The organism is Streptomyces sp. S4.7 (assembly GCF_010384365.1).
In the GTDB taxonomy this organism is placed as follows: domain Bacteria; phylum Actinomycetota; class Actinomycetes; order Streptomycetales; family Streptomycetaceae; genus Streptomyces.
Window position 1 is genome coordinate 980,418 of record NZ_CP048397.1, and the last position, 55,594, is coordinate 1,036,011.

Genomic DNA, 55,594 nt, shown 5'->3' on the forward strand with positions numbered 1-55,594 from the left:
CCCCGCAGACCCCCACCGGCCGGGGCTACGCGCGGCTCGGCACCGGACCGGTGCTCAGGCTCCAGGTCCCGGCGACGCCCGATCCGTACGACGACGCCACCAGCGACGCGCACCGGCGGGCGGTGCTGGATCTGCTGCCGGACCGGCACACACCGCTCGGCGCCACGACGGAACCCACCGACACGGCCACCCGGACGGCCGAGCCGGACGCGGAGCCCGGCCGGCCCGGCCGTGCGCGGGTCGAGCCGCGACCGCGGCAGAGCCAGACGCCGGTGCCCACCGCCGTACCGGCCGAGGGCTGACCGGAAACCGTGGGCGCCCGGACGGCGCCGCGGTCAGGCGACGAACGTCCGCGGCGTGTCCGTGCCGGCGCGCGCGCCGCTCTCCACGAGGCGGGCGGCCGCCGCCAGCCGGACGGCCGCCTCGTCCGCGACGGGACCGCCGACGGTGAACGGCAGCCGCACATAACCCTCGAAGGCGCCGTCGACCCCGAAGCGCGGCCCGCCCGGCACCCGTACGCCGACCCGTTCGCCCACCTCCGCGATCCGCGAGCCCGACAGTCCGCCGGTGCGCACCCACAGCGTCAGCCCGCCGCGCGGCACGTCGAACTCCCAGCTCGGCAGCTCCCGGCGCACGGCCGCCACCAGCGCGTCGCGGTTCTCCCCCGCCTGGGCGCGCCGGATGCCGACCGCCTGCTCCCAGCCGCCGGTACCCATCAGCCAGTTGATCGCGAGCTGTTCGAGCACGGGGGTGCCGAGGTCGGCGTAGGCGCGGGCGGAGACCAGTGAGCGGATGACCTCGGGCGCGGCCCGTACCCAGCCGATGCGCATGCCCGCCCAGAACGCCTTGCTGGCGGAGCCGACCGTGAGGACCGTGCTGCCCGCCGGGTCGAACGCGCAGACGGGCGGCGGGAGTTCGGCGCCCGGCCGGTCCCCGTCCAGATACAGCTCGGACATCGTCTCGTCGACGACGAGCACCGTCCCCGCCGAACGCGCCGCCTCGACCAGTTGTCTGCGCTGGTCCTCACCGGCCAGGGCGCCCGTCGGATTGTGGAAGTCGGCGACGACGTACGCGAGCCGGGGCGCGGCGTCCCTCAGTACCTGGCGCCAGCGCGGCAGGTCCCAGCCGGCCAGCCCCTCCGCCATGGCGACGGGAACGAGCCGGGCGCCCGCCTCGCGCATCAGCTGGAGGATGTTCGCGTAGCTGGGCGACTCGACGGCGACGCGCTCGCCGCGCCCGGCGAAGAGATGACAGATCGCGTCGATCGCGCCCATCGCGCCGGTGGTGACCATGATCTGCTCGGGCATGGTCGGGATGCCGCGCGCCGTGTACCGGTCGGCGATTGTCTGGCGCAGCGCGGGCAGCCCCGCCGGGTAGTCACCGTGGGTGTGCGCGTACGGCGGCAGCTCTTCCAGGGCGCCGCGCACGGCGGTGGTGAGCCAGGGCTCGGGCGCGGGAAGGGCCGCGCAGCCGAGGTCGATCATCGAGCCGAGGGCGTCCGGCGGCAGCGGTTCGAGGCCGCGGGCGGGCAGCGGGTTCCCGGCCGGTACGGCGGTCCAGCTGCCGGCGCCCCTGCGTGATTCGAGGAACCCCTCGGCGCGCAGGGCCTCGTACGCGGCGGCGACCGTCGTACGGCTGACGGAGAGCGCGAGGGCCAGTTCGCGTTCGGCGGGGAGCCGGGCGGCGACCGGTACGCGGCCTTCGAGGACGAGCAGTCTGACGCCGTCGGCGAGGGCGCGGTAGGCGGGCGGTTTGCGGGTGCCGGGGCCGGCGGGTCGCGGCTGCTGGGCGTGGAGCTGGCGCGCGAGCTGAGCCGCCCCGACCGCTGAAGTCCACTGCGTCATTTAAATCAGTCCACCTTCCCCGAATTGGCCATGGTTGGCCTTCGCCTCCCCGCCACAGAGTGACACGAACCAGTCCACTCGATCCACTCCAGGAGGACAGCGCCTTGTCCATCACGCCCGCTCTCCGTGGGAAGCGGCTCCCCCGCCGGCTCGTCCAGCTCTACGTCGGTCTGACGCTGTACGGCGTGAGCTCGGCCCTGCTGGTCAGGGGCGGTCTGGGACTGGAACCGTGGGGTGTGCTGCACCAGGGCCTGTCCGAACTCACCGGTCTGACCATGGGTGTCGTGTCGATCATCGTCGGCGCGGTCGTGCTGCTGCTGTGGATCCCGATCCGGCAGCGTCCCGGGCTCGGCACGGTCTCCAACGTCTTCGTGGTCGGCATCGCGATGGACGCCACCCTGGCCGTCGTCCCGGACGGCCGCGTTCTCGCCGTGCAGATCCCGCTGATGATCGGCGGAATCGTCCTCAACGGTGTGGCCACCGGTCTCTACATCGCCGCCCGGTTCGGACCCGGCCCCCGCGACGGTCTGATGACGGGGCTGCACCGGCTCACCGGCCGGTCGGTACGGCTGGTGCGTACCGCGATAGAGGTGGCCGTCGTCGCCACCGGTTTCGTTCTCGGCGGTTCCGTCGGGATCGGCACGATCGCCTACGCGCTGGCGATCGGGCCGCTCGCCCAGCTGTTCCTGCGGGTCTTCGTCGTCCCGGCGACGGACGACGGCGGCGCGGTCGTCGCCGGGGGTTCTCCGGAGCAGGCCATACTTCGGCCGTGACTCCCGTACGCCATCCCTATCTGGACCATCCGTCGCCGATCCCGTTCGCCCACCGCGGCGGCGCGGCCGACGGGATCGAGAACACGGCGGCCGCCTTCCGGCGCGCCGCCGGACTCGGTTTCCGCTACTTCGAGACCGATGTGCACACCACGGCCGACGGCCGGCTCGTCGCGTTCCACGACGAGACCCTGGACCGGGTCACCGATCTGCGCGGCCGGATCCGCGACCTGACGTGGAGCGAGATCAGCCGGGCCAGGGTCGGCGGCGGCGAACCGCTCGCGCTCTTCGAGGACCTCCTGGAGGAGTTCCCCGGCGCCCGCTGGAACATCGACATGAAGGCGGAGCCGGCCCTCCTCCCGCTGATCGAGCTGATCCGGCGGACGGACAGCTGGGACCGGGTGTGCCTGGGCTCGTTCTCGGAGGGGCGGGTCGCGCGGGCTCAGCGGCTGGCGGGTCCCCGGCTCGCCACGTCGTACGGGGTGCGCGGGGTCCTCGGCCTGCGACTGCGCTCGTACGGGGCGCCCGCGCCCGTCCGCAAGGGCGCCGTCTGCGCGCAGGTCCCGCAGGACCGGAGCGGTGTGCGGCTGGTCGACGAGCGCTTCGTGAGGACGGCACACGCCCGTGGTCTCCAGGTGCACGTGTGGACCGTCAACGAGGCGGATCGGATGCGGGCCCTCCTGGACCTTGGTGTGGATGGCATCATGACCGATCATCTTCAGACGCTGCGCGCGGTGTTGACCGAGCGCGGACTGTGGCACTGACCGGTACGGATGTCCCCTCCGGGGACGAATGAGGGGGCGCGGGGTGACCGCCGACACCGCGGGCCTGACCGACGACGAGACGGGCCGCATACGTGAGCAGCGCGGCTGGTACTTCTACGACTTCGCGTGTTCCGTCTACTCGACGAGCGTCGTCACCGTCTTCCTCGGCCCTTATCTGACGTCCGTGGCGAAGGCCGCGGCCGACGCCGACGGTTTCGTCCATCCGCTGGGCATCCCGGTGCGGGCCGGTTCGGTCTTCGCGTACTCGGTGTCCGTCTCGATCGTGCTGGCCGTGCTGCTGATGCCGCTGGCCGGCGCGGCGGCGGACCGGACGGGGCGCAAGAAGCCGCTCCTCGCCGTCTCGGCGTACGTCGGGGCGGGGGCGACGGCGGGCATGTTCTTCCTGGACGGCGACCGCTACGCGCTGGGCGTGGTGCTGCTGGTCGTGGCGAACGCCTCGCTGTCGGTGTCCATGGCTCTCTACAACGCCTATCTGCCCCAGATAGCCACGCCCGAGGAGCGCGACGCCGTCTCCTCACGGGGCTGGGCGTTCGGCTACACCTCGGGCGCCTTCGTCCTCGTACTGAACCTGATCCTCTACACCGGCCACGAGTCGTTCGGCGTCTCGGAGTCGACGGCCGTACGGATCTGTCTGGCCTCCGCCGGTGTCTGGTGGGGCGCGTTCACGCTGGTGCCGCTGAGCCGGCTGCGCGACCGGCGGGTGGTGAGGGACACCGGCAGGGCGGGCGAGGGATCGGTCGGTACGGGCTGGCGCCAGCTGATGGCCACACTGCGCGACATGCGCCGCCACCCCCTGACGCTCTCCTTCCTGCTCGCCTATCTGATCTACAACGACGGTGTGCAGACGGTGATCTCCCAGGCGTCGATCTACGGCTCCGAGGAGCTCGGCCTCGACCAGACGACGCTGATCACGGCTGTGCTGCTGGTGCAGATCCTGGCGGTGGCGGGCGCGCTCGGCATGGGACGGCTGGCGCGGACCCACGGGGCCAAACGGACAATTCTCGCCTCGCTGGCCGTCTGGACGGCGATCCTGGCGGCCGGATATGTGCTGCCCGCCGGGAAGCCGGTCTGGTTCTTCGCCCTCGCCGCCGCGATCGGCATGGTGCTCGGCGGGAGTCAGGCGCTGTCGCGTTCGCTGTTCTCGCATCTGGTGCCGCGCGGCAAGGAGGCCGAGTACTTCGCGGCGTACGAGATGAGCGACCGGGGACTGAGCTGGCTGGGACCCCTGGTGTTCGGCCTGGCCTATCAGGTCACCGGCAGCTACCGGGACGCGATCCTCTCCCTGGTGATCTTCTTTGTGATCGGTTTCGCGCTGCTGGCGAGGGTGCCGGTCCGCCGGGCCGTGGCCGAGGCGGGAAACCCCGTGCCGGAGCGGATTTAGACGTTGAAGTGAAAGCGCGGTAGTGTACGCCGTTGGCCTGCCAGCCGGACCGTTACCGCGTGTCACAGAAGCGAAAACACCGGATGACATCCAGCGCTACATGTGACAAACCGGGCACTGGTGGGTAGACAAGGGGCGGCACGACGGGCGACGCATGACCCGCAACGGGAATCTTTACCGCCGACCGGACGTTGACCGGATGACGACGACAGCGACACCTGTCCTGTGGGCGACAAGCCCGGGAGGCACGATTCATGAGTGAGCGAGCTCTCCGCGGCACGCGACTTGTGGTTACCAGCTACGAGACGGACCGCGGCATCGATCTGGCCCCGCGCCAGGCGGTGGAGTACGCATGCCAGAACGGCCATCGATTTGAGATGCCGTTTTCGGTAGAGGCGGAAATTCCGCCGGAGTGGGAGTGCAAGGCGTGTGGCGCCCAGGCACTCCTGGTGGACGGGGATGGTCCCGAGGAGAAGAAGGGCAAGCCTGCGCGTACGCACTGGGACATGCTCATGGAGCGACGCACACGCGAGGAGTTGGAGGAGGTGCTGGCCGAACGGCTGGCCGTCCTGCGCTCCGGCGCCATGAACATCGCGGTGCACCCGCGGGACAGCCGAAAGTCGGCCTGACCCTCTCGGTACCGCCACAACAGCACATGCGAGAAGCCGTGGGCCGCGACACACACAGTGTCGCGGCCCACGGCTTTCCGGTGTCCGCCCCCCGGCGGGTCCGCTCAGGGGGCCGGACCCTCAGTGCGTCAGGGGCGGCCGGGTCCCGTCGCGGTCCGAGCCGCCCGGCGGGCGCGGCTCGTCGTGCCTGATGACCTCGCCCTGCACGACCTTGCCGTCCGGGCGGGACATCCTGGCCTGCTGGGCCTGCTGGTACGCGTCCCCGAGGCCTCCGGGCCCGGCGTCGCGCATACGGCGCTCCAGCGACCGCTCGGCCTTGCGGCTCAGCGCCGACCGCACCGGCGGCACCAGCAGGACCAGACCGACCGCGTCGGAGATCAGCCCCGGCAGCATGATCAGCAGGCCGCCCAGCATCAGGAAGCCGTTGCCGGAGCTGGTGCCGGCGCTCTCGTCCGAGGCCTCGGCGTCGGGGTTCTGCTGCTGCCGCTGTGCCTGCTGGAGCGTCTCGGTGAGATTCCGGAACGCCCGGCGGCCGGCCCGCTTCACCACCACCGAGCCCAGGATGCCCGCGCCGATCAGCAGCAACAGCACGGTCAGCCCGTTCGTCGCCCCGGCCACGACGGTCAGCAACCAGATTTCGAGCACCAGCCAGAGAGCGATGCCCAGAGGGACAATTCTGCGCGCTCGCGAGCGCTTCGGGGCCGCGGGAGGCGGTGCGCCGGTCGTCATGACTCCAGTGTGCCTGGCAGCGGCTCGCGTTGTCGTACGAGGGACGGCCGGATTCAGAGAGGCTTCCGGCCGAGCATGCGGTTCGCCCGGGTACCGACGCCCCACGCGGTGACCCGCCAGAGCGCCTCCACGAGGATGTCCCGGCTCATCTTGGAGTCGCCGAGCTCGCGGTCGACGAAGGTGATCGGCACCTCCACGACATGGCAGCCCGCCTCGACGGCACGGCGCGCGAGGTCGACCTGGAAGCAGTAGCCCTGCGAGGCGACCTCCTCAAGGCCGAGCCGGTCGAGCGTCTCCGTACGGAAGGCGCGGAAGCCGCCGGTGATGTCGCGCAGCGGCAGACCGAGCAGCGCCCGTGAGTACGTGCTGCCGCCACGGGAGATCATCTCCCGCGTCCGCGGCCAGTTCACCACCCGGCCGCCGGGTACCCAGCGCGAGCCGAGCACGAGGTCGGCACCCTTGAGGGCGGTCAGCAGACGGGGCAGTTCCTCGGGCTGGTGGGAGCCGTCGGCGTCCATCTCGACCAGCACGCCGTAGCCGTGCTCCATGCCCCAGTGGAAGCCCGCCAGATAGGCGGCGCCCAGCCCTTCCTTGCCCTTGCGGTGCAGGACATGGACCTGGCCGTCCTCGGCGGCGAGTTCGTCGGCGAGCTTTCCGGTGCCGTCGGGGCTGTTGTCGTCGGCCACGAGAATGTCGGCCTCCGGGACCGCCGCGCGCACGCGCCTGACGGTCCGTTTGATGTTCTCCGCCTCGTTGAAGGTCGGGATGATCACCAAGGCTGCGCCGAGCGGGCCGTACTGCCTCTGACCACCGTCGTTCACAACTGCCCCTTAATCGCCGTACGCAGAAGTACCACCTTAGCGAGCACGCGAGGGGTGTCCGTCCACACGGTCGCGGGGCGTCGAGAGGGATGGGGCGCGGGCGGCCGGAATCCGGCGGTCCGGGCGGCCGGGCAGGGGATCCGGGGCCTGCGGATCGGGTCCCGGCGTCCTTCGGGCCGACCTGGGACCCGCCGGCTGCGAGTCGACCGAAAGCCGTTGTCTACTGAACGCCGGGGCCCTACCCGGGTCTCACCCGCCGACCGGCAGAAACCTTCCCCCGCCGCCGAGGCGCGGGCGCTGAACCTGGCTCCCAGCGGTGGTGCGCCGGTGCGGCACACCACCCCATGACCCAGCGGCGTTCGACGACTGCGTGGGAGTTGCCGGTCGGACGTCCTTTGGTGGACCCGGCCGAACCTACCGGCCGGTGAGTGCTTGCTGTCAACACTCCTCCGACCTGCGGCAATTACCTGTTTCAGCAGGTCAGCGTGGAAGATCCGCTGGTCGCGACAGTGGCCGGCGGGCATCGGTCGGCCGTACGGAAACGCGAGTACATCACTCGTTCGGTCGCACGAACACCGTACGTCCGCCCACCACGGTCCGCAGACAGCGGGGCAGAGCCGCGCCGGGGGTGAGATCGGGCAGGCCCGGCGTACCCGAACGCGGGTCGGTGGACCAGCGGGAGACCCGGTCGTCGGGGGCCTGCACGATCAGTTCCTCGGTGCGCCAGAGCGCGTAGTCGGCGGGCGCGCCGGGCACGAGCACCCCCGTGTCGTCCCTGCCGACGGCGCGCCCGCCGCCGCGCGTGTGGGCGGTGAAGCCCGCGCGTACGGAGATCCGGTGGGCGGGTGTGCGGTGGAAGGCGGCGGCCCTGATCGTGCCCCAGGGGTCGAGCGGGGTCACGGGGCTGTCCGAGCCGAAGGCGAGCGGGACACCGGCGCGCAGGAGTGCGGCGTACGGGTTGAGCGTGCCGGCGCGCGCCTCACCGAGCCGGTCGGCGTACATACCCGTCGTACCGCCCCACGCCGCGTCGAAGGCGGGCTGGACGGAGGCGGTGAGGCCGAGTTCGGCGAAGGCGGCGACGGTCTCGGGGGTCAGCATCTCGGCGTGCTCGACCCGGTGGCGGGCAGCCCGGATCCGGGCGAGGCCGAGCGTCTCGGCGGCGGCGCGCGTCCCGGCGACGACCGCGCCGATGGCGGCGTCCCCGATGGCGTGGAAGCCCGCCTGGAGACCGGCCTCGGTGCAGGCGGTGACATGGGCGGCGATGTCGGCCGCGTCGAGATGTGCGGCGCCGGTGTGGGGCGCGTCGGCGTACAACTCGCTCAGCCAGGCGGTGTGCGAGCCGAGGGAACCGTCCACGAAGAGATCGCCCGCCGCGCCGACGGCGCCGAGTTCACGGATCCGCGCGGCGCCCTTGGCGTCGCTGATCCGCTCGGCCCAGTAGCCGTGGACGCGCGGGCCGGGTTCGTCGTCGGCGAGCCGCAGGAGCCCGGTGAAGTCGTCCTCGGCGGAGATGTCGGGGCCGGCGCACTCGTGGAGGGTGCCGATACCGAGCGACGCCGCGTGGGCGCGCGCGACGCGCTGCGCCTCGGTGCGCTGCGCCGGGGTCACTGCGGCGTGCGCGGCGGCGCGCACGGCATGGTGGGCGTCGCCGGTCAACGGCGCGTCCCGGTGGAATCCTGCCAGTTCGGTGATGCCCGGCACCAGATCGAGCAGTGCGGTGGTGACCACGGCGGAGTGGACGTCCACCCGCGTCAGGTAGAGCGGCCCGCCGCCCGCCGCCTCGTCGAGCTCTCCACGGGTGGGGGCGCGGCGCTCGGGCCAGCGCGCGGCGTCCCAGCCGTGCCCGAGGAGCACCCGGTCGCCGGGGTGGGCGGTGCGGTGGGCGCGTACGAGCGCGAGCGCGGCGCCGAGGGTTCCCGCGCCGGACAGGTCGAGTCCGGTGAGGGCGAGGCCGGTGGCGGTGGTGTGGACGTGCGCGTCGGTGAACGCCGGGGTGACGAGGGCGCCTTCGAGGTCGACGGTCTCGTCGACACCGGAGGCGAAGGAGTCGGCGGCGCCCTCGGAGCCGACCCAGGCGACATGGCCGCTTTCGACGACCATCGCGGTGGCGAATGGGTCGGCGGGGCTGTGGACGTCTCCACCGCGCAGCAGCACGGTGCGGGGTTCGCTCAGGGTCCGGGGGGCGGCGCGATCGTTCATGACGCCCAGTCTCCCGGCTCGCGGAACGGCGAGTGCACGCAGGGGTACGAGAGCGGGCACCGGCGGCGCCGCCCGGCGGGTGAGCCGAAGGGAGTGCCCGCTGCCGCAAGACAGAGCGCGCGGAGGCCCCGAGGAACGAGGGGGCGAGCACGGTCGACCGTCGACACCGGCTCAAAGCGTCCCGGAGGCGAACTGAGCCCCAGAAAAAAATACGGCCCTAGAAGTGCGGCGCCCTCGCCTCGTACGGCGTGGACAGGACGACCGTCGTGCGGGTGGAGACACCCGCCAGCGTGCGGATCCGGGTCAGCAGGTGCTCCAGTTCCAGCGGCGTGGCCACCCGCACCTTGAGGATGTAGTTCTCCTCGCCGGCCACGCTGTGGCACGCCTCGATCTCGGGGATCGGGGCGAGCCGCTCCGCGATGTCGTCCGGCGCGCTGGGGTCGAAGGGTTTGACCGAGATGAACGCCGTCAGCGGCAGGCCGACGGCTTCCGGGTCGACGACGGCCGCGTACCCCCGCACCACTCCGCGCTGCTCCAGCCTGCGGACCCGCTGATGCACCGCCGAGGTGGACAGACCCGTGGCCTTGCCCAGGTCGGTGTAGCTCATCCGCCCGTCCTTGACGAGCAACTCCACGATCTGACGATCCAGCTCCTCCATGCGGATCAACCTATTGCCCGAGGAGGCTTCCGGCACAGCCGAGGGCGTACCGGATCGTCACCTGCGCCGGGCATGTGACGAAGACCACAGGTATGTCACGGGGTCCGTCGAGACCTCACGGTTACCTGCCTCGCGCGACGGGAATTGCTTGCTGTGGTCGAGGCCGCACGTGGCCTTTCGGCCCACCCGAGGGGGAGTGTCTCCATGCAGAGCCTGAAGCGCACCGGACGTATCGAACCGGAGCCCGTTGATCCCGTCGAGGCCGATGAGCTCGACTCCTACGACACCTTCGAGATGTACCGGGTCGTGTGCCCGGACTGCTCCCAGCCGATCGCCCTGCTGGCGGACGAGGACAGCCTGCCGGAGCACGCGCTCTGCCCCAGCCCGTGGACCCCGTTCGTGCTCACCGTGTGCGCGGGTACGGGCCGTCCGGCCCAGGACGCCCGCCCGGCCGACGAATCGCTCGACGCCCAGGAGCAGGACACCGCACTGCTGCTGACGCTCCCTCAGGGGCTGGACTGGCGGACACAGCCGTTCTCCCACGCGGGCGGCCCCAGTTCACGTCCGTTCAAGCTGCCGCACCTGCGGCGCCACGCCGCCTGACGCGCCGTCACTTATCGTTCGGGCCGATGGCCCGTCAATTCGCCCGACCCGTCCGCCGGTTGATGACGGCCGACGGACGGATCCGGTCCGGCGTGCGGGAGTTCAGCGGGTCTCGGGCCCCGCGAGGTGCCGGGCGATCACCATGCGCTGGATCTGGTTGGTGCCTTCGACGATCTGGAGCACCTTCGCCTCGCGCATGTAGCGCTCGACGGGGAAGTCGGCCGTGTAGCCGTAACCGCCGAGCACCTGGACGGCGTCCGTGGTCACCTGCATCGCGGTGTCCGTGCAGAACAGCTTCGCCATCGCCGCCTGCCGGGAGAACGGCAGGCCGGCGTCGCGCAGTCGCGCCGCCGCGAGGTACAGGGCCCGTCCCGCCTCGATACGGGTGGCCATGTCGGCGAGCATGAAGCGCAGCCCCTGGAAGTCGGCGATGGGGCGGCCGAACTGCCGGCGTCCCGTCGCGTACTCGACGGCCTCGTCGAGGGCGGCCTGGGCGACACCCACGGCGCAGGCCGCGATCCCGAGACGGCCGGAGTCGAGCGCGGCGAGGGCGATCGCGAAGCCCTGCCCCTCGTCGCCGATCCGCCGGTCGTCGCCGATCCGGACGCCGTCGAAGTGGAGTTGGGCGGTGGGCGAGCCGTTCATGCCCATCTTCTTCTCGGGCGCGGCGGCGACCAGTCCCTCGGCGTCGCCGGGCACCAGGAAGGCCGAGATGCCTCCGGCGCCCTCGCCCCCGGTGCGCGCGAGCACGCTGTAGAAGTCCGCGACGCCGCCGTGGGTGATCCATGCCTTGGTGCCGGTGATCACCCAGTCGTCGCCGTCCCTGACGGCCTTCGTGCGCAGTGAGGCGGCGTCGGAGCCCGAGGCGGGCTCGGAGAGGCAGTACGCGCCGAGCAGACCGCCGCCCAGCATGGCGGGGAGGTGCTCGGCCTGCTGGTCGGCCGTGCCGTACGAGGCGAGCGCGTGGCAGGCCAGGGAGTGGACGCTGACGCCGAGGCCGACGGTGAGACGGGCCGCGGCGAGTTCCTCGAGGACCTGGAGATAGACCTCGTACGGCTGGTCGCCGCCGCCGTGTTCGGAGTCGTACGGGAGGCCGAGCAGGCCCGATTCGGAGAGGAGGGAGAAGTTCCGCCGCGGGAAGTGTCCCACCGCCTCCTCCTCGGCCGCCACGGGGACGATCTCCCGCTCGATGATGTCGCGTACGAGTGCGAGCAGGTCCTTGGACTCCTCGGTGGGCAGCTGACGGTCCACCGGACGCGGGGCGCGGTCGGGCATGGCGGCGCTCTCCTCCCTTTCGGGGCGCTACGGCGGTCGCTCACGCAGGGTGTGGCGGCGCCGCCGGTCGAGGCCCGGGGGTGTCCCCAGGCCGGATACCTGCCCAGCCGATGCTGCCTTCCCGGATCACGGGGCAGGCTGACCAGCGGCTGTGGCGCGTTGAGTATGCCCGATCGGCGGGGTGTAGTCACGGGCGGTCAGGCCCCCCACCGGTTCCGCTCCGGTTCTGCCCGGCCGTCGGCGGGCGGCCGTCGGGCGTGCGCTCCGGCCGCTGTCGGAAAGCCGCCCCGGGTCCGTCGAGTGTGCCGGGAAGTTGGTCCGCACCATTGACCCACTGGTCTAGTCCTTCTAACGTCCCGGTGAACAGTCTTCGCGTCCATGCCAAGTCGACGGCATGGGCGTCGATCTCCCTCCCCACGAGGAGACACCATGCTCAGACCGCACCGTCCCCGCGCCCGTTTCCGGGCGCTCGTCGCCGCGGCGTGTACCGCCGTTCTCGGCGTGTCCCTGCTCGCCGGCGCCGGTACCGCGGCCGCCGACCAGGAGAAGGCCCCGGCGGCCCCCACAGCCGCCGGCGAGAAGGTCATCGGATACTTCGCCAACTGGGGTGTCTACGACCGGAATTACCACGTCAAGAACATCGAGACCTCCGGGTCGGCCGACAAGCTGACTCATATCAACTACGCGTTCGGCAACGTCCAGGGCGGCAAGTGCACCATCGGTGACGCCTTCGCCGACTACGAGAAGGCCTACACCGCCGACCAGAGCGTCGACGGTGTCGCCGACGCCTGGGACCAGCCGCTGCGGGGCAACTTCAACCAGCTCCGCAAGCTCAAGGAGCTGCACCCCGGCCTCAAGGTGATCTGGTCGTTCGGCGGCTGGTCCTGGTCGGGCGGCTTCGGTGAGGCGGCGAAGGACCCGGCCGCGTTCGCCAAGTCCTGCCACGACCTGGTCGAGGACCCGCGCTGGGCCGATGTCTTCGACGGCATCGACGTCGACTGGGAGTACCCGAACGCCTGCGGTCTGACCTGCGACACCAGCGGGCCGGACGCCTTCACCGACATGGTGTCGGCGCTCCGTACGGAGTTCGGCGGCGACAACCTGGTCACGGCGGCCATCACCGCCGACGCCTCCGACGGCGGCAGGATCGACGCCACCGACTACGGCGCCGCGGCCCAGTACCTCGACTGGTACCTGCCGATGACGTACGACTTCTTCGGCGCGTTCGCGGCGCAGGGCCCCACGGCTCCGCACTCGCCGCTCACGTCGTACGACGGCATCCCGCAGGAGGGCTTCAACTCCGACGCGGCGATCACCAAGCTGAAGGCCAAGGGCGTTCCCGCGGAGAAGCTGCTGCTGGGCATCGGCTTCTACGGCCGCGGCTGGACCGGGGTCACCCAGTCCGAGCCGGGCGGCAGCGCGACGGGCGCGGCGGCCGGCACGTACGAGGCGGGCATCGAGGACTACAAGGTCCTGAAGAACACCTGCCCGGCCAACGGCACCGTGGCCGGTACGGCGTACGCGCACTGCGGCAACAACTGGTGGAGCTACGACACCCCCGCCACCATCGGCACCAAGATGGACTACAAGAACGAGCAGGGCCTGGGAGGCACCTTCTTCTGGGAGCTCAGCGGTGACACGACCGACGGTGAGCTGATCAAGGCGATCAACTGACCGGTCGGGACACGTGTTTGCACCAACGGGGCGCCGGGCGGGCTCAGCGAGCCTGCCCGGCGCTCCGGCTGCGACGCCTCCTGACGGCCCCTCAGCGGCCGGTGTACGGACGGAAGTCCGGGTCCGGCGGCGGCGCCGGACACTCCGGCGCGAACTCCTCGATCGTGTTGAGCGTGTGCCGCAGCATCCGCACCAGCAGATCGCGCGGAATCTCCCGGGTCAGCTCGTCGCGGTGCTCCAGCCATTCGAGCGTCAGCCACTCGACGCTGCTGAGCCAGCCGAGCAGGGCGAGTCTGGCGATCGGCGGGATGTCCTGACGGCCGTACGCGCCCTCGGCGACGGTGGAGACCAGTCCCGTGCGCACCGCGTCGCGGATCGCCTGCACCTGGGTGTCGAAGCCGACGCCGCCCGTGATGATCGTCCGGTAGGCGGCCTCGTTGAACTCGGCGAATCGCAGATACGCCTCGACCGTGCGCTGTACGCGCTGGGTGTTCGGCAGATCACCGCCGCCCGCCGCGAGCGAGACCAGCTCCATCACCGAGTCCTCGATGATGGCGAGGTAGTAGCCGCGCTTGTTCTTGAAGTAGTAGTAGATCAGCCCCTTGGCGACACCCGCGTGCTGGGCGATATCGTCCATCGACAGGGCGTCGTACGACGTGTCGGCGAACAACTTCCGGCCGGTGGCGATGAGTTCGGAGCGACGCAACTGCGCCCGCTCACTCTCACCACGCTGCTGCCTGTTGTTCAAATCCGCGCGTCCCAGGTCTCGACTGTCACAGGAGATCCGCAGTATTGCAGACCCGCCGGCTCGGGCCGAGGGCGCCTGTGGCGCCGGGTGGGCGGCGGAGCCCCGTTACCTTTCTCGTGGCCCCGCAATGGGGTTCCTGGCCCCCGGGTCCGGTATGGCTGTGTGCCCCCTGTCGAAGGCGATGACCTGGGGGGTGTTGCCGCTGGGCTTCGGGGCACCGCTTGACCGCTGATGAGGGGCCTGACGACCGCCTGGTCCGGCGCAATGCCGGGCCGCTTCACCGGGCGGCATGTCTGCGTAACGTGGTTGCCGGCGTGTGGTGCCGCAGGGACGGCCGGGAGTTTCAGGAGACGAGTGGCGAGAGGCACACGCACATGGTCGACACGACCGCGATAGATCTCTTCCTCGGCCTGGACCTGGGCAAGGAGTTCCACCACGCCCACGGCCGGACCCGGGACGGCAGAACCGTGCACGACAAGCGGCTGCCCAACACCGAGCCGAGACTGCTGGAGCTGTTCACCAGGCTGGTGGCGAAGTTCGGCACCGTTCTGGTGATCGTGGACCAGGTCGCGAACATCGGTGCGCTGCCGCTGACGGTGGCCCGTGCGGCGGGCTGCCGGGTGGCCTACCTGCCCGGGCTGTCGATGCGGCGGGCCGCCGACCTGCATCCCGGCGAGGCCAAGACCGATGCCCGCGACGCGTTCGTGATCGCCGAGACCGCCCGCACGATGCCGCACACCCTGCGGGCGGTGGACCGCGACGACGAGGTGCTGGCCGAGCTGACGATGCTCACCGGTTACGACAACGACCTGGCCGGCGAGGTCAACCGCACCACCAACCGGCTGCGTGGCCTGCTCTCCCAGATCCATCCCTCCCTCGAACGTGTCCTCGGCCCCCGCCTGGCCTACCCCTACATCCAGGCTCTCCTCCAGCGCCACGGCTCCCCAGCCAGGCTGAAGAAACTGGGCCGGGCCCGCTGCGAGTCCCTGCTCAAGGCGCACGGTTCGCGCAAGGCCCACCACCTCACCGCAGAGATCTTCGACGCGCTCGCCGAGCAGACCCTCGTCGTTCCCGGCACCGAGGCATCCGCGCTGATCGTGCCGGGACTCGCCGCCCAGCTCGCCGCCGCCCACACTCAGCGCCGCCAGGCCGAGCAGGAGATCGCTGCCCTGCTGGAGGCCCTCCCTCTTTTCCACCTCCTGACCTCCTTGCCCGGCCTGGGCGTCAGGACCACGGCCGCCGTGATCGTCGCGATCGGTGACGGCACCGGTTTCCCCAGCGCCGGACACCTCGCCTCCTACGCCGGACTCGCCCCGGCCACGAAGTCCTCCGGCACCTCGATTCGCGGCGAACACGCACCCCACCGCGGCAACCGGCTCCTCAAACGGGCCCTGTTCCAGGCCGCGTTCGCCGCGATCGGCTGCAAAACCGACCCGTCCTCCCGGACCTACTACGACCGCCAACGCGCACGCGGCAAGACCCACACCCAGGCGATCCTCCGCCTGGCCCGCCAGCGCGTGAACGTCATCCACGCGATGATCCGCACCGGGGCTCTCTACGAAGCACGCACCCCGGGCGACGTCGACCTCGCTGCCTGACGACTCCACCGCCCCCGCCCTCCAGGCCCCATCACACCCGCGCACCGGCACGGCCACCGCGGCCCCGCCGACCACCGCACTGCCCATCAGCCACCCGATCCGTCGGGGACATCCCGCTTCGCGGGACGTCCCAAAAAACCAGGATCAACCCCTACAAGCCGACCCCACCGGGGTTGACGAAACAGATAGGGGCACCCCCCGGCGCCCATGCGGGACGGCTCAGCGCACGCCTACGGCCTCCAGCGCCTTGCGCTGGGCCGAGGTGGGCTCCACGGGCCAGTAGAGGTAGCAGACGCCGCCGGTACCGGAGACGACCGTGCCCGCGGCGTTGTACCGCTTGGTCCGCAGCCAGATGTTCTCCCACTCACGGCGCTTGTAGATCCGCCGTACGGCCTCGTTGCTCGGGGAGGCGGGGTCGTTGGCGATCACGTCGCCGGCGGCCGTGAAGCCGATCACGGTCATCAGATGGCCGGAGGTGCCGTAGCCCGCGCCGGTCAGCTCGCTCGCCAGGAAGGACTGCGAGGTGATGACCGGGATGCCCGCGCGGATCAGCCGCTCGACGTCGGTGAGCGAGCCGAGCCGGGTGACGACGGCGTTCATGTCCTTGTACCCGGCCGCGTACGCCGCGTTGAAGGGCCAGTTGCCGCAGCCGTCGTACTGGTAGTCGAACGTGAACCGGGCCGCGTGACAGACCTGTGGGTCGGCGAAGTCCGGGTTCACCCAGGCCAGATCGGCGGCGGTGGGCTTGCGGCCCCAGTACTCGATGATCATCTGGGAGGAGGTGGGGCTGCACCAGGCCTCGCCGCCGTTGTCGTACTCCGGGTACTGACCGATGTGCGTGTTCTGCGAGTAGCGCGGCACCCCCAGCTCGCGCGCCACCTGGTGCGCGGCGGCCGGGACGGTGAAGCGGTCGGGGATGTCCGAGGCCATCGCGCCGACCCGCCGGACCGTCGGCGTGAGCGTGGTGCCGGGCTTGCGGTGGAGCGTGAGACGGAGCTGGTACGACACCAGGCGCAGACCGCTCGCCGGGTCGTCGACGGCGAAGGTGTCGGTCCAGACGCTGCTGCGGTCGTCCGTCTGGTCGTCGACGGACGTGCGGCGGATGTCGCCGTCCCCGGAGGCCCAGCGGCCCATCACGTACCAGGGGGTCGCCGCGCCGTCGGAGTAGGTGCCGCGCAGCTCGGTCTGGATCCAGGTGCCCGCGGGGGTGTCGGCGTTCCAGGAGGCGATCGCCTCGGTGGCCGGGACCTTGGAGCGGTGGACGGGTGAGGTCCAGGTCGCGTACTCCCAGGTGCTGGTGCTCCCGGTGTGCGGGTCCGTGTAGTCGGTGCTGCCCGCGGGGGTGGCGATGGCCAGTCCGGAGCGGCCGCCGGAGAGGACCTTCGTGCCGTTGGCCGTACCGCCCCGCCAGTCGGCGGCGGAGCTCCAGAACCGGTTGTCCACCCGGGCGGCCGCGCGGTGGTGGGCGGCGGACCGGGCGGACGGTGCGGCGGGAGCGGCGGCCAGGGCGGGCGCCGCGGCCGAGAGCGCGCCCGCGCCGGCCGCCGCGAGGGCCGTGGCGAGCACCGTGCGGCGCGACGCCGGGCTGTTCCAGGATGCTGCTGGGCTGTTCATGGGACCCCCGGGTCACTGGTCTCTTCACTGGTATGTGCACGACAGTCCGTCAACTATCGCGGCTCCCGAACGGCTTCGGCCAGCGATTCGTCTCGCGTCGCCGGACCAATATTGGTCTCCACCACTGATACGGCTCCACCGCGCGGGACCGCGCCGGAGCGCACCCGTCCGCGCATAGGCTGACCGGGTGGACGACCTCACCGAAGCCGCGACGGCACTGCGCGCACTGCCGCCTTCCTGCGGCCCGGTCCGGCTGGTCGCGGTCGACGGCCACGCCGGTTCCGGCAAGAGCACCTTCGCCGCGCGGCTCGCCGCCGCGCTCGGCGGCGCGCCCGTCCTGCACCTGGACGACCTGGCCACGCACGACGCGTTCTTCGACTGGACGCGGCGGCTCACCGACGACGTGCTCGGCCCCCTCTCGCAGGGCGCGACCGCACGGTACGCGCCGTACGACTGGACGCTGCGGCGCTTCCGTGCGCCCCTTCCACTGCCTCCCGTGCCGGTCGTCCTCATCGAGGGGGTGGGCGCGGGCCGGGCTGCGGTACGGCCGTGGCTGGCGAGGCTGCTGTGGATGGACCGGGCAGCCGAGGAGTCCTGGCGACGGGGCCGCAAGCGGGACGGACCGGAACTGTCGGCCTTCTGGGACGGCTGGACGCGGGCGGAGACGCGCCATTTCGCGGCCGATCCCTCGCGTCCCTTCGCCGATGTTCTGGTGCGTGAGTGGCAGGAGGGATACAAGTGGCTGCCCGGAACTCGTGCGAATGCGCCAGAGGTTGAACCTGTCACCTACGGTGACCGGACATTCCCTCCGTACTGAGCAGTCGGAAATCAGCCCCGAAGGTGCCTCAACTCGGCTTGACCAAGGGGTGGGACAGGTCTTACGTTCTCAATGTGCGGCTTTTCGGAGCCGCCGCGGACGCGAAGCCCCCGGTTGTTCCCCCGTGATCGGGGGCTTCGTTCTGCTCTCTTCGCCGCCTCCCGGCACCGTCCCCCACCCAGCGATCACCCTGGGTCACCGGCGCGGGCGGGAAGGCCGCGCCCTTATTCGCGCACCCTCTGCGCAGGTACGATGCCTCTTGGTTGGCTTGGTCAGGGGTCAATTCCCGTCCACGACAAGGTGGTTCAGCACGCTCTGCCGACGGGCGCCCGCCCGGCGGGACATCACGGGGTCATGGTTTGTGGGGGGCCTGATGGACATCGGCACGCAGGGCGCTGGAGCCCCGGCCGATCTCGCGTGGGTACGTGGTGTGGATGCGTACACGATGGGGGCGTATCCACAGGCGGAGGAGGAGTTCCGGGAGGCCGTACGGCTCGATCCCGGCATGGCGGACGGCTGGCTGGGGCTGCACGCGCTGCGGGTCGACACCACGACCGCGCTGCTGCACATGTACCGCCACCGCGACCGCTTCGGCGAGCAGCGCTCCCGCCACCGCCGCACGCTCAACTCCTGGTACTGGCTGGGCTGGTGGGTGCAGCCCGTGCTGGAGAGCCGGCGCGACCTGCTGCTCGCGCACGCCTCGCACTGGCTCGACGGCCGGCACGTGCCCGAGCTGGACCGGGCGCTGGCGGGGCTGCCGCCCGTGGACGCCGATCCCCATGTGCGTTTCCTGCACGCCTGCCGGGCCTATCTGGTCAAGGACTGGGACCAGTTGGTGCGCCACACCGAGTCCCTCGTCAACGACCCGCTGCTGGGAGTCGAGGCGGGCCTCTTCGGCGGTATGGCACGCGTCCGGCTGGAGATGTACGGACAGGCCGAGCCGCTCCTCTCGACATCCCTGATGCGCTGTCGCAGCGAACAGCCGCAGCGCAAGGAGCTGCGCTACTGGCTGGCGCGCGCCCACGAGGGGACCGGGCGCAGCGCCGCCGCGCTGCCGCTGTACCGGGCCGTGCACCGGACGGACCCCACCTTCATGGACACCGCCGCCCGGCTCGCGGCGATCACCGACTCCGACGGGTACGACGGGGCGGACGATTCGGCGGGTCTCGCGTCGGTCGCGCTGGCGGGGTTCGGTCAGGACGCGCTGGACGCGCAGATCGACGGCGAGTATCCGCAGGGCCCCGACCCGCGGCCGGGCGCCGAGGGCCAGTCCCCCTTCGGCGGGGGTGTTCCGCCGAACCCGCCGAACCCGGTGGACCCGGTGGACGGGATACGGGAGAAGGCGGGCGTACCGTCGCAGCCCCTTCCCCCGCAGTTCCCCGACCGCCCCACCGACCCGGTCCTGCTCGCCGAGGCGCTGGCCGAACTGGAGCGGATGGTCGGCCTGGAGCCGGTGAAACGCCAGGTCAAGGCGTTGTCCGCACAGCTCAACATGGCGCGGTTACGGGCCGGACAGGGGCTGCCCGTACAGCCGCCCAAGCGTCACTTCGTCTTCTCCGGCCCCTCGGGCACCGGCAAGACGACGGTCGCGCGCATCCTCGGCCGGGTCTTCTACGCGCTCGGACTGCTCGGCGGTGATCATCTGGTCGAGGCCCAGCGGGCCGATCTGGTCGGCGAGTTCCTGGGGCAGACGGCGGTGAAGGCGAACGAGCTGATCGACTCGGCGATCGGTGGCGTGCTGTTCGTCGACGAGGCGTACAGCCTCGCCAACTCGGGCTACAGCAAGGGTGACGCGTACGGCGACGAGGCCCTCCAGGTGCTCCTGAAGCGCGCGGAGGACAACCGGAACCATCTCGTGGTGATACTCGCCGGCTATCCGGAGGGCATGGACCGGCTGCTCGCCACCAACCCCGGTCTCTCCTCCCGTTTCACGACGCGCGTCGACTTCCCCAGCTACCGGCCCCTCGAACTGACCGCGATCGGCGAGGTGCTGGCCGCCGAGAACGACGACGTGTGGGACGAGGAGGCGCTGGACGAGCTGCGCAGCATCAGCGGCCATGTCGTCGACCAGGGCTGGATCAACGAGCTGGGCAACGGCCGCTTCCTGCGCACGCTGTACGAGAAGAGCTGCGCGTACCGCGATCTGCGGCTCTCGGGTTACGGCAGCACACCGGGACGCGACGATCTCGCCACGCTGCGGCTGCCGGACCTGATGCAGGCGTACGGCGAGGTGCTGTCGGGCCGGGGGCCGGCGGACCGGGGGCGCGCTCCGGGGGATCCGCCCCAGCTCTGACCGGGCCGGTGCGCGGTCCGTCCTCGAACGCCCGACCGGCGGCGAGCCGTCCGGCGTTCGAGGACGGGCGAGCGTTCAGTGCGCCAGGGCCTGGTCCGACGGGTCGGGCGGGCCGGCCTTGCCGCCGGACCGCAGCGCCACCGGCAGCGTCGCCTCCCGGTGGTCCGGGTCCCGTACCTCTCCCACGAGCGTCTCCAGTACGTCCTCCAGCGCGACGAGCCCCAGCACCCGGCCGGACCCGTCGGCGACCTGCGCGAGGTGCGTGGCGGCCCTGCGCATGACGGTGAGGGCGTCGTCCAGGGGCAGCTCGGCCCGCAGGGTCGTCATCGGCCGCCAGATGTGCTGCGGCACGGCGCGCTCGCGCTCCTCCAGGTCGAGGACGTCCTTGACGTGCACGTACCCCATGAAGACCCCGGCGTTGTCGGCGCAGACCGGGAAGCGGGAGAAGCCGGTGCGCACCGTCAGCTCCTCGATCTCGCGGGGCGTGACGGCCGGGGTCACCGTCACCAGCCCGGCCCGGCTGAGCAGGACGTCGGTGACCGGCCGGGAGCCGAGCTCCAGGGCGTCCTCCAGCCGCTCCTGCTCCTCCGGTTCCAGGAGACCGGCCTGGCCGGAGTCCTCCACGAGCCGGTTGAGCTGCTCGCTGGTGAAGACGGCCTCCACCTCGTCCCTGGGCTCGACGCCGAAGGCCCGCAGGACCAGGCCGGCGCAGGCGCCGAGGGCCGCGGTGACGGGGCGGCAGAGCCGGGCGAAGCCGACAAGTCCGGGGCTGAGCCAGATCGCGGTCCTCTCCGGCGCGGCCATGGCGAGATTCTTCGGGACCATCTCGCCGATGACGAGGTGCAGGAAGACGACCGCGGCGAGCGCGACGAAGAAGCCCAGGGGATGGATCAGCCCCTCGGGCACATGGGCCGCGTGGAAGAGGGGTTCGAGGAGGCGGGCCACGGTGGGCTCGGCGACGGCGCCGAGCGTCAGGGAGCAGATGGTGATGCCGAACTGCGCGGCGGCCATCATCTGCGGAAGATTCTCCAGACCGTGCAGCACCTGGCGCGCGCGTGCCGATCCCTGGGCGGCCAGCGGCTCGATCTGGCTGCGGCGCACGGAGACGAGCGCGAACTCGGCCCCGACGAAGAATCCGTTGGCGAGGACGAGCAGGACGGCGAAGAGAAGCTGGAGGGCGCTCACCGGGCCGCCTCCGCCTTCGCGGGAACCTGCGCGGGTGCCGGGGTGGGGGCAGGGGCGGGGGCCGTGGCCTCCGGCGTCGCCGCTGACCGGGCCGGGGCCGCGGCGGGGACCGGTGCCGGGATGTCGCCGGTGCGCACGAGCCGTACCCGCTCGGCGCGGTAGCGACCGACCTGCCGGACGGAGAGCCGCCAGCCGGGCAGCTCCGCCCGGTCACCGGGCGCGGGGATGCGGCCCAGCAGGTCGGCGACCAGCCCCGCCACCGTCTCGTACGGCCCGTCGGGCACTTCGAGCCCTATCCGCTGCAGCGTGAGGACCCGGCAACTGCCCTCGGCGTCCCAGGTGGGCCGCCCGTCGTCGGTGGCGACGGAGGCGAGTTCGGGCCGTCCGTCACCTTCGCTGTCGTGCTCGTCCAGGACCTCGCCGACCAGCTCCTCGATGATGTCCTCAAGGGTGACGACCCCGGCCGTACCGCCGTACTCGTCGATGACCACGGCGATGGGCTGCTCGCTGCGCAGACGCTCCAGGAGCTGCTGCACCGGCAGCGTCTCGGGCACGAGCTGGGCCGGCACGGAGATCCGGCCGACCGGCACGCGCCGGCGCTCGTGGGCGGGGACGGCGAGCGCGTCCTTGAGATGGGCCATGCCGACGATCTCGTCGATGCGCTCGCGGTAGACCGGGAAGCGCGAGAGGCCGGTGGCACGCGTCAGGTTGAGTACGTCGGCCGCTGTGGCGTCCGACTGGAGGGCTATGACCTTCACGCGCGGGGTCATCACATGCTGCGCGGTGAGGTGGCCGAGGGACAGGGTCCGTACGAAGAGGTCCGCCGTGTCCTGTTCGAGGGCGCCGGCCAGCGCGGAGTGCCGGGCCAGCGAGACCAGTTCACCGGGCGTACGGGCCGAGGCCAGCTCGTCGGTCGGCTCGACGCCGAACAGCCGCACCAGCCGGTTGGCCACCGCGTTGAGCAGGGTGATCACGGGCCGCAGGACGGTGGCGAACAGATGCTGGGGTCCCGCGACGAAGCGCGCGACCTGCAACGGCCGGGAGACCGCCCAGTTCTTCGGTACGAGTTCGCCGATGACCATCTGGACGGCGGAGGCGAGGAGCACACCGATCACCACGGCGACCCCGGACACGGCCCCTTCGGGCAGACCCGTCGCGGTGAGCGGGCCGTCGAGCAGCCGGGCGAGCGCGGGCTCGGCCAGCATGCCGACGACGAGCGAGGTGATGGTGATGCCGAGCTGGGTCCCGGACAGCTGGAAGGACAGCTCCCGCAGGGACCTGACGACGGCGCGGGCACGGCGGTCGCCGGCCGCCGCCGCGCGTTCGGCGTCCGGGCGGTCCACGGTCACGAGGCCGAACTCGGCGGCGACGAAGAATCCGTTGGCGAGGATGAGAAGGAATGCCGCGGCGAGCAGCAGAAGGGGGATGGTCATGCCGCCGCCTTTTCGAAGGCGGCGGCGCGGGTACTACCGGATGATCCGTCCATTGCTGGAGGGAGTCACTCCTCGGGTCGCAGGATGCCCCGCGGGCCGGTACTCACGGCCGTCGGATGCGGGGCGGGGCGCACCTGGCGCCTCCGTCCCCAGAGTAGCCACTGGGACGGGCACCGCAATGTTCACGCCGGACCGGTGTCCGTGGACGCGTCCCCACCGGCGTCCTTGGTACCGGGGTCCGGGGCCACGGCTCCGCCGGCCCGCGCCGCCGTCTCCGCGCCGGTGCCGTGCGACTCCGCGAGCAGGCGCAGCGTCCGCGCGTCGCGCACGGCCTTCTGCTTGGCGACACCGGGCTGGATGCCCAGCGCGGCCAGGCTGGTGCCGTCGCTCAGGTCGAGAAAGACCCACGGGTCGCCGACCCGCAGGTTGACGCGCAGGATCTCGGCCCACTCCAGCCGCCGGATGCGGGTGATGTTGACCACCGTGACACCCGTGTCGTGGGCGACGACCTTGGGGCGGCTCAGCAGGACCAGCACTCCGAAGAAGAGCAGACCGACGAAGACGAAGCTGACGCGCTCCCCCGTGTTCAGCTTCTCCAGCATCACGGACATGGCCGTGATGACGAGGAGCATGACCGTCCCGACGGAGAGCAGGACGACGCGCGTGCCGTTCGGCCGGAACGTCACGGGGAGGGCGGGGAGTTCGGGGCGGGCGGCCGGCACGGGCATCAGGTGTGGTCCTTCACAGGCGGCAGGCGTGGATGGCCGTGGTGAGAATGGCGCGGGCACCCAGCTCGTACAGGTCGTCCATGATGCGCTGCGCCTCCCTGGACGGGACCATCGCGCGGACGGCGACCCAGCCCTCGTTGTGCAGCGGCGAGATGGTCGGCGACTCCAGGCCGGGTGTGAGGGCCACGGCGCGCTCCAGGTGCTCGGCGCGGCAGTCGTAGTCCATCATCACGTACGTACGGGCGACCAGGACGCCCTGGAGGCGGCGCAGGAACTGCTGGACCTTGGGTTCGTCGGCGTCCGCGCCGCTGCGGCGGACGACGATCGCCTCGGACCTCATGATCGGCTCGTCGACGACTTCGAGGCCGGCGTTGCGCATCGAGGTGCCGGTCTCCACGACGTCCGCGATGATCTGCGCCACGCCCAGCTCGATCGCGGTCTCGACGGCTCCGTCGAGGTGGACGACGGAGGCGTCCACGCCCTTGTCGGCGAGGTACTTGACGACGATGCCTTCGTAGGAGGTGGCGATCGTCAGCCCGCCGAAGTCGGCGACGGACGTGGCCGTGCCGGGCTTGGCCGCGAAGCGGAAGGTGGAGCGGGCGAACCCGAGCGGCAGGATCTCCTCGGCGCCCGCGCCCGAGTCGAGCAGCAGGTCGCGTCCGGTGATGCCGATGTCGAGCCGCCCGGAGCTCACGTAGATCGCGATGTCGCGCGGGCGGAGGTAGAAGAACTCGACCTCGTTCTCGGGGTCGACCAGGACGAGTTCCTTGGACTCCTTGCGCTGCTGGTAGCCCGCCTCATGGAGCATCGCCGACGCTGCCCCGGAGAGTGAACCCTTGTTGGGGACGGCGATACGCAGCATGAGAGCGGCTTCCTTACGTATGCGTGGGAGCGGGGGAAGGAACGGTGGACGGGACGGGGTCAGGGGGGCGGGGCGCCTGCGCGGCCGTACGTCGCCGGGGGCGGTGCTCAGAGATGGGAGTAGACGTCGTCGAGCGAGATCCCGCGCGCGACCATCATCACCTGGACGTGGTACAGCAGCTGCGAGATCTCCTCGGCGGTGGCTTCGGGGCCCTCGTACTCGGCCGCCATCCACACCTCGGCGGCCTCTTCGACGACCTTCTTACCGATGGCATGCACCCCCTTGTCCACCAGTTCGGCGGTGCGGGAGGTGCTGGGGTCGCCCGTGGCGGCCTTCTGCTGGAGCTCGGTGAAGAGCTCCTCGAACGTCTTCGACATGGTGAGGACCACCCTACGCGGTCCGCCGGGGCCGTCAGCGCCAGGGTTCGGCGACCGTACGAAGGGTGGCCGCCGTGGCGACGGCGGCGGTGACGGCCTCGTGCCCCTTGTCCTCGTTGGAGCCCTCCAGCCCGGCCCGGTCGAGCGCCTGCTCCTCGGTGTCGCAGGTCAGTACGCCGAATCCGACGGGTACCCCGGTGTCGATCGAGACCTTGGTCAGACCCTGGGTGACGCCCTGGCACACGTAGTCGAAGTGCGGGGTCCCGCCGCGGATGACGACGCCGAGGGCGACGACGGCGTCGTAGCCGCGGTCGGCGAGGACCTTGGCGACGACGGGCAGCTCGAAGCTGCCGGGGACCCTGAGCACGGTCGGCTCGTCGATGCCCAGTTCACGCAGCGCGCGCAGGGCGCCGTCGACGAGTCCGTCCATGACCCTCTCGTGCCACAGGGCCGCGATGACCGCCACCCGCAGGTCGCCGCAGTTGCGGACGGACAGTTCGGGTGCACCCTTGCCGCTCATGTCTCTCCTGTTGTTCCGATGTTCCGATGTGCCGATGTGCCGATGTGCCGATGAAGCGAAATGTGTACGTCGTGCTCAGGGCTTGGTCACTGGTTGCCGCAGGCCGACGTGGCCGCCGGGTCGAGCCAGGGCAGTTCGTGCCCCATCCGGTCCCGCTTGGTGCGCAGGTACCGCAGGTTGTGCTCCCCCGCCTGGACGGGCATGGGCTCGCGGGCGGTCACGTCGAGACCGTGCCGCGTCAACGCGTCGATCTTGTCGGGGTTGTTGGTCATCAGCCGCAGGCTGCGCACGCCGAGGTCGTCGAGGATCCGCGCCCCCGCCGCGTAGTCCCGCGCGTCGGCGGGCAGACCGAGTTCCAGGTTGGCGTCGAGGGTGTCGTGCCCGCGCTCCTGGAGTTCGTACGCGCGCAGCTTGGACAGCAGGCCGATGCCGCGCCCCTCGTGGCCGCGCAGATAGACGACGACGCCCCGGCCCGCCTCCGTGACGCGCCGCATCGACGCCTGGAGCTGTGGGCCGCAGTCGCAGCGCTGCGAGGAGAAGATGTCGCCGGTCAGGCACTCGGAGTGCATCCTGACGAGCACGTCGCCGCCGTCACCGATGTCACCGTGGACGAGGGCGACGTGCTCGACGCCGTCGACGGTGGACCGGTAGCCGAACGCGGTGAAATCGCCGAAGGCCGTGGGCAGCCGGACCTCGGCCTCGCGACGGACGGTGGGCTCGGCCGAACGCCGGTACGCGATCAGGTCCTCGATGGAGATGATCGTCAGGCCGTGCTTGCGCGCGAACGGGATCAGCTCCGGCAGCCGGAGCATGACGCCGTCCTCGCCCGCGATCTCGACGATCGCCCCGGCCGGCCGCAGCCCCGCGAGCCGGGCCAGATCGACCGCCGCCTCCGTGTGACCGTCGCGTACGAGCACCCCGCCCGGCCTGGCGCGCAGCGGGAAGACATGGCCCGGCCGTACGAAGTCGCCGGGCCCGGCCGCGTCTCCGGCGGCGAGCAGACGCAGTGTGGTGGCCCGGTCGGCGGCCGAGATGCCGGTGGTGACGCCGTGCGCCGGACCGGCGTCGACGGAGACGGTGAAGGCGGTGCGCATCGATTCGGTGTTGTGGTCGACCATCTGCGGCAGTTCGAGCCGGTCCAGCTCGTCGCCCTCCATGGGCGCGCAGATCAGTCCGCGGCACTCGCTCATCATGAAGGCGACGATCTCGGGGGTCGCCTTCTCGGCGGCGATCACCAGATCGCCCTCGTTCTCGCGGTCCTCGTCGTCGACGACCACGACGGGGCGGCCCGCGGCGATGTCCATGATGGCCCGCTCCACGGGGTCGAGGGCGAAGTCCTCGATGTTGTCGGTGGAGTACCAGGTGGGCTGTGCGGTCATGCTGCTGCTCCTTCCAGAGCCGGGGTGCCGACGCGGGTGCGCAGCCACCAGTCACGCAGTCCCCACAGGACGAGACCGAGGTAGACGACGTACACGAAGCCGGAGAAGGCGAGTCCGCTGCTGAAGGCGAGCGGTACGCCGACGAGGTCGACCAGGAGCCAGGCGAACCAGAACTCGACCAGACCGCGCGCCTGGGCGACCATCGCGGCGAGGGTGCCGACGAAGATGTACGCGTCGGGCCAGGGGTTCCAGGACAGTTCGGGTACGGCGGTGAACAGGCCGCCGACGGCGAGGGTGCCGAGTGCCGTGCCGCCGAGGAGCAGCCAGCGCTCGGGCCAGGTGGCGAACCGTACGGCGATCGTGCCGACCGAGCCGTCAGAGTCTCGCAGCCTTCCGCGCTGCCACATCCGCCACCCAAACAACGCCACGCCGATGACGAGGAGTTGCTTGCCGACACCGCCGCTGAGGTGCGCCGAGGCGTAGGCGGCGACGAGGACGACACCGGAGAGCAACTGCGCGGGCCAGGTGAGGATCGAGCGCCGCCAGCCGAGCGCGAGGGCGATCAGGCCGATGGAGTTGCCGATCATGTCGGACCAGATGATGTGCTGGCCGAAGGCGGTGAACGCCTCCGCGTTCAGCCAGTCCGTGGCCGGCCAGGAGGGCATGGCGCTCATCGGACCGGCCCCCCGGCGTCCGGGGCGGGGAAGGCCAGCAACCGCTCCACGTACTTGGCGATCACGTCGACCTCCAGGTTGACCGGGTCGCCGGGCTGTTTGATGCCGAGGGTGGTCAGCGCGAGGGTGGTGGGGATGAGGCTGATGGTGAAGTAGTCGGGTCCCGCGTCGACCACCGTGAGGCTGACTCCGTCGACGGTGATGGAGCCCTTCTCGACCACGTAGCGCGCGAGGCCGGCGGGGAGCGAGACCTTGACGATCTCCCAGTGTTCGGACGCCTTGCGGTCCACGACCGTGCCGGTGCCGTCGACATGGCCCTGGACGATGTGTCCGCCGAGCCGGCCGCCGACGGCCATGGGCCGCTCCAGATTGACCCGGGCGCCGGGCACGAGTACGCCGAGGCTGGAGCGGTCGAGGGTCTCGGCCATGACGTCGGCGGTGAACTCGCCGCCCTCTTCGAGGTCGACGACGGTGAGGCAGACGCCGTTGACGGCGATCGAGTCGCCGTGCCTGGCGCCTTCGGTGACCACGGGGCCGCGCAGACGGAAGCGGGAGGAGTCGCCGAGGTTCTCGACGGCGGTGACCTCACCCAGTTCTTCGACGATTCCGGTGAACACTCAACGCTCCTTGGGAGTTGAAACGGCTGCGGTGCCTGCGGGGGCGGTGCCTGCGTCCGCGCTGCTCGCGGGGGCGGCGGCCACGGGTGCGGCGCGTTGCGGTACGGCGGTGACACGGAGATCGGGGCCGACACTTTCGGTCCCGGTCATCCGCAGGCGCAACGCCCCCGTGAGGGTGGTGATTCCGGCGTCGCCGAGCGAGGCGGGTCCGGCGCCCAGAAGGACGGGCGCGAGATAGCCGACGACCTTGTCGACGGCCCCGGCCGCGACGAAGGCACCGGCCAGCGTCGGACCGCCTTCGAGGAGGACGGAACGGACGCCGCGCGCGTGCAGGCCGGCGAGCAAGGCGGGGACGGACAGCCCCCGTTCGGCGCGCGGCAGCCGCAGGACGTCCACCGGCGCCCCGCCGGGCCCGGCCGCCTTGAGGTGCGTCGTGTCCGCGTCGTCGGCGACGGCGATCAGCGTGGGCCCCGCACCGTCGAGCACGCGTGCCCCCGGCCGTACCGCGGTGGCCCCGGTGTCGACGACGACCCGCAGCGGCTGGACGGCGCCCTCGACACCGCGGACCGCGAGGTGCGGGTCGTCGGCGCGCGCGGTCCCCGAGCCGACGACGACCGCGTCGGCCTCGGCGCGGAGCCGGTGGACGTCGGCGCGCGACTCGGCGGAGGTGATCCACCGGCTGGTGGCGTCGGCCGCCGCGATCCGGCCGTCGAGCGTGGCGGCGTACTTCCACAGGACGTGGGGGCGGCCGAGCCGTACGGAGGTGAGCCATGCCGCGTTTCCGGCCTCCGCCTCGTCGGCGAGCAGGCCCTGCTCGACCCGTACCCCGGCCGCCCGCAACGTCTGCGCGCCGCCGGTGGCCCGGGGATCGGGATCGCCGACCGCGTACACGACACGGGCGATCCCGGCCTCGGTGAGCGCCCGGGAGCAGGGTCCGGTGCGGCCGGTGTGGTCGCACGGTTCGAGGGTGACGTACGCGGTGCCGCCCACGGCCCGGCCACCGGCCGCGCGCAGGGCGTGGATCTCGGCGTGCGGGCCGCCGGCGCGCTGGTGGAATCCCTCGCCCGCAGGCTGTCCGGCGGCGTCGAGGATCACGCATCCGACAATCGGATTGGGGCTGGTGGCGCCGAGCGCGCGGGCGGCGAGCGTGACGGCCCGCCGCATGGCGTCCATGTCGGCCGTGGTGGTGGCCACCGGGTCCTCCCTGCCTCTGGGGCACGGACTCCGGGGCCTGTCGATGACGACAGAGAAACGGGAAACGCACACGGGAACGCCGGGACCGATGAACGGAACGTCCGAGGACGATCCGCCGACGGCGGCATACCGGTGACGGCCCGCCGCGCACTGCCTCCCATCCGGACTTTCACCGTCGGTCCAGGAATTCCACCTGGTCAACCGGCCGCTGGAAGCGGTCGGGTCGCGGACTGTAACCGCCGGTTCGGAATTGCACCGACCCCGGAGTGCGCTGCTGCTGGTACGGAACCAGTGTGCCACGCCTGATCGTCGGCCATCGGGGGTGTGTGCGCCGAATCACAGACGATGGCCCCGACCGTGGCCGGGCGGTGGTCCCGGGAGGGCGCAGTAGACGAGGCGCGGCGGGATCTCCACGACACTCCCCGGCACCCTCTCGTCACACGGAGCGTCACACGCTGGCAGGCTTGGGCCATGGCGACAATCCTCGTGACCGGTGGTACGGGAACACTCGGCAGACAGGTCGTGGACCGGCTGCGCACGGACGGGCACACCGTCCGTGCGCTGAGCCGGAGTTCTAGGCCGTACGCCGTCGATCTGCGCGACGACGACAGCAGGGCGCTCGACGAGGCGCTGAGGGGTGTGGACGTGGTCGTACACTGCGCCACCTCGGCGCGCGGGGGTGACGACAGGGCGGCGGCGCATCTGGTGGAGTCGGCCGTGCGCGCGAGCATCCCGCATCTCGTCTACATCTCGGTCGTCGGGGGCGACCGGTTGCCGCTCGGCTACTACCGGACGAAGCGGATCGTCGAGCGGATGATCGAGGATTCGGGGCTCGGCTGGACGATTCTGCGCACGACCCATTTCCACGATCTGGTCCTGAAGATGCTGGAGGGGGCGACGAAGCTGCCGGTCGCCACGGTGCTGCCGGCACGGGTCAGCCTCCAGCCGATCGGCTCGGCGGAGGTCGCGTCGCGCCTGGCGGACCTGGCCACGCGCCCGCCGGCCGGCCGGGTGCCCGACCTCGGGGGGCCCGAGGTCCGCACGCTGGAGGATCTGGCCGAGGCGTATCTGCGGGCGACGGGCCACAGGCGTCGGCTGCTGGCGATGCCGCTGTTCGGCAAGGCGTACGCGGGCTACCGGCGGGGTGACCAGCTGGCGCCCGAACGGGCCGTGGGCAGGGAGACGTTCGAGGACTTCCTGGCGACGCGGAAGATGTGAGGCCCACGGGCCCCCCTCGGCCCCCCTCGGCCCCCGCGGGCCGCCGCACCGGTCGACGTGTCCGTCGTCGGATCTCTCGCCGGATCCGTCTGACGGCCCGGTTCAGCTCGGCGGGGCGAACAGGTCGTTCTGGGCGGCGTCCCGCGCCGTCAGCAGCGCACCACGCAGCACTGCCGCGCCGCCCAGGGAGCTCGCCACGACCTTCGTACGGAGGGGGGACATCTCGGCCAGGCGGGCCTCGACGCGGGACGCCAGCGCCGTACCGCCCGCCTGTCCGACCTCGCCCCCCAGGACCACCCTGCCGGGGTCGAGTACGGCGCTGATGGCCGCGGCGCCGACCGCGACCGGCGCGGCGAGGGCGTCGAGGAAGGCCTCTCCCGCGGCGCCCGCGGTGAGTGCGGCGCGCACGACGGCCGCGGCGGGCGGCTCCTGGGGGCCTGCTTCGGCGAACAGGCCGTGGCGCTCGGCGAGTTCGCAGATGCCCGCCGAACCGGCGAGGGTGTGGAACCCGCCGTCGCAGGCGGTGGCGGAGGGCAGGCCGGAGGTCCCCGGTACGGGCAGGAAGCCGATCTCGCCTGCGCCGCCCGACGCACCGCGCCGGACCTTCCCGTTCAGGACGAGGGCGGCGCCCACCCCGAAGCCGAGCCACAGCAGTACGAAGCTGTCCGCGCCCCCGTCGCGGGCGGCGCCGACGCGCTGTTCGGCGACGGCGGCGAGATTGGTCTCGTTCTCGACGAGGACCGTCGCGGTCAGGCGTTCCTGAAGCGCGGCGACGAGTCTTCGGTGCCAGGCGGGCAGTCCGCTGGTCTCGCGGAGTTCGCCGGTCACCGGGTCGATCAGGCCGGGCGCGCCGATGCCCACGCTGTGCAGGCGTACGGCGCCCGCCTCGCGGGCGGTGCGCTCCAGCAGGGCCGCCGCGCCCTCGACGGCCGGTTCGGTGCCCGTGTCGCTGCCGATGGGCAGCACCGCCTCGGCGAGCGTCGCCCCCAGGAGGTCGGTGACGACGACGGTGACGCTCTGCGTCCGTACGTCGAGCGCCGCGAGGTGCGCCCGGTCGGCGACCAGCCCGTACAGCCGCGCGTTCGGGCCGCGACGCCTGCCTCCCGTCTCGCCGACGATCGTGACGAGTCCGGAGCTTTGCAGCCGCTCCACCAGATCGGCGACGGTGGGCCGGGAGAGCCCGGTGAGCGTCTTGAGCTGTCCCGCCGTCAACGGGCCCTCGTCCTGGAGGAATTCCAGGGCGAGGCGGTCGTTGATGGCCCGTGCCGTGCTCGGGGATGCGGCCATGGCCTGGATCCTTCCAGATGTCTGCGGATCTCATCGCGCCCACTGCCGTCTATTTATCAGGCAGGGTTCCTGATAGTTTACTGCCCGCACTGTTGGACGGCGCCCGCGCGCCGTACGGGGAGGACGGAACCGAATGCCGACTGGACCACCGGTCTTCGACGGACAGCAACTGCGGCGGGCGCGGTACGCGGTGGCCGCCGTCTTCTGTGTGCACGGCGCGGTCACCGGCAGCTTCGCGACCCGTATCCCCTGGATCCAGGACCACGCGGCGCTGAGCGCCGGGCAGTTGGGGCTCGCGCTCGCCTTCCCCGCCATCGGTGCCTCGGTGGCGATGCCGCTGGCGGGCGCGATCAGCCACCGTTTCGGCGCGCGTACGGCGCTGCGCGGACTGCTCGCGCTGTGGACGCTCTCCCTCACGCTGCCCTCGCTCGCCCCGAATCTGGTCACGCTCTGTCTGGCACTCTTCGTGTACGGCGCGACCTCGGGCATGTCGGACGTCGCGATGAACGCCCTCGGCGTGGAGATCGAGAACCGGCTCGACAAGTCGATCATGTCCAGCCTGCACGGCATGTGGAGCACGGGCGCCCTGCTGGGCTCCGCCGGCGGCACGCTCGCGGCCCACATGGACAGCGACGTGCGTGTGCACCACCTGATCGCCGCCACCGTGCTCACCGTCACGGGCATGATCGCCTGCCGGTGGGTGCTCGACCTGCGCAGCACGCCCGAGGACGAGCCGCCGCCGCGCTTCGCACTGCCGCCGAAGTCCGCACTGCTCATCGGTGCCGTCGGCTTCTGCGCGGTCTTCGCGGAGGGCGCGAGCCTCGACTGGTCGGCGGTGTATCTGGAGGACGTACTGGACACCTCCCCCGGTCTCGCCGCCGCGTCCACCACGGCCTTCGCACTCACCATGGCCATGGCACGGCTGCTCGGCGACCGGATCGTCGACCGCTTCGGGGCGGTGCGGTGCGTCAGGGTGGGCGGCGTCTCCGCCACGCTCGGCGGTGTGCTGGTGGTCTTCGCGCCCAATCCCCTGGCCGCCATGGGCGGGTTCGCCCTCGTCGGGCTGGGTGTGGCGGTGGTGGTGCCGCTGGCCTTCGCCGCCGCCGGGCGCAGCGGGCCGAACCCCAGCCAGGCCATCGCGGGCGTCGCGACCATCACGTACACGTCGGGGCTGATCGCGCCCTCGGCGATCGGCGCGGTGGCCGACGCGACGTCGCTGGTGGCCTCGTTCGGCCTGGTGACCGTGCTTGCCTTCGGTCTGGTGCTGGGCGCGAGCGTCCTGAGGACCGGGGACCGGCGTGCGGCTCCGGACGCAGTTCACGGAGCAGAACCGCGAGAGCGGGACCGACCCGGAAGCCGACGGGGGCAGGCCCTACCATGACGCTGATCTTCTCGGCGCCGGATTCGGAAGTGGAGCCACCCTCATGAAGCCCCTCACGAAGCTCGGTGTGCGCTGGACCCTGCACGGCGACGGACGAACTCCCGCGCCCGGCGCCGTCGTACGGCCCGATGAACGGCTCTCCTGGCCGCGGACGGCCGGGCTCGGCGCCCAGCACGTGGTGGCGATGTTCGGCGCGTCGTTCGTCGCGCCCGTCCTGATGGGCCTCGACCCCAACCTCGCGATCATGATGTCCGGTGTCGCGACGGTCGTCTTCCTGCTGGCCACCCGCGGCCAGGTGCCGAGCTATCTCGGCTGCTCACTGTCGTTCGTCGGGGTCGCCGCCACGATCCGGGCATCGGGCGGCGACAGCGCCACCGTGACCGGCGCGGTCCTCGTCGTCGCCGTCACGCTCTTCCTCGCGGGCCTGGCCGTACGGCGGTTCGGCGCCCGGATCATCCACGCCGCGATGCCGCCGGTCGTGACGGGCGCGGTCGTGATGCTCATCGGATTCAATCTGGCGCCGGTCTCCGCCAAGACGTACTGGCCGCAGGACCAGTGGACCGCGCTGCTGGTGATGGTCTTCACCGCGCTGGCCGTGGTCTGTCTGCGCGGCTTCTGGTCACGTATCGCGATCTTCCTCGGTCTGCTCTTCGGGTACGGCGTCTCCTGGCTCTTCGACCAGGTCATCGGCAAGATCCACTCCCCCGCCGGCGGCGCCGAGTCCGTCGACCACTGGCGCCTGGACCTCTCCCTGGTCGGGAAGGCCGACTGGATCGGGCTCCCGGACTTCCACGCGCCGAGCTTCGAGTGGTCGGCGATCCTGGTCGCTCTGCCCGTCGTCATCGCGCTGATCGCGGAGAACGCCGGGCATGTGAAGGCCGTCGGCGAGATGACCGGCGACTCCCTCGACAGCAAGCTGGGCACGGCGATCGCCGCCGACGGCGCCGCGTCGATGCTCTCCACCGCCGTCGGCGGGCCGCCCAACACCACGTACTCCGAGAACATCGGCGTGATGGCCGCGACGCGTGTGTACTCGACGGCGGCGTACTGGGCCGCCGCCGGCTTCGCCCTGCTCTTCGGACTCTGCCCGAAGTTCGGCGCCGTCGTCGCCGCCGTTCCCGGCGGGGTGCTGGGCGGTATCACCGTCATCCTCTACGGCATGATCGGTCTGCTCGGAGCACAGATATGGATCAACGCCGGGGTGGATCTGCGCAATCCGCTGAATCTGGTCCCGGCCGCGGCGGGCATCATCATCGGCGTCGGCGGGGTCACGCTGAAGTTCACGGACAGCTTCGAACTCGGCGGCATCGCGCTCGGCTCGATCGTGGTCATCGCCGGCTACCACGTGCTGCGCGCCTTCGCCCCGCCCCATCTGAAGGCTGACGGACCGCTGCTCGACTCGGGCACGTCCACGTACGACAGCGGGGACGAGGGAGACCGGCGGCCCGCCTCGAAGCAGTAGCGGGCGGGGCCCGGCCATCCGCGCCCCCGCCCCCTCAGTCCTCCGGCAGCTCGACCGGGGCGATCTCGTCGTACACGTCGCCCGGCCCGGGATTCGTCGCGTCCGTGGCGCCGCCGAAGTGCGTCATCACACCCCACACGGCGTTGAGCGCGGTCTGTACGGCGCCCTCCGCCCACCCCGCCGTCCACGAGATGTCGTCCCCCGCGAGGAAGATCCCGCGCTTGTCCGCGGGCAGCCGGTCCTGCATGAAGTGGGTGAACAGACGGCGCTGGTAGCGGTAGTGGCCCGGCAGGTTCGCCTTGAACGCACCCATGAAACAGGGCTCGTTCTCCCACGACACCGTCACCGGGCTGCCGATGACGTGCTTGCGGATGTCCACGTTCGGATAGATCTCGCCGAGCGACTTCAGCATGACCTCCATCCGCTCGTTCGCCGACAGCGGCAGCCACTTCAGGCTGTCGTCGCACCACGTGTAGGAGAGGCAGATGACGGCCGGCTTGTCGGGACCGTTGTCGAGGAGGTACGTGCCGCGCGTCATCCGGTCGGTGAGCGTCATCGACATCGTGTCGCGGCCGGTCGGCTCTCCCCTGTCGTCGACGGCCTCGTCCAGCCAGAACGGCCGGTCCACCGGCACGAACAGCTTGGACGACTCCATGTAGTGGGTGCGCTCCATCGCCGTCCAGTGGTCGATCGGGAAGAGCGAGTCCGAGCAGTCGATCTTCGACAGCAGCAGCCAGGACTGCGCGGTGAACACGGCGGCCCGGTAGGTGCGGATGTCCCCGGAGGCGTCGGTGACGGTGATCCGGTCGCCCGCCGTACGGTGCAGCCGGGTCACCGCGCCGCGCGGCGCGCCGCCGTGCAGGGACGAGAGCGAGGTGCCCAGCGGCCAGTGCGTGATCTTGGCCGGTTCGCGCTCCCAGAGCCGCAGCGGCAGTTGGCTGCTGCCGCCGACGATGCCGCGGTGGTGGTCGTCGGCCTCGGAGTAGACGACGCGCAGGATCTCCAGGATCGAGTTGGGGAAGTCGGTGTCCCAGCCGCCCGTACCGAAGCCGACCTGGCCGAAGATCTCCCGGTGCCGGAAGGACTTGAAGGCGTCGGAGTCGCAGAGGAAGCCGTAGAAGGTCTGGTTGTCGAGCTTCTCCACCAGCCGGGCCCAGATCTCCCGGATGCGCGGCACGTCGCGCTCGCGCATGGCGCGGTTCATGTCGGAGAAGTCCGCGCCCTCCTCCAGACAGGTGTTCCAGGCGGCCATCACGTCGCGGTAGACCTGCGGCAGGTCGTCGATCGTCCGCGCGTAGTGCGACTCGCCCTTGAGGTCCACGACGGTCGAAGGGGTACCGGGGGAAAGGGGGTTGGGGAACGGTTCGGTGACCAGGCCCACCAGGTCGATGTAGTGCTGGAGCGCGGTGGACGACGGCGGGAAGCGCATCGCGCCCAGCTCCGCGGTCAGTTCGGGGTCGCAGCCGTCGAAGCCCACCGTGCGCAGCCGCCCGCCGATCCGGTCGGCCTCGTACACGACCGGCCGCAGGCCCATCTTCATCAGCTCGTACGCGGCGACGATGCCGGACAGCCCGCCGCCGATGACCGCGACCTCGGCGCCGTGCTCGGTCGCCGGTATCTGGCCGACGCCCGCGGGGTGGGCGAGGAAGTCGTCGTACGCGTAGGGGAAGTCCGGACCGAACATGGTGATCGGCGGCAGACCGGCCGACGGCCGGTCCTCGGTGTGCGGGACGGAGGTGGGCACCGTGGACGTCATGGGGTACGGACTCCTTGCGGGGAAAGGCGCGAGCGGCTGGGGCGGCGGGGATTGCGGGGCGGGGCCGGGGACGGTCAGTTCAGCGAGCCGTACAGGCCGGGGCGCCGGTCGCGCAGATACGGGTTGGCGGCGCGCGAGGTCCGCAGCAGTCCGGGATCGACGTCGCCGAGGAGCAACTCCTCGCCGCGTCCGGCGCGGGCGCGGGTGGTGCCGTCCGGACCGGCCAGACAGCTCAGCCCGACGAACTCGAACGCGGACCCGCCTTCCCCCTCCGGACCTGTCCGGTTCACGTACGCCACATACATCTGGTTCTCGAAGGCGCGCGCCGGGACGAGGGACTCGGCGACGAACTGGAAGGGGTGCATCTGAGCGGTGGGCACCAGCAGCAGATCCGTCCCGGCGAGCGCGTGGGCGCGTACGTTCTCCGGGAACTCGACGTCGTAGCAGATCATGATCCCCACCCGCAGACCGCCGAGTTCGGCCTGTACGACCGGGGTGTCGCCCGGTGTGAACCACTCCTGCTCGAAGCCGCCGAAGAGATGGGTCTTGCGGTAGTCGGCCAGGGCGGCGCCGTCCGGACCGACGAGCCGCGCGGAGTTGTGGAGGCCCGCGCCGTCCCCGGACCGCTCCGGATAGCCGTACAGGACCGCGATGCCGTGCTGGGCCGCGATACGGGCCACGGCCTCGGAGGACGGACCGTCCGCGGTCTCGGCCAGCCGGGACACGTCGGGGCCGATGGCGTATCCGGTGAGGAACATCTCGGGACAGACCAGCAGCCCCGCTCCGCCGTCAGCGGCCTCGCGGGCCGCGCCCGCGAGGATCTCAAGATTCTTCACGGTGTCGCCGGGCCGGCCGGAGCTCTGGAGCAGGGCGATACGCGAAGACGGCATGGCAGACCTCGGGACGTCATGGTGTTCGGGGGGACGCCTTGACGGTACGGCTCCGGCTTCCGCCGCGACAAGGCGCCTGTGTTGCGTGTGGGCGGGGCATTCGTTGCGTGTTCGGGCCCCCGTACGGCGATTCGTTGCACCGCTGGTCGTATCCGGTTCTCCGCCGTGCGGCGGAGTGGGTGGGGACCGTGGCGGGACGCCCGCGAGGGCGCCGGCGCGGGACGGTGATCAGGCCCGGGAAGCACCGGGCGCACGACATCCGCAGTGACATCGGTACCGGTGAAACCGGTACTGGGCAGAAGGGGTTCTCCATGAGGCTTGCCGCACCGTCGTCCCGCCGCCGCACCCGCGCCACCGCGGTGGGAACCGCGCTGCTGATCGCCGCCGCCGTCGCCGCCGCCGGCGGATCGGCCGCCGCGTCGGACGACAACGGCACCGGGGCGGGCGACCGGAGCACGACACGGGAGGCGGCTGCCCTGACCGGCAGCGCCAAGCTCCACCGCTCGCTCGGTGACGACATCACCTTCACCTTCGACGCCCACCTCGCCGCCGAGGACACGGACGACCCGAGCAGGGCCACCGGCACCTTCCGCTTCAGCCACTATCTGAACGGCGACGGCGCCTCGGCCGATGTGAAGGTCGACTGCCTGGTGACCGGCGGGAAGGTGGCGGTCGTGAGCGGCGTCATCACCGAGTCCGACCTGGAGGGGGCCAAGGGCAAGCGGGTCGGTGTCACGGTGCACGACCTGGGCCGCAAGGACCGCCTCGGCTACAGCTGGGCCTCCACCGGCAGCCCGGTCGACCAGGGTCCGCTGCCCAAGTGCGTCAGCTCCGCGCCGTTCGAGACGGTGAAGGCGGGCACCGGCGACTTCACGGTGCTGCCCTGGGAGCCCCGGCTCTGAGCCGTCGGTGACGGCCGGGGCTCCCGCACAGGGGACGGGAGCCCCGGCACCGCACCCGGCCGGCCCGTCAGCCCGGCGCGCCCGACGAGAAGCGCCTGAGCAGCGGTGAGAGCACCAGCACGGACTTCGTACGCTCCACGTACGGCTCCCCCGCGATCTGTTCGAGCACCCGCTCGAAGTGGCGCATGTCGGAGGCGAAGACCTGGACCACGGCGTCCGCGTCACCGGTGACGGTCGACGCGGACACCACCTCCGGGTAGCGCGACAGGCCACGCCGGATGTCCTCCGGCGAGGTCTTGTGCCGGCAGTAGATCTCGACGAACCCCTCGGTCTCCCAGCCGAGCGCCGCCGGGTCCACCCGCACGGTGAAGCCGGTGATGGCGCCCTCGGCGCGCAGCCGGTCGACCCGCCGTTTCACGGCGGGCGCCGAGAGGCCGACCTCGGAGCCGATGTCCGCGAAGGAGCGGCGGGCGTCCTCGGCGAGGGCGTGCACGATGCGTTCGTCGAGCTTGTTCAGTCGCACTGCGGGTGGGATCACTTCTCTGCGGGTGGTGGCTGTGCCGGGGACGGCCGGGGACGGCGCGCCCCGTATCCGAAGTAGACCACGAGGCCGGCGGTCAGCCAGATTCCGAAGACCACCCAGGTGATCTCCGCGAGGCCTGCCATCAGATGGAGACAGAGCCCGAACCCGATGGCGGGGACGACGGGCGACAGCGGGACGCGGAAGCCGCGCCGCATTTCGGGCCGGGTCCGCCGCAGCACGACCACCGAGACATTGACGAGGGCGAACGCGAAGAGCGTCCCGATGCTGGTGGCGTCGGCCAGTTGGCCGAGCGGGACGGCGGCGGCGAGCACCCCGCAGAAGAGCGAGACGATCACGGTGTTGGCGCGCGGGGCGCCCGTCCTCGGGTGGATCCTGGAGAAGATCCTCGGCACCAGGCCGTCGCGGGACATCGCGAACAGGATCCGGGTCTGCCCGTAGAGGACCGTCAGAACCACGCTCGCGATGGCGACGACCGCTCCCGCGGCCAGCAGTACGGCCCAGACGTGGCTGCCGGTGACATCTCGCAGCACACCGGCGAGCGCCGCCTCGGAGTCGGCGAAGTCGCGCCAGGGGCGTGCGCCGACGGCGACGGCCGCCACCAGGACGTACAGCACGGTGACGACGAACAGCGAGAGCATGATGGCGCGCGGGAGGTCGCGCTGCGGGTTCCTGGCCTCCTCACCGGCCGTGGACGCTGCGTCGAAGCCGATGTACGAGAAGAACAGCGAGCCCGCGGCAGCGCTGACCCCGGCCACCCCGAGCGGCATGAACGGCGTGTAGTTGCCCGCCTCGACGCCCTGGAGGGCGACGCCGCAGAAGAGCAGCAGGGCGGCGATCTTCACCGTGACCATGACCGCGTTGACGCGCGCCGACTCGCGTGCGCCGCCGAGCAGGAAGGTCATGGCGAGCAGGACGAGCAGCAGGGCGGGGAAGTTGAAGACGCCGCCGTCGCCGGGCGGCGAGGAGAGCGCGTCGGGGATCGTCACGCCGACGGTGCCGTCGAGGAGTTCGTTCAGGTACTGGCCCCAGCCGACGGCGACCGCGGCGACGGACACCCCGTACTCCAGGATCAGGCACCAGCCGCAGATCCAGGCGACGAGCTCGCCCATGGTCGCGTAGGCGTACGAGTAGGAGGAGCCGGAGACGGGGATGGTGCCGGCCAGTTCGGCGTACGAGAGGGCGGAGAAGAGCGCGGTCAGCCCGGCGAGTACGAACGAGAGGATGACGGCCGGTCCGGCCTTGGGAACGGCCTCGCCGAGGACGACGAAGATCCCGGTGCCGAGGGTGGCGCCGATGCTGATCATCGTCAGCTGCCACACGCCGAGCGAACGGCGCAGGAATCCGCCTTCGCCGTGGCCGCTCTCGGCGATGAGTGCGTCGACGGGTTTGCGCCACATCAGCCTGGCACCGAGCGTCCGGCGTCCGCGCTCCGGTCCTGGGGCGGGGGGCGGCGCTGCGCCGTTGTCCAGCAAGGGTGACTCCCTCGGGGGTTCTGCGGTCAGCCTTCCAGAAGGCCGCCTGCCCGGCGGGCGAGCCACGACCGCGAGGACGGCGGAACATTTCGGGCCTTTTTCGGGGCACCTATGACATCGGGCGTGTACGCGCCGGGCCCCGTACGCGTGGGTTCCGTACGCGTGGGTTCCGTACGCGTGGGTCCCGTACGCGACCGATCGCGATCGAGGAGGACGATGAGCTGGCTGGATCCCACCCCCTTCCTGCGTGGCGTCGGATGGCGGGACGGCGACCGGGTGACGCGTGCGGACCCCGCCGACCTGACCCGGCTGCCGTGGGACATCGCCGAGCGCGCGGCGCTCCCGATCGGTGTGCGGCTGGAGTTCGTGTCCGACGGCGCGTACGCCCTTCAGATCCGTTACCGCGCCGGTGTACCGGAGCCCGGGGACCCGCTGTCCGAACTCGCCCACGGCTTCTCCCTCTGGGAGGAGGACCGCCACCTGGGCGAGACGTTCACGGAACCGGCGCGGGAGCGGTCGGTCCGTATCGAACTGCCCGCGTCCCCCGGCCCGTTCACGGTTCACCTCCCCGAGTCGCACGCGCCCGTGATCCTGGGCCTGCGGCCGGTCGGCGGTTCCGTCACCCCGGCGCCGCCGCGCCCGCGCTGGATCGTCCACGGCGACTCGATCACCGAGGGCTGGTGGTCGACGCGACCCGCGCACTCCTGGCCCGCCGTCGCCGGCCGTGCGCTCGGCCTCGACACGGTCAACCTCGGTTACGCGGGCGCCGCCCGTGGCGAACTCGTCACCGCCACCCAGATCGCCGCGCTCCCCGCCGATCTGCTCACCCTGGCCTTCGGCACCAACTGCTGGTCCGGAGCCCCGTATTCGGCGCCACTGCTCTACGAGACGGTGCGCGCGTTCCTCGCCCTCGTACGGGACGGGCAGCCCGCCACCCCGCTGCTGCTGCTCTCGCCGGTGCTGCGGCCCGCCGCCGAGCACACCCGCAACGCGCTCGGGGCGACGCTCGCGGAGCTCCGCACGGCCATGGAGGAAGCCGTGCGCGACAGCGTGGCGGCCGGCGACGACCGGCTTCTGCTGCTGCCGGGCCGGGACCTGCTCCGCGCGGAGCATCTGGTGGACGGACTGCATCCCGACGACAGCGGGCATGTACTCATGGCGGAGGCGGTCACGGCCGCTCTGCGCCCAACGGGATTCGCACCCTCATTCGTGGTGCCGGCCGGTTAGCTCGTCCTGTTCCGGCCGGTCAGCCCCCCGCGGTGAGACTTCATGGTTGCCCGAGAACGGGGTAGGCGAGCAATGAGATGAGTGAAGATGCGCATGTGGTGATCGTGGAATCACCGGCCCGTGACACCGCGTCCGCCCGAAGGGCCGCCGCCGACTTCCTGACGCAGCACTGCCCCTGGGCCGACCCGGACGCGGTGCTGCTGGTCGTCTCCGAGTTGGTGGCCAACGCCGCCCGGCACACGTCCGGCTGGTGGCGGCTCCGTCTCACGGCCGGGCGGGAGTCGCTGGTCGTGGGGATCGACGATTCGAGCCCGCAGCCGCCCGTCGCGCGCGACCCCGACTTCGGCGGCGGTGGCGGCTTCGGCTGGCACATGGTGCAGAGGCTGGCGAGCCGCGTGGAGATCCGGCCGCTGCCGGAGGGCAAGCGGGTGCAGGCGGTCTGGGACCGCCCGGCGGCGGCGCGGGCCTGACGCGCGGACACCAAGGGTGGTGGGGAAGACCCGGGTCCCGGGTCTTCCCCACCACCCTTGGTCCATGTGATCTCGGCTCACTCGACGGCGAGCAGACCTTCCCGCAGCCGCCCGGTGATCCGTGACAGCAGTCGTGACACATGCATCTGGGAGACGCCGAGCTCCTGCCCGATCTCCGACTGTGTCATCTCGGCCCCGAAGCGCATCTGGAGGATCCACTTCTCGCGCTCGTCCAGCTCGTCGATCAGCGGCTTGAGCGCCTGCACGTTCTCCGCCGTCTCCAACTGGGCGTCGGGCGCGCCGAGTCGGTCGGAGAGCTTGGAGGACGACTCGGCGGTGTCGTCGGTCGGCATGTCGATCGAGCCGGCGGTGTAGCCGTTGCTCGCGACGACGCCTTCGATGACCTCGTTCTCGTCGAGGTTCAGGTATTCGGCGAGTTCGGCCGTGGTCGGGGCGCGGTCCAGCCGCTGCGACAGTTCGTCCGTCGCCTTGGCCAGGTCGATCCGCAGCTCCTGAAGCCGGCGCGGCACATGCACCGCCCAGCTCGTGTCACGGAAGAACCGCTTGATCTCTCCGACGATGTACGGGACGGCGAACGTCGCGAACTCCACCTCGCGGCTGAGCTCGAAGCGGTCGATCGCCTTGATGAGGCCGATGGTGCCGACCTGGACGATGTCCTCCATCTGGTCCGAGCGGTTGCGGAAGCGCGTCGCCGCGTACCGCACCAGGGCCAGGTTCAGCTCGATCAGGGTGTTGCGGACGTACTGGTGTTCGTGGGTGCCTTCCTCCAGCTCTGCCAGCCGGACGAAGAAGAGCCGCGAAATCTCCCGCGCGTCCTTGGGTGCCACGTCCCCCGGGCACTCCACATACGGAAGTCCCAGTTCCGCCATATCGGCCTGGTGGGTTCCGTACCGCGTGCTGTCGGTCGGGACTGTGCTCGCCATGGACACTGTGTCCTCCCCTGCTCCGTTGGACAGTGCACAGCCCGTGTACCCAGACGTAATCGAGTCATGTCCCCCGATCTCCGACCGGAATGTGCCCGTCCCGGCCGCCGCGACCGCGACAACCGGGACGACGCCCCGCACATGGCGAGCAAAAGGCCTGTTCAGAGGGGTGGAGGCGGCTCTGTCACGACCGTCGCGTCCAGGGACTGGGCGGCCGAAAAGATTTCCGAGCCGGGTGGACAAACCGTGACATCTCTAACTCCAGCTGGCGTGGAGGGGCTTGCCCTCCGCGTAGCCCGCCGCGCTCTGCACGCCGACGATCGAGTTCTCCGCGAACTCCTCCAGCGAGTTGGCCCCGGCGTAGGTGCACGCGGACCTGACCCCGGCGATGATCGAGTCGATCAGGTCCTCGACGCCCGGCCGTGACGGGTCCAGGAACATCCGCGAAGTGGAGATGCCCTCCTCGAACAGCGCCTTGCGGGCGCGGTCGTACGCCGACTCCTCGCTGGTGCGGTTGCGCACGGCGCGCGCCGACGCCATGCCGAAGGACTCCTTGTACAGACGTCCGTCGGCGGCCTGCTGGAGGTCGCCGGGCGACTCGTACGTACCGGCGAACCAGGAACCGATCATGACGTTCGAGGCACCGGCGGCCAGGGCCATCGCGACATCGCGGGGGTGCCGGACACCGCCGTCCGCCCAGACGTGCTTGCCGTACTTCTTCGCCTCGGCGGCGCACTCCAGCACGGCGGAGAACTGCGGTCGGCCCACGCCGGTCATCATGCGCGTCGTGCACATGGCGCCGGGACCCACGCCGACCTTGATGATGTCGGCGCCGGCCTCGATGAGATCGCGCACGCCCTCGGCGGCCACGATGTTGCCCGCGACTACCGGCACCTTGGGGTCGAGTGCCCGGACGGCCTTGATCGCCGCGAGCATCGACTCCTGGTGGCCGTGGGCGGTGTCGACGACGAGCGTGTCGACCCCGGCGTCGAGGAGCTGCGCGGCCTTGCCGGCGACGTCGCCGTTGATCCCGACGGCGGCGGCGATCCGGAGCCGGCCGTCCGCGTCGGTGGCCGGGGTGTAGAGCGTGGCGCGCAGGGCGGCCTTACGGGTCAGGATGCCGACGAGCTTGCCGTCGGGGTCCACGGCCGGGGCCAGCTTGCGGTTGGCGCCGTCGAGCCTGTCGAACGCCTCGCTCGGATCGATGTCGGCGTCGATGAGCAGCAGGTCCTTGGACATGACCTCGGACAGCTGGGTGAACCGGTCGACCCCGGTCAGATCGTGGTCGGTGACGATCCCGACGGGGCGCGTACCGGCGTCGACCACCACTCCCGCGCCGTGCGCCCGCTTGTGCAGCAGGGACAGGGCGTCACCGACTGTCTGCGTCGGCGCCAGGATGATCGGGGTGTCGAGCACGAGATGGCGCGTCTTGACCCAGGAGACGACCTCGGTGACGACCTCGATCGGAATGTCCTGCGGGATGACGACGAGCCCACCGCGCCGGGCGACGGTCTCCGCCATACGGCGGCCCGCGATGGCCGTCATGTTGGCGACGACGAGGGGGATCGTGGTGCCGGTGCCGTCGGGTGCGGCGAGGTCCACGCCCTGCCGGGAGCCGACGGCCGAACGGCTCGGCACCATGAACACATCGTCGTACGTCAGGTCGTACGGCGGCTTCAGATCATTGAGGAAACGCATGCTAACTCTCTCACCAGCAGGTATAAGCACAGGGCGGGTGGGAAGTCAGCACCGAACCAGCACGGGATCGGGCTGCGGCTCCTAGGCCATCATCACCGATGCCACCACGTCCTAGCGAACTGGCAGCCCCTTCTGTGTATCATCCGCCAAACCATCAGCACTGGCGCCTGTATCTTCGACCGGGGAAGAGAAGCTGCCGTCGATTCTTGCGACGAGGCGACCCCTGGCATCAGGCGACAGGTGCCCGTAGATGTCTGCGGTGATCTGGATGGATGCGTGCCCCAGCCAGCGAGACATCTCGACCAGGGAGATCCCCTTGGAGATGCCCTCTGTGGCGAAGAAGTGACGAAGCCCGTGCGGCGTGTACAGCGGCTTCCCCTTTTCATCCACGTAACCGGCCGCAACCACTGCCTTCTTGAACTCGGCCCAAAAGTGCACGTCGTAGGCGAGATTTCCGCTGCCCGCATGCATGAGCGTGCCCCCCGCTCCCACGCCGAAGCGCTGCCGGTGTCCCATGACTACGGCGTGGATTGCACGCGCGACCGGAACATCGCGCCACTCCCCCTCCTCGCGTCCCTTGAGCGGCTCAAGACTCATGCGCCAGCGCCCGTCTCGCTTGATCCGAATAGCCTGTTGACGGGTCCGCAGCACGCCGTCCCGAATATCGTCCGGCTTCACCCCAAGCGCCTCTCCCAGACGAAGGCCGCAGCCAGCCATGAGCCAAACAGCGACTCTCCAGCCTTCTCGGATATGAGCCACTATCACCTCGATCGCCTTCGCGTCGGGGACGTATCGCTCAGACTTTGCAAAGGTCTGGGGTGGGGAGGCGGTCCGGCGGGCTCTTTACCCAATTGACATTGACGCGCAGAGAAGGCATTCCCGAATCCGGGGGCACAGTTGACGCCACAGGACACCGCACACAACCACCCGCACCCACCGACCGGTTGGCGTCGCCTCGGCGCCCGCCTGCCTCTTCTCGTCTTCCGCGCGGGCCTGGGGAGGCTCTTCGGAAGACGGCTGCTGATGCTCCACCACGTCGGCCGGGTGTCCGGAGTCGGCCGACGGGTCGTCCTCGAGGCGGTGGACTACGACCCGGGCCTCGGCGCCTGGACCGTCGCCTCGGGCTTCGGCCCAAAGGCCGACTGGTACCGCAACCTGCGCCAGGAACCGCAAACCGTGATCCAGGTCGGCAACCGCCACTACGCGGTCACCGCTGTCCCCCTCCCCCCGGAAGAGGGCGCCGGGATCATGGCACTTTACGCCCGAAGGCACCCCCGAACGGCACACCGCCTGTGTGCTCATGGGTTTCACAGTCGACGGCAGCGAAACCTCGTTCCGCGATGCGGGTCGCTCCATCCCCTTCGTACGGCTCAAGAGTGCCCCCGGAATCCGACTGCCAGGAGCAGCGTGACACGGCACCCGTCGAGCAGATCACTGGTTTCCCGCAAGTTCGCCGCTGAGCTTGCGGTGGATGTCGGCGCTGGGATCGTTGAGGCCGACGATCTCGACGGTCTTGCCGCGATGGGCGTACTTGGTCTCGATCGCGTCCAGGGCGGCGACGGAAGAGGCGTCCCAGATGTGGGCGGCGGTCAGGTCGATGACGACCCTGTCGGGGTCGGTGGCGTAGTTGAACTGGCCGACGAGGTCGTTGGACGAGGCGAAGAACAGTTCACCGGTGACGGCGTAGACGACATGGCCGCCGTCGGGGTCCAGGACCGAGGTGACGTTCGCGAGGTGGGCGACGCGCTTGGCGAAGATCACCATGGCGGTGACGGAGCCGACGACGACACCGATGGCGAGGTTGTCGGTGACGACCACGCAGGCGACAGTGATGACCATGACCGCGATCTCCCCGGCGGGCATCCGCCCAAGGGTCTTGGGGGCGATGGAGTGCCAGTCGAAGGTCGCGAACGACACCATCACCATCACGGCGACCAGTGCGGCCATGGGGATGTCGGAGACGACCGGACCGAAGACGACGCACAGCACCATCAAGAACACACCGGCCAGAAACGTGGACAGGCGGGTGCGGGCGCCGGAGACCTTCACGTTGATCATCGTCTGGCCGATCATCGCGCAGCCGCCCATGCCGCCGAAGAAGCCCGTGACGATGTTGGCGATGCCCTGGCCGACGGACTCACGGGTCTTGGACGAGTGGGTGTCGGTGATGTCGTCGACCAGTTTGGCCGTCATCAACGACTCCATCAGGCCCACCAGGGCCATCGCGAGCGCGTAGGGGGCGATGGTCGTCAGGGTGTCCGGGGTGAACGGCACATCGGGCAGGCCGGGCACGGGCAGGGAGGACGGCAGGTCGCCCTTGTCACCGACGGTCGGCACCGCGATACCGGCAGCCACGGTGATCACGGTCAGGATCACGATGGAGACGAGCGGCGCCGGGATCACCTTGGTGACCTTGGGGAAGAACACCATCAGGGCGAGGCCGCCGATGATCAGCGGGTAGACGGGCCAGGGCACGTCGTGCATCTCGGGAACCTGGGCCATGAAGATCAGGATCGCGAGGGCGTTGACGAAACCGACCATCACCGAGCGCGGCACGAACCGCATCAGCTTCGCCACTCCCAGTGCGCCGAGGGTGATCTGGATGACACCGGCCAGGATGACTGCGGCGATCAGGTAGCCCAGGCCGTGTTCACGGTTCAGCGGCGCGATCACGAGCGCGATGGCACCGGTCGCGGCGGAGATCATCGCGCGGCGCCCGCCGACGATCGAGATGACCACAGCCATGGTGAACGAGGCGAACAGGCCGACGGCGGGGTCCACTCCGGCGATGATCGAGAACGAGATCGCCTCGGGAATCAGCGCAAGGGCGACCACCAGGCCGGCCAGCACCTCCGTGCGCCAGACTTTCGGGTTGTGCAGCCAGTCCGGCAGCAGGCCGCGCAAACGCGGGGCGGGGGTCAGTACGGAAGAAGGCAAGGAAGCAGATACCTGTCGTGTCCGGGCACGCCCCACTGTGGAGCCGGGGGTGCGGGAGAACGCGGAGAGCCAGGTCGGCACCACGCGGGCGGCCCGCGTGGGCGGACCGGAGGTCTGTGGAGGGACAGAGCCGAGGGCCTTCACCGAAGCTCGGGCAGGCGACTCACATCGGGCGACGAGGGGTCACGGCGGGCAGGGGGCGGCGGTCGGCGTCATGGGCTCGCGCACGCTCTCTCCTGCAAGGATCGGATCTTCACCGGGGGCGACGTCGGCACCGGCACAGCGGTGTCGGGGCAACGCGGGTCGCCCTCACCACGAGAAACCCTACCCTAACGTTAGGATAGACATCGGTCAGGTTGCACGGAACGCAGCCCGGCGCGGACAAGAAGGGTCTTGGTGCGGCGTGGACGACAAGCACATGCAGATCGGCGAAGTCGCCGCGCGGACCGATCTGTCGCTTCGGACCATCCGGCACTACGAGGAGACGGGTCTGGTCCTCCCCTCCGCCCGCTCCCAGGGAGGCTTCCGCCTCTACACCGAAGCCGACGTCGCCCGCCTCATGGTGATCCGCCGCATGAAGCCGCTCGGCTTCTCCCTCGACCAGATGCGCGACCTGCTGGAGGCCACCGAGCGCCTCGACAGCGGCGCCGATCTCGACGCCGCCGAGCGAGAGAACCTGCTGGACCGCGTACGCACCTACGAACAGGCCGCCTCCGAACAGGTGGACAGGCTTCGTGTCCAGCTCTCCCGCGCCGAGGACTTCGCCGCCACCCTCCGCACCCGCCTGGAGCAGGACGCGTCCATCAGCCTGTCCTGACCCACGCGCCCCATCGCGCCCGGCCCGCGCACTTGTTCCTGAAGGTCGATGTGGCGTGCGGGGTCGGGCGAGTCGGCGAGTTCGGCGTCAGGAGTCGCTTTCCGGGGGTGTCGTGTGGTGGTCCGCGTCGTCGTCCCGGGTCGCAGGGTCACTGAGGAGGGATACGCCGAAGGCGTGCAAGCGCTCCATCGCCCCCCTGTCCGGCGATGTCCGACGGGCCAGGGCTTTGTGGATCTCCTGGTAGACCGATGCCTCCAGACCGCAGCGGCGGCAGTCCTTCAGGTGCGCGGCGACCCGGCGCGCGGTTACCTCGTCCGTCTCCCCGTCCAGGTAGGACTGCAGCACGCGCGCGACCTGAAGGCAGTTCATCCGGCGCTCGGCCGCTGAACGCCGCCATGGAATCCTGTTCACATCACACCCCGCTTCGGTGCCAGTCCGGCTGTGGCCAGTCGCGCCCGAATCCGTTTGCGTGCCCGGTGCAACCGACTCATCACGGTGCCTTCCGGTACATCCAGCAGGTGGGCGGCCTCCGCGTAGGTGAGGCCGTCGATGTCCACCAGCTGCACCACCTGACGGTGTTTGTCCGGCAGGGCACACAGCGCCTCGTCCACCACGTCGTCGAACGCCTCACCCACCACGACCTCTTCCGCCGATCCGCTGGGACCCGCGGAACTGAGCCGGTCCAGGTCGGTGTCAGGGTCGTCCAGAAGGTGGGGACGGCGGCGACGGTGGCGATTGATCTCGGCCCGCCGCATGATCGTCAGCAGCCATGCGCGGGGGTGCCTCCCGTCGAAGCCCTCGATGGCCCGGTAGGCGCGCAGCAAGGTTTCCTGCACGAGGTCCTCGGCGTCCGCCGGCTGCGCGGTGAGTGTCATCGCCACACGCAGCAGCACATCCACCTCGGGCAGCACGTGAGCGGCGAACGCCCGCTCCTGCGGGTCCGCAGGGCCCGGCGGCGCTGTCACTTCGTCTTCCACACGGCGGAAACCCCTCGGGTCAGGGTCCGCATTCCCTCTTCTTCCTTCTTCTTGTGCTCTGAGACCCGCTCCGGTGCCGCCGTGGCCCTGGGCGGGGCGCGCAGCCTGGAATGCGGGTCCAGGCTGAAGGGGTTTCCGCTGCATGAAGAAGCAGCGCGCTTCCGGGCCGAGGCCAGTGTGGACCGAGTGCCGGGAGAAGTTTCGGCATGTACGGCTGCGCGGCGCGGTGGAAGCGTACGCCGACGGGCAGCTCCGCGGTGCACACCGCGTACGGGTAGCCGCCCACGTCGCCGACTGCTGGACCTGCAGCGGCAGAGTGCAACTGCTGCGGTTGATCAAGGCATCCCTCAGGCACCATCCCCGGCGGACACCCCCCACCCTCGCGTCGGCCCGGGCACGGCACTTCGCTCAGAGCCTCCCCAGGTGGCCGGGCCAGGACCGGCCGTACCGTTGAAGTACGGCGCTCCGGCAAGCGAATCGGGTGGCCGGGAGTCCGGTTCCGGCTGGTCGGCGGCAGACCGCGGCGCGGCGAGCCGACGCCCGTGATCTCGGTGCCCGCGGCGTCGTCGTGGCGCCCGGGTCCGGCGCAGCCGCTCCGTCCGCGGGGCCGCGGCGGAAACCCGTCGGCCGGCGCTCGTCATATCCCCTCTGCCAGGGCGTGACCGGAACATCACATGGACCGGTCAGGGACCACCCAGCGGTGCGCCGAGGGCAGGCGCAGCCGGACATGTTCCGAGGGGGCGGGCGGGGTGCCCGGCGGCAGGAGCACGTGTACGGGGCCGGCGGCCGTGTCGGCGACGAGAGCCGTGAACGCGCCTTCCGGGCGCGCGCTGTGCACCACGGCGGCCACGGTGTCCGGGCCGGTGCCGACCCGGACGGCTTCGGGGCGGATCACCAGGTGCCCGGGGCCGCGGTGGGCGACGGTGTCGGGCAGGTCGAGTTCTCCCAGGGGGCACGCGAAGCGTCCCTGCGGTGTGACGTGGCCGGGGAGCGCGGTGGGGCAGCCGAGGAAGCGGGCCACGGCCAGGGATGCCGGGCGGGCGTAGAGCTCGGCGGGCCGCGCCTGCTGAAGGAGACTGCCCTGGTCGAGCAGGGCGACCGTGTCGGCGACCGCGGCGGCTTCCGTCTGGTCGTGGGTGACCAGGACGGTGGTCACCGCCAGCTCCCGCTGGACCGTGGTGAGCAGGTCGCGCATGGTGTGCCGCAGGCTCGGGTCCAGGGCACTGAACGGTTCGTCGAGGAGCAGTACGGCCGGTTCGGCGGACAGTGCGCGGGCGAGGGCGACGCGCTGGGCCTGGCCCCCGGAGAGTTGGCGGGGGTAGCGGGCTGCGAGCGCCCCCAGGCCGACGCGCTCCAGATGGGCGAGTGCTCCGGTCCGGGCGTCGCGGCGGGAGCGGCCACGCATGCGGGCGGGGAAGGCCACGTTGTCCAGCACTGTGCGGTGCGGCAGGAGCATGGGCTGCTGGAAGACCACCGCGGCGCCGCGGTGTTCCGGCGGGACGCGGGTCACATCGGTGCCACCGAGGTGGACGGTGCCGCGGCTGGGGGCGAGGAGGCCGGCGGCGACGTGCACGGTGGTGGTCTTGCCGCAGCCGGAGGGGCCGAGCAGCGCCAGCAGCCGACCGTCGGCGACATTGAGGTCGAGGTCCTTGAGGACGGGGGCGCGATGCCCGGGATAGGTGACGGTGATCCGTTCCAGACTCAGACCGGGGACGGGAGCAAAGGACGAGGGAGTCATCACGGTCGGCGCTCGATTCCCGGGGCGGCGGAGGAAGGGGAAGGGTCGGGGTCGGTCCAGACCGCTCGATGGCGCCGCAGCAGTGCCGCACTCACGCCGAACAGCAGGACGGGTGGGGCAACGGTGAGAATGCCCAGTACGGCGGTCAGTGCCTGGTTGCCGCTGCCCGCGGCCGTAGCGAACAACAGGAGCGGCAGTGTGGTGACGACCCCGCCGCCGACCAATACGGTCATCAGGTACTCGCTCCATGACACCAGGAAGGCCAGGGTCGCCGAAGCCAGCAGGGCCGGGGCGAGTGCGGGCAGGGTGACATGGCGCAGGACGGCGGTACGGGACGCCCCGAGGGTGCGGGCCGTCTGCTCCATGCGCAGGTCGTACGTGGCGTAGCCGCCGATCATGACGAGGACCGTGTAGGGCAGGGCGGGCACCAGGTGGACGAGGGCGACGCCGGCCGGCTGGTCGGAGAGTCCGGCCCGGACGAACACTTCCTGGACACCCACCGCCAGTGCGAACGGGGGGACCAGAACGGGGGCGAGCAGCAGCAGGCGCACCAGTCCCGCGGCCGGTGGGCGGTACAGGACCAGGCCCCGCGCGGCCAGCGCCCCGAGCGCGGTGGCGGTCATGGCCGTGGTCAGCGCGAGTCCCAGCGAGGTGCCGGTCGCGGCGATCACCCGCTGCTGGGGGGCGGCGGACTGGCCCCACGCGTGGAGGGAGAAATCCTGCGGCACAAGCGCCGGGTACACCCATCGCCCGGCGAAGGCCCAGATCAGCAGGGGCAGCAGGGGGGCTGCGATCCAGAGGGTGAGCATCGCGAATCCGGCGCTGTGCAGGGCCCGCCTCATGGTCCGGTCCTTGCCAGGAGCAGTCGGCGGGAGATCGCCGCGGCGGCGAGGGCCACGAGGGCGATCACCAGGCCGATCACGACCGCGAGGGCCAGGGCGGCGGGCCGGTCGTCGAGTTCCACCGAGCGGTAGAGCTCGACCGCGTCCACCGACAGGGCACGCGGGACGGTCGCTCCCAGCAGCGCCGGGGCCTCGTAGGCGGCGAAGGTGAACGCGAAGACCAGCAGGCACGCCTCGGTGAGAGCCGGGGCCAGCAGCGGCAGGGTGACGTGCCTCAGACGGCGCAGCCGTCCGGCTCCCAGGGTGCGTACCGCGTTCTCCAGGTCGCGTACGGCGGGTGTGTAGGCAGCCAGCAGCATGATCGCGACGAAGGGAGCCTCTTTCCATACGTAGGCGAGCAGAACGGCGCTGGGGGCGGAACCGGCGACGAGTGCGGGGAAGTCCGCGGGCCCGTCGGTCCATCCCGCGGCGTGGGTGAGCCGGGAGATGAGCCCCGACCCGGAAAGCAGCAGTGCGAACGCCGCGGCGGCGAGCAGGTGCGGGACGGCGAGCGTGGCGCGGGCGGCGGTCTCCAGGGCGGCCCGGCCGCGGCGGGAGCCACTGACCGCACCCACCACGGCCAGTGCCAGCACAGCAGACGCCACGGTGCTGAGCGTGGCGATCTTCAGGCTGAGCAGCAGGGAATCGGCGAAGGCCGGGTCACGCAGGAGCCCCGCGTAGGCGGAAAGGCTCCAGCCCCGGCCCAGGCCATCGGCAAGGCTGCCGCGGCCCGCGAGCAGCAAGGCACCGCCTGCGAAGGCGACGAGGGCCAGAGCGGGAGCCGTCAGCAGCAGTCCCCGCCATCGCGGCGACATCGGCATGGTCACGAGGTGGAGGCGACTTCCTGCTTCCAGCCCTTGTCCAGCGGCCCCACCCAGTCACCGCTCAGTTCGGGGCGGGCGTTTCGGGACAGTTCCTCGATCGGGAGTGTGGTCTCCGGAGTGGTCAGCGAGGCGAACTTCTCTCGCCACTTCTCGGGTAGCTGTTCCTGGTCCAGCACCGTGTAGGCGCCCCAGCCGCCGGGACGGGCCTTGGCGTACTGCATTTCGGGCGAGAGCAGCAGGTCGGACAGCACGAGTGCCGCTTCCCGGTGGGCGGCGTTCTTGGGCACCGCGAGATAGCTGGTGTTTCCCAGGGTTCCGTCCTCGGGCACGAACACCCGCGCGCTCGGGGGGAACTGGCCCTTGTCGACGAGGGCGGGGACCTCCGCCGGGTTGTAGGTCATCGTCATGTCGACCTCGCCGTTGGCGAAGAGGTCGTTCAGCGCCGCCTGGTCCCTCGGATAGGTGGTGCCCTGACGCCACAGGGCGGACCTCAGCACGTTCAGGTCCTTCCACAGGCCGGGGGCGAGCGTTTCGTACGCCTTCTTGCTGTAGGCAGGGGGGACGGGCTCATCCTGGGCACCGGCGAGGAGGAGCTGGCGCACGAAGGCCGAACCGGTGAAGTCCGGGGGCGCCGGATAGGTGAACCGACCAGGGTTCTCCTTGATCCATGCGGTCAGGGCGCCCATGGTGCGGGGCGGTTCGGCGAGCTTGGCCGAGTCGTGGACGAACGCGAACTGGGCTCGGCTCCACGGCGTTTCGCAGTCGTCGACCGGGGTGCCGAAGTCCTGGGCGAGGGTGGGATCGGTACCGTCCAGGTACTTCTGATTCGGCATCAGGCCGGTGTATCCGCACAGCCACAGGTCCGCCTGCTTTCCGGTACGGAAGTTCTCTCCGTTGACCCACACCAGGTCCACCGCACCGCCGCTTCCTTTGCCGGCCCGCTGATCGCCGAGGATCTTCTGCACGGCGTCCTGGGTGTCGGCCACGGGGACGCGCTTGACCGTGATCCCGAGCTTCTTCGCCGCCGGGGCGACTTCGTCGTCGATGTAGGAGTTGGCTCCCTTGTCGCCGCCGAACATGAACAGGTTGACGCTCTGGCCTTTCGCGTCGGCGCGCAGCTGGGCCCAGTCCTTCGCGGGCGGCTCCGCCCCACTGGTGCCGGGGCCGGAGCAGGCGGCTGTCAGCAGCCCGGCCACGACGGTTCCAACGGCCAGAGCCGTGCCGCTGCCGGCGGGCCGCCCGGTGTGCCGCGTCCGTATCCGCATGTGCACTGCTCCTTCGGCTGTTCTCACGGTGGTGTCTCCCGCGCGACGCGGGACAGGCTCGCGAACGTCATCGCGCAGAAAGGGAACACAGCCGGGTGCTCGCAGGCTTCCCTTTGCGTCCGCCGGTACGGTGCCGGTGTGGCGGAAGGAGACAAGCGATGCTGGACGCGCGGGCGAGAACGCTGCTGAGCGGCCCGCTGGACCGGGCCGCCGCTCTGCTGGACCGCCCCGCTGTCACGCCCGACCGTCTGACCGCGCTCGGCATGCTGACGGGTCTTGCCTCGGCCGGTTCCGCAGCAGCCGGCTGGTGGTCAGCCGCGGTGGTGCTGTGGCTGCTGTCCCGGCTCGCCGACGGCCTGGACGGGCCGCTGGCCCGTCGCCGCGGCACGGCGAGCAGTGGAGCCGGGGGCTTCCTCGACATCAGTGCCGACTTCCTCGTCTACGGAGCATTCGTCGTCGGCGTCGCCGTCGGCGTGGGCGGTCCGGCACTGCCGTTCCTGCTCGTCCTGCTCGCCTACTACGTCAACGGCACTGTCTTCCTGGCCTTCTCCTCCATCGCCGAACGCACCGGGCGCCGCGGTGACGGCCGCCGGTCGGGAGGCCGGTCGCTGAACTTTCTGGGCGGCCTGGCCGAAGGCGGCGAGACCATCGCCGTGCACACGCTGTGGTGCCTGCTGCCCGGCTTCGCCCACACGATCGCCTGGGTCTGGGCCGCGGTGGTCGCCGTCACCGCGGCCCACCGCGTCGTCACCGGCTATCGGCAGCTGCGCTGACCTCCGCACCGCGGGAGCGGATCACCCGTGCCGCCCACCAGCCGCCCGCGCCCAGCACGAGCAGAGCGCCCAGCGCGATCCACAGCCCCGGAGAGCCGGGGTCGCCCAGGGAGCCGCCGAGCCCGGTGTAGACGACGGTCCCCGGGATGATGCCCAGGGCCGTGGCCGCGACGTAGGAGGAGAAGCGGACACCGGCCACCCCCGCCCCGTAGTTGATCACGGAGAAGGGAAAGAGCGGCACCAGCCGCAGGAGCAGGACGGCGGCGAACCCGCGGCGCGTCAGGTAGACGTCCAGCCGGGCCAGTCGCCCCGAGCCGGCATGGCGGGTCACCACCGGACGCCCCAGCCAGCGAGCCAGGCCGAACGAGAGTGCCGCACCCGCCGTCGCCCCCACGAGCACCGCGCCGGTCCCCACCGCAAGCCCGAACAGCGCGCCGGCGGAGGCGGTGAGCACGGAGCCCGGCAGCAGAGCCGTCACGGCCAGGGCGTAGACGACCGCGAAAACGGCCGGCCCCCACATGCCAAGTGAATCGACCCACTGGCGCACCTCGCGCAAGAGGTCTCCGCCACCCAGCGCCACCCAGAAGCCGAACACCACAAGCAGGACCACGAGCAGGGACAGCCGTACCCACGTCGCGCGCGGAGGCCGCCGCGCCGTCTCGTCCATCGCCGGGTCGGACGGAGGGAGCTCCGTTGCCGACGAGGGGTCTGCCGGGCGGTTCAC

At 71.2% G+C, this 55,594-nt stretch carries 53 protein-coding genes, 1 pseudogene and 1 riboswitch (2 of these 55 only partly in view); of the genes and pseudogenes, 19 read left to right on the forward strand and 35 right to left on the reverse strand.

Features of this window, described 5'->3' with window-relative positions:
* A protein-coding gene (locus SSPS47_RS04205) for an ABC transporter ATP-binding protein (protein ID WP_164248840.1) crosses the window boundary here: on the forward strand, window positions 1-302 show its final stretch. 1,354 nt of this gene lie to the left of the window's left edge; only the last 302 of its 1,656 coding nucleotides appear in the window; the start codon falls outside the window, past its left edge; its stop codon occupies window positions 300-302.
* Window positions 303-335: 33 nt separating this feature from the next.
* On the opposite strand, the gene SSPS47_RS04210 is transcribed toward SSPS47_RS04205, so the two are convergent.
* Window positions 336-1,844 (reverse strand): PLP-dependent aminotransferase family protein, encoded by a 1,509-nt coding sequence (locus SSPS47_RS04210; RefSeq protein WP_164248841.1) that lies wholly within the window; start codon window positions 1,842-1,844, stop codon window positions 336-338.
* A gap of 104 nt (window positions 1,845-1,948) precedes the next feature.
* On the opposite strand from SSPS47_RS04210, the gene SSPS47_RS04215 reads away from it, so the two are divergent.
* The 4 genes from SSPS47_RS04215 to SSPS47_RS04230 all read left to right on the forward strand — a co-directional run bounded on the left by SSPS47_RS04215 (window position 1,949) and on the right by SSPS47_RS04230 (window position 5,409).
* Window positions 1,949-2,617: a hypothetical protein gene (locus SSPS47_RS04215; RefSeq protein ID WP_164248842.1), complete on the forward strand. Its 669-nt coding sequence runs from the start codon at window positions 1,949-1,951 to the stop codon at window positions 2,615-2,617.
* A complete protein-coding gene (locus tag SSPS47_RS04220; RefSeq protein WP_164248843.1) occupies window positions 2,614-3,378 on the forward strand; it encodes a glycerophosphodiester phosphodiesterase in 765 nt (254 codons plus the stop codon). Before SSPS47_RS04215 ends, SSPS47_RS04220 begins: the two co-directional genes overlap by 4 nt.
* 43 nt (window positions 3,379-3,421) lie before the next feature.
* The gene (locus SSPS47_RS04225) at window positions 3,422-4,780 is read left to right on the forward strand and encodes an MFS transporter (RefSeq protein ID WP_239064770.1); all 1,359 of its coding nucleotides are present in this window, start codon (window positions 3,422-3,424) and stop codon (window positions 4,778-4,780) included.
* A 254-nt stretch (window positions 4,781-5,034) separates the two neighbouring features.
* Complete coding sequence (locus tag SSPS47_RS04230; protein ID WP_003959706.1) at window positions 5,035-5,409, forward strand: RNA polymerase-binding protein RbpA; 375 nt, start codon at window positions 5,035-5,037, stop codon at window positions 5,407-5,409.
* Between the two features lie 120 nt (window positions 5,410-5,529).
* Here SSPS47_RS04230 and fxsA read toward each other — a convergent pair whose 3' ends face one another.
* The 4 genes from fxsA to SSPS47_RS04250 all read right to left on the reverse strand — a co-directional run bounded on the left by fxsA (window position 5,530) and on the right by SSPS47_RS04250 (window position 9,816).
* Complete coding sequence (gene fxsA / locus SSPS47_RS04235) at window positions 5,530-6,138, reverse strand: FxsA family membrane protein (RefSeq protein WP_164248846.1); 609 nt, start codon at window positions 6,136-6,138, stop codon at window positions 5,530-5,532.
* 53 nt (window positions 6,139-6,191) lie between these two features.
* Window positions 6,192-6,959 carry a polyprenol monophosphomannose synthase gene (locus SSPS47_RS04240; protein WP_147877540.1) on the reverse strand — a complete coding sequence of 256 codons (768 nt, stop codon included), beginning with the start codon at window positions 6,957-6,959 and terminating at the stop codon, window positions 6,192-6,194.
* Between the two features lie 552 nt (window positions 6,960-7,511).
* On the reverse strand, window positions 7,512-9,158 hold the full coding sequence (locus tag SSPS47_RS04245; protein WP_164248848.1) for an amidohydrolase: 1,647 nt from the start codon (window positions 9,156-9,158) through the stop codon (window positions 7,512-7,514).
* Between the two features lie 217 nt (window positions 9,159-9,375).
* Window positions 9,376-9,816, reverse strand: a complete 441-nt coding sequence (locus SSPS47_RS04250; RefSeq protein WP_147877542.1) for an Lrp/AsnC family transcriptional regulator — start codon at window positions 9,814-9,816, stop codon at window positions 9,376-9,378.
* A gap of 204 nt (window positions 9,817-10,020) precedes the next feature.
* Here SSPS47_RS04250 and SSPS47_RS04255 point away from each other — a divergent pair, with 204 nt between their 5' ends.
* Window positions 10,021-10,419, forward strand: coding sequence for a hypothetical protein (locus SSPS47_RS04255; protein ID WP_147877543.1), 399 nt, complete (start codon window positions 10,021-10,023; stop codon window positions 10,417-10,419).
* Between the two features lie 102 nt (window positions 10,420-10,521).
* Here SSPS47_RS04255 and SSPS47_RS04260 read toward each other — a convergent pair whose 3' ends face one another.
* Window positions 10,522-11,694, reverse strand: coding sequence for an acyl-CoA dehydrogenase family protein (locus SSPS47_RS04260; protein ID WP_164248850.1), 1,173 nt, complete (start codon window positions 11,692-11,694; stop codon window positions 10,522-10,524).
* A gap of 429 nt (window positions 11,695-12,123) precedes the next feature.
* Here SSPS47_RS04260 and SSPS47_RS04265 point away from each other — a divergent pair, with 429 nt between their 5' ends.
* Window positions 12,124-13,368, forward strand: a complete 1,245-nt coding sequence (locus SSPS47_RS04265; RefSeq protein WP_164248857.1) for a glycoside hydrolase family 18 protein — start codon at window positions 12,124-12,126, stop codon at window positions 13,366-13,368.
* A 91-nt stretch (window positions 13,369-13,459) separates the two neighbouring features.
* Here the strand turns inward: SSPS47_RS04265 and SSPS47_RS04270 are convergent, their stop codons facing one another.
* On the reverse strand, window positions 13,460-14,116 hold the full coding sequence (locus SSPS47_RS04270) for a TetR/AcrR family transcriptional regulator (protein WP_147877546.1): 657 nt from the start codon (window positions 14,114-14,116) through the stop codon (window positions 13,460-13,462).
* A gap of 374 nt (window positions 14,117-14,490) precedes the next feature.
* Between SSPS47_RS04270 and SSPS47_RS04275 the strand changes: the two genes are divergently transcribed.
* Window positions 14,491-15,714, forward strand: a complete 1,224-nt coding sequence (locus tag SSPS47_RS04275; RefSeq protein ID WP_164248859.1) for an IS110 family transposase — start codon at window positions 14,491-14,493, stop codon at window positions 15,712-15,714.
* A gap of 219 nt (window positions 15,715-15,933) precedes the next feature.
* Here SSPS47_RS04275 and SSPS47_RS04280 read toward each other — a convergent pair whose 3' ends face one another.
* Window positions 15,934-17,328: a peptidase C39 family protein gene (locus SSPS47_RS04280; RefSeq protein WP_164248861.1), complete on the reverse strand. Its 1,395-nt coding sequence runs from the start codon at window positions 17,326-17,328 to the stop codon at window positions 15,934-15,936.
* Between the two features lie 187 nt (window positions 17,329-17,515).
* On the opposite strand from SSPS47_RS04280, the gene SSPS47_RS04285 reads away from it, so the two are divergent.
* A complete protein-coding gene (locus SSPS47_RS04285; protein WP_164248863.1) occupies window positions 17,516-18,145 on the forward strand; it encodes a hypothetical protein in 630 nt (209 codons plus the stop codon).
* Window positions 18,146-18,518: 373 nt separating this feature from the next.
* Window positions 18,519-20,438, forward strand: coding sequence for an AAA family ATPase (locus SSPS47_RS04290; RefSeq protein ID WP_164248865.1), 1,920 nt, complete (start codon window positions 18,519-18,521; stop codon window positions 20,436-20,438).
* Between the two features lie 75 nt (window positions 20,439-20,513).
* Here SSPS47_RS04290 and SSPS47_RS04295 read toward each other — a convergent pair whose 3' ends face one another.
* From SSPS47_RS04295 to ribD, 10 genes are all read right to left on the reverse strand, one after another.
* On the reverse strand, window positions 20,514-21,623 hold the full coding sequence (locus SSPS47_RS04295; protein WP_164248867.1) for a hemolysin family protein: 1,110 nt from the start codon (window positions 21,621-21,623) through the stop codon (window positions 20,514-20,516).
* Window positions 21,620-23,056 carry a hemolysin family protein gene (locus tag SSPS47_RS04300; protein ID WP_164248868.1) on the reverse strand — a complete coding sequence of 479 codons (1,437 nt, stop codon included), beginning with the start codon at window positions 23,054-23,056 and terminating at the stop codon, window positions 21,620-21,622. Before SSPS47_RS04300 ends, SSPS47_RS04295 begins: the two co-directional genes overlap by 4 nt.
* Window positions 23,057-23,238: 182 nt before the next feature.
* Complete coding sequence (locus SSPS47_RS04305; protein WP_239065214.1) at window positions 23,239-23,778, reverse strand: PH domain-containing protein; 540 nt, start codon at window positions 23,776-23,778, stop codon at window positions 23,239-23,241.
* Between the two features lie 19 nt (window positions 23,779-23,797).
* Window positions 23,798-24,646 (reverse strand): ATP phosphoribosyltransferase, encoded by an 849-nt coding sequence (gene hisG, locus SSPS47_RS04310; RefSeq protein ID WP_164248872.1) that lies wholly within the window; start codon window positions 24,644-24,646, stop codon window positions 23,798-23,800.
* Between the two features lie 107 nt (window positions 24,647-24,753).
* A complete protein-coding gene (locus tag SSPS47_RS04315) occupies window positions 24,754-25,023 on the reverse strand; it encodes a phosphoribosyl-ATP diphosphatase (protein WP_078079905.1) in 270 nt (89 codons plus the stop codon).
* Window positions 25,024-25,057: 34 nt separating this feature from the next.
* Entirely contained in the window at window positions 25,058-25,543 is a 486-nt protein-coding gene (gene ribH, locus SSPS47_RS04320) for a 6,7-dimethyl-8-ribityllumazine synthase (protein ID WP_164248873.1), read from the reverse strand.
* An 86-nt stretch (window positions 25,544-25,629) separates the two neighbouring features.
* The gene (locus SSPS47_RS04325; RefSeq protein WP_164248875.1) at window positions 25,630-26,922 is read right to left on the reverse strand and encodes a bifunctional 3,4-dihydroxy-2-butanone-4-phosphate synthase/GTP cyclohydrolase II; all 1,293 of its coding nucleotides are present in this window, start codon (window positions 26,920-26,922) and stop codon (window positions 25,630-25,632) included.
* On the reverse strand, window positions 26,919-27,596 hold the full coding sequence (locus SSPS47_RS04330) for a nicotinamide mononucleotide transporter family protein (protein WP_239064771.1): 678 nt from the start codon (window positions 27,594-27,596) through the stop codon (window positions 26,919-26,921). Before SSPS47_RS04330 ends, SSPS47_RS04325 begins: the two co-directional genes overlap by 4 nt.
* Window positions 27,593-28,213: a riboflavin synthase gene (locus SSPS47_RS04335; RefSeq protein ID WP_164248876.1), complete on the reverse strand. Its 621-nt coding sequence runs from the start codon at window positions 28,211-28,213 to the stop codon at window positions 27,593-27,595. The genes SSPS47_RS04330 and SSPS47_RS04335 overlap by 4 nt, the downstream gene beginning before the upstream one ends.
* Complete coding sequence (ribD, locus tag SSPS47_RS04340) at window positions 28,214-29,386, reverse strand: bifunctional diaminohydroxyphosphoribosylaminopyrimidine deaminase/5-amino-6-(5-phosphoribosylamino)uracil reductase RibD (protein ID WP_164254376.1); 1,173 nt, start codon at window positions 29,384-29,386, stop codon at window positions 28,214-28,216. It abuts the gene before it with no gap.
* 164 nt (window positions 29,387-29,550) lie between these two features.
* Window positions 29,551-29,681: riboswitch (FMN riboswitch) on the reverse strand.
* 197 nt (window positions 29,682-29,878) lie between these two features.
* On the opposite strand from ribD, the gene SSPS47_RS04345 reads away from it, so the two are divergent.
* Window positions 29,879-30,625: an SDR family oxidoreductase gene (locus tag SSPS47_RS04345; protein WP_164248878.1), complete on the forward strand. Its 747-nt coding sequence runs from the start codon at window positions 29,879-29,881 to the stop codon at window positions 30,623-30,625.
* 102 nt (window positions 30,626-30,727) lie between these two features.
* On the opposite strand, the gene SSPS47_RS04350 is transcribed toward SSPS47_RS04345, so the two are convergent.
* Window positions 30,728-31,912 (reverse strand): ROK family transcriptional regulator, encoded by a 1,185-nt coding sequence (locus SSPS47_RS04350; RefSeq protein WP_164248879.1) that lies wholly within the window; start codon window positions 31,910-31,912, stop codon window positions 30,728-30,730.
* A 133-nt stretch (window positions 31,913-32,045) separates the two neighbouring features.
* Between SSPS47_RS04350 and SSPS47_RS04355 the strand changes: the two genes are divergently transcribed.
* A complete protein-coding gene (locus SSPS47_RS04355; RefSeq protein ID WP_164248881.1) occupies window positions 32,046-33,293 on the forward strand; it encodes an MFS transporter in 1,248 nt (415 codons plus the stop codon).
* A gap of 43 nt (window positions 33,294-33,336) precedes the next feature.
* On the forward strand, window positions 33,337-34,755 hold the full coding sequence (locus SSPS47_RS04360; protein ID WP_164248883.1) for a solute carrier family 23 protein: 1,419 nt from the start codon (window positions 33,337-33,339) through the stop codon (window positions 34,753-34,755).
* A 34-nt stretch (window positions 34,756-34,789) separates the two neighbouring features.
* Here SSPS47_RS04360 and SSPS47_RS04365 read toward each other — a convergent pair whose 3' ends face one another.
* Entirely contained in the window at window positions 34,790-36,511 is a 1,722-nt protein-coding gene (locus SSPS47_RS04365) for an NAD(P)/FAD-dependent oxidoreductase (protein ID WP_164248884.1), read from the reverse strand.
* Window positions 36,512-36,585: 74 nt separating this feature from the next.
* Window positions 36,586-37,401, reverse strand: coding sequence for a carbon-nitrogen hydrolase family protein (locus SSPS47_RS04370; protein WP_164248886.1), 816 nt, complete (start codon window positions 37,399-37,401; stop codon window positions 36,586-36,588).
* 311 nt (window positions 37,402-37,712) lie between these two features.
* On the opposite strand from SSPS47_RS04370, the gene SSPS47_RS04375 reads away from it, so the two are divergent.
* Window positions 37,713-38,303, forward strand: a complete 591-nt coding sequence (locus tag SSPS47_RS04375) for a hypothetical protein (protein WP_164248887.1) — start codon at window positions 37,713-37,715, stop codon at window positions 38,301-38,303.
* A gap of 67 nt (window positions 38,304-38,370) precedes the next feature.
* Here the strand turns inward: SSPS47_RS04375 and SSPS47_RS04380 are convergent, their stop codons facing one another.
* The gene (locus SSPS47_RS04380) at window positions 38,371-38,826 is read right to left on the reverse strand and encodes an Lrp/AsnC family transcriptional regulator (protein ID WP_078078353.1); all 456 of its coding nucleotides are present in this window, start codon (window positions 38,824-38,826) and stop codon (window positions 38,371-38,373) included.
* Between the two features lie 11 nt (window positions 38,827-38,837).
* Entirely contained in the window at window positions 38,838-40,319 is a 1,482-nt protein-coding gene (locus tag SSPS47_RS04385; RefSeq protein ID WP_164248889.1) for an amino acid permease, read from the reverse strand.
* A gap of 216 nt (window positions 40,320-40,535) precedes the next feature.
* Between SSPS47_RS04385 and SSPS47_RS04390 the strand changes: the two genes are divergently transcribed.
* Window positions 40,536-41,546, forward strand: coding sequence for a GDSL-type esterase/lipase family protein (locus tag SSPS47_RS04390; protein ID WP_164248891.1), 1,011 nt, complete (start codon window positions 40,536-40,538; stop codon window positions 41,544-41,546).
* 77 nt (window positions 41,547-41,623) lie between these two features.
* Entirely contained in the window at window positions 41,624-42,016 is a 393-nt protein-coding gene (locus SSPS47_RS04395; RefSeq protein ID WP_164248893.1) for an ATP-binding protein, read from the forward strand.
* Between the two features lie 77 nt (window positions 42,017-42,093).
* On the opposite strand, the gene SSPS47_RS04400 is transcribed toward SSPS47_RS04395, so the two are convergent.
* The 3 genes from SSPS47_RS04400 to SSPS47_RS04410 form a co-directional block, all read right to left on the reverse strand.
* Window positions 42,094-42,906, reverse strand: a complete 813-nt coding sequence (locus SSPS47_RS04400) for an RNA polymerase sigma factor SigF (protein ID WP_239065215.1) — start codon at window positions 42,904-42,906, stop codon at window positions 42,094-42,096.
* A gap of 309 nt (window positions 42,907-43,215) precedes the next feature.
* Window positions 43,216-44,658: a GuaB1 family IMP dehydrogenase-related protein gene (locus SSPS47_RS04405; protein ID WP_164248895.1), complete on the reverse strand. Its 1,443-nt coding sequence runs from the start codon at window positions 44,656-44,658 to the stop codon at window positions 43,216-43,218.
* A gap of 111 nt (window positions 44,659-44,769) precedes the next feature.
* Window positions 44,770-45,423 carry a site-specific integrase gene (locus tag SSPS47_RS04410; protein WP_343234864.1) on the reverse strand — a complete coding sequence of 218 codons (654 nt, stop codon included), beginning with the start codon at window positions 45,421-45,423 and terminating at the stop codon, window positions 44,770-44,772.
* Between the two features lie 132 nt (window positions 45,424-45,555).
* On the opposite strand from SSPS47_RS04410, the pseudogene SSPS47_RS04415 reads away from it, so the two are divergent.
* A pseudogene (locus SSPS47_RS04415) lies at window positions 45,556-46,069 on the forward strand (nitroreductase family deazaflavin-dependent oxidoreductase).
* A gap of 20 nt (window positions 46,070-46,089) precedes the next feature.
* On the opposite strand, the gene SSPS47_RS04420 reads toward SSPS47_RS04415, so the two are convergent.
* Window positions 46,090-47,595: a SulP family inorganic anion transporter gene (locus SSPS47_RS04420; RefSeq protein WP_164248899.1), complete on the reverse strand. Its 1,506-nt coding sequence runs from the start codon at window positions 47,593-47,595 to the stop codon at window positions 46,090-46,092.
* A gap of 403 nt (window positions 47,596-47,998) precedes the next feature.
* On the opposite strand from SSPS47_RS04420, the gene SSPS47_RS04425 reads away from it, so the two are divergent.
* On the forward strand, window positions 47,999-48,412 hold the full coding sequence (locus SSPS47_RS04425; RefSeq protein ID WP_203557784.1) for a MerR family transcriptional regulator: 414 nt from the start codon (window positions 47,999-48,001) through the stop codon (window positions 48,410-48,412).
* 87 nt (window positions 48,413-48,499) lie between these two features.
* Here the strand turns inward: SSPS47_RS04425 and SSPS47_RS04430 are convergent, their stop codons facing one another.
* The 6 genes from SSPS47_RS04430 to SSPS47_RS04455 form a co-directional block, all read right to left on the reverse strand.
* Window positions 48,500-48,781, reverse strand: coding sequence for a zf-HC2 domain-containing protein (locus tag SSPS47_RS04430; protein WP_164248901.1), 282 nt, complete (start codon window positions 48,779-48,781; stop codon window positions 48,500-48,502).
* Window positions 48,782-48,819: 38 nt separating this feature from the next.
* Window positions 48,820-49,377: an RNA polymerase sigma factor gene (locus tag SSPS47_RS04435; protein WP_164248903.1), complete on the reverse strand. Its 558-nt coding sequence runs from the start codon at window positions 49,375-49,377 to the stop codon at window positions 48,820-48,822.
* A 682-nt stretch (window positions 49,378-50,059) separates the two neighbouring features.
* Window positions 50,060-51,127 (reverse strand): ABC transporter ATP-binding protein, encoded by a 1,068-nt coding sequence (locus SSPS47_RS04440; RefSeq protein WP_164248905.1) that lies wholly within the window; start codon window positions 51,125-51,127, stop codon window positions 50,060-50,062.
* Window positions 51,127-51,969: an ABC transporter permease subunit gene (locus SSPS47_RS04445; protein WP_164248907.1), complete on the reverse strand. Its 843-nt coding sequence runs from the start codon at window positions 51,967-51,969 to the stop codon at window positions 51,127-51,129. Before SSPS47_RS04445 ends, SSPS47_RS04440 begins: the two co-directional genes overlap by 1 nt.
* Window positions 51,966-52,829 carry an ABC transporter permease subunit gene (locus tag SSPS47_RS04450; protein WP_239065216.1) on the reverse strand — a complete coding sequence of 288 codons (864 nt, stop codon included), beginning with the start codon at window positions 52,827-52,829 and terminating at the stop codon, window positions 51,966-51,968. Before SSPS47_RS04450 ends, SSPS47_RS04445 begins: the two co-directional genes overlap by 4 nt.
* A 2-nt stretch (window positions 52,830-52,831) precedes the next feature.
* Window positions 52,832-54,097 carry an ABC transporter substrate-binding protein gene (locus SSPS47_RS04455; RefSeq protein ID WP_164248909.1) on the reverse strand — a complete coding sequence of 422 codons (1,266 nt, stop codon included), beginning with the start codon at window positions 54,095-54,097 and terminating at the stop codon, window positions 52,832-52,834.
* 158 nt (window positions 54,098-54,255) lie between these two features.
* On the opposite strand from SSPS47_RS04455, the gene SSPS47_RS04460 reads away from it, so the two are divergent.
* Window positions 54,256-54,870 carry a CDP-alcohol phosphatidyltransferase family protein gene (locus tag SSPS47_RS04460; RefSeq protein WP_164248910.1) on the forward strand — a complete coding sequence of 205 codons (615 nt, stop codon included), beginning with the start codon at window positions 54,256-54,258 and terminating at the stop codon, window positions 54,868-54,870.
* On the opposite strand, the gene SSPS47_RS04465 is transcribed toward SSPS47_RS04460, so the two are convergent.
* Window positions 54,845-55,594 (reverse strand): TVP38/TMEM64 family protein, encoded by a 750-nt coding sequence (locus tag SSPS47_RS04465; RefSeq protein WP_239064775.1) that lies wholly within the window; start codon window positions 55,592-55,594, stop codon window positions 54,845-54,847. The two genes, SSPS47_RS04460 and SSPS47_RS04465, sit on opposite strands and share 26 nt — an antisense overlap.
* Window positions 55,591-55,594, reverse strand: the final stretch of a protein-coding gene (locus tag SSPS47_RS04470) for a class I SAM-dependent methyltransferase (RefSeq protein ID WP_164248912.1). Its footprint extends 776 nt past the window's final position; 4 of the gene's 780 nt are visible here — the last part of the coding sequence; its start codon lies off the right edge, out of view; the stop codon is at window positions 55,591-55,593. Before SSPS47_RS04470 ends, SSPS47_RS04465 begins: the two co-directional genes overlap by 4 nt.

Excerpts from the sequence above, each read along its gene's own strand:
- SSPS47_RS04330 (WP_239064771.1), bottom strand. The coding sequence starts at position 27,596 with ATGAGCGCCATGCCCTCCTGGCCGGCCACGGACTGGCTGAACGCGGAG.
- SSPS47_RS04260 (WP_164248850.1), bottom strand. The coding sequence starts at position 11,694 with ATGCCCGACCGCGCCCCGCGTCCGGTGGACCGTCAGCTGCCCACCGAG.
- SSPS47_RS04375 (WP_164248887.1), top strand. The coding sequence starts at position 37,713 with ATGAGGCTTGCCGCACCGTCGTCCCGCCGCCGCACCCGCGCCACCGCG.
- SSPS47_RS04255 (WP_147877543.1), top strand. The coding sequence starts at position 10,021 with ATGCAGAGCCTGAAGCGCACCGGACGTATCGAACCGGAGCCCGTTGAT.
- SSPS47_RS04265 (WP_164248857.1), top strand. The coding sequence starts at position 12,124 with ATGCTCAGACCGCACCGTCCCCGCGCCCGTTTCCGGGCGCTCGTCGCC.
- ribH (WP_164248873.1), bottom strand. The coding sequence starts at position 25,543 with ATGAGCGGCAAGGGTGCACCCGAACTGTCCGTCCGCAACTGCGGCGAC.
- SSPS47_RS04290 (WP_164248865.1), top strand. The coding sequence starts at position 18,519 with ATGGACATCGGCACGCAGGGCGCTGGAGCCCCGGCCGATCTCGCGTGG.
- SSPS47_RS04405 (WP_164248895.1), bottom strand. The coding sequence starts at position 44,658 with ATGCGTTTCCTCAATGATCTGAAGCCGCCGTACGACCTGACGTACGAC.
- SSPS47_RS04460 (WP_164248910.1), top strand. The coding sequence starts at position 54,256 with ATGCTGGACGCGCGGGCGAGAACGCTGCTGAGCGGCCCGCTGGACCGG.
- SSPS47_RS04210 (WP_164248841.1), bottom strand. The coding sequence starts at position 1,844 with ATGACGCAGTGGACTTCAGCGGTCGGGGCGGCTCAGCTCGCGCGCCAG.
- SSPS47_RS04365 (WP_164248884.1), bottom strand. The coding sequence starts at position 36,511 with ATGACGTCCACGGTGCCCACCTCCGTCCCGCACACCGAGGACCGGCCG.
- SSPS47_RS04280 (WP_164248861.1), bottom strand. The coding sequence starts at position 17,328 with ATGAACAGCCCAGCAGCATCCTGGAACAGCCCGGCGTCGCGCCGCACG.
- hisG (WP_164248872.1), bottom strand. The coding sequence starts at position 24,646 with ATGCTGCGTATCGCCGTCCCCAACAAGGGTTCACTCTCCGGGGCAGCG.
- SSPS47_RS04245 (WP_164248848.1), bottom strand. The coding sequence starts at position 9,158 with ATGAACGATCGCGCCGCCCCCCGGACCCTGAGCGAACCCCGCACCGTG.
- SSPS47_RS04390 (WP_164248891.1), top strand. The coding sequence starts at position 40,536 with ATGAGCTGGCTGGATCCCACCCCCTTCCTGCGTGGCGTCGGATGGCGG.
- SSPS47_RS04440 (WP_164248905.1), bottom strand. The coding sequence starts at position 51,127 with ATGACTCCCTCGTCCTTTGCTCCCGTCCCCGGTCTGAGTCTGGAACGG.
- SSPS47_RS04345 (WP_164248878.1), top strand. The coding sequence starts at position 29,879 with ATGGCGACAATCCTCGTGACCGGTGGTACGGGAACACTCGGCAGACAG.
- fxsA (WP_164248846.1), bottom strand. The coding sequence starts at position 6,138 with ATGACGACCGGCGCACCGCCTCCCGCGGCCCCGAAGCGCTCGCGAGCG.
- SSPS47_RS04450 (WP_239065216.1), bottom strand. The coding sequence starts at position 52,829 with ATGCCGATGTCGCCGCGATGGCGGGGACTGCTGCTGACGGCTCCCGCT.
- SSPS47_RS04300 (WP_164248868.1), bottom strand. The coding sequence starts at position 23,056 with ATGACCATCCCCCTTCTGCTGCTCGCCGCGGCATTCCTTCTCATCCTC.
- SSPS47_RS04355 (WP_164248881.1), top strand. The coding sequence starts at position 32,046 with ATGCCGACTGGACCACCGGTCTTCGACGGACAGCAACTGCGGCGGGCG.
- SSPS47_RS04230 (WP_003959706.1), top strand. The coding sequence starts at position 5,035 with ATGAGTGAGCGAGCTCTCCGCGGCACGCGACTTGTGGTTACCAGCTAC.
- SSPS47_RS04350 (WP_164248879.1), bottom strand. The coding sequence starts at position 31,912 with ATGGCCGCATCCCCGAGCACGGCACGGGCCATCAACGACCGCCTCGCC.
- ribD (WP_164254376.1), bottom strand. The coding sequence starts at position 29,386 with ATGGACGCCATGCGGCGGGCCGTCACGCTCGCCGCCCGCGCGCTCGGC.
- SSPS47_RS04250 (WP_147877542.1), bottom strand. The coding sequence starts at position 9,816 with ATGGAGGAGCTGGATCGTCAGATCGTGGAGTTGCTCGTCAAGGACGGG.
- SSPS47_RS04430 (WP_164248901.1), bottom strand. The coding sequence starts at position 48,781 with ATGAACTGCCTTCAGGTCGCGCGCGTGCTGCAGTCCTACCTGGACGGG.
- SSPS47_RS04445 (WP_164248907.1), bottom strand. The coding sequence starts at position 51,969 with ATGAGGCGGGCCCTGCACAGCGCCGGATTCGCGATGCTCACCCTCTGG.
- SSPS47_RS04370 (WP_164248886.1), bottom strand. The coding sequence starts at position 37,401 with ATGCCGTCTTCGCGTATCGCCCTGCTCCAGAGCTCCGGCCGGCCCGGC.
- SSPS47_RS04395 (WP_164248893.1), top strand. The coding sequence starts at position 41,624 with ATGAGTGAAGATGCGCATGTGGTGATCGTGGAATCACCGGCCCGTGAC.
- SSPS47_RS04400 (WP_239065215.1), bottom strand. The coding sequence starts at position 42,906 with ATGGCGGAACTGGGACTTCCGTATGTGGAGTGCCCGGGGGACGTGGCA.
- SSPS47_RS04325 (WP_164248875.1), bottom strand. The coding sequence starts at position 26,922 with ATGACCGCACAGCCCACCTGGTACTCCACCGACAACATCGAGGACTTC.
- SSPS47_RS04360 (WP_164248883.1), top strand. The coding sequence starts at position 33,337 with ATGAAGCCCCTCACGAAGCTCGGTGTGCGCTGGACCCTGCACGGCGAC.
- SSPS47_RS04315 (WP_078079905.1), bottom strand. The coding sequence starts at position 25,023 with ATGTCGAAGACGTTCGAGGAGCTCTTCACCGAGCTCCAGCAGAAGGCC.
- SSPS47_RS04455 (WP_164248909.1), bottom strand. The coding sequence starts at position 54,097 with ATGCGGATACGGACGCGGCACACCGGGCGGCCCGCCGGCAGCGGCACG.
- SSPS47_RS04275 (WP_164248859.1), top strand. The coding sequence starts at position 14,491 with ATGGTCGACACGACCGCGATAGATCTCTTCCTCGGCCTGGACCTGGGC.